54 protein-coding genes, 1 tRNA gene, 1 other RNA gene, 1 pseudogene and 1 riboswitch (1 of these 58 cut by a window edge) are annotated in these 50,842 nt (G+C 61.4%); of the genes and pseudogenes, 33 read left to right on the top strand and 24 right to left on the bottom strand.

Annotated features, from left to right (window positions below):
* Positions 1 to 208: pseudogene (locus LBW87_RS04980) on the top strand (ABC transporter ATP-binding protein); the annotation flags it as partial.
* A gap of 1 nt (position 209) precedes the next feature.
* A complete protein-coding gene (locus LBW87_RS04975) occupies positions 210 to 935 on the top strand; it encodes an ABC transporter ATP-binding protein (RefSeq protein ID WP_225200308.1) in 726 nt (241 codons plus the stop codon).
* Between the two features lie 127 nt (positions 936 to 1,062).
* Here LBW87_RS04975 and LBW87_RS04970 read toward each other — a convergent pair whose 3' ends face one another.
* Positions 1,063 to 1,527: a PA2169 family four-helix-bundle protein gene (locus LBW87_RS04970; RefSeq protein ID WP_225200307.1), complete on the bottom strand. Its 465-nt coding sequence runs from the start codon at positions 1,525 to 1,527 to the stop codon at positions 1,063 to 1,065.
* A gap of 457 nt (positions 1,528 to 1,984) precedes the next feature.
* On the opposite strand from LBW87_RS04970, the gene LBW87_RS04965 reads away from it, so the two are divergent.
* The 12 genes from LBW87_RS04965 to LBW87_RS04910 all read left to right on the top strand — a co-directional run bounded on the left by LBW87_RS04965 (position 1,985) and on the right by LBW87_RS04910 (position 9,589).
* Positions 1,985 to 2,182: a CsbD family protein gene (locus LBW87_RS04965; RefSeq protein WP_225200306.1), complete on the top strand. Its 198-nt coding sequence runs from the start codon at positions 1,985 to 1,987 to the stop codon at positions 2,180 to 2,182.
* A 348-nt stretch (positions 2,183 to 2,530) separates the two neighbouring features.
* Complete coding sequence (locus tag LBW87_RS04960; protein WP_225200305.1) at positions 2,531 to 2,845, top strand: DUF883 family protein; 315 nt, start codon at positions 2,531 to 2,533, stop codon at positions 2,843 to 2,845.
* Positions 2,846 to 2,913: 68 nt separating this feature from the next.
* On the top strand, positions 2,914 to 3,477 hold the full coding sequence (locus tag LBW87_RS04955; RefSeq protein WP_225200304.1) for a ferritin-like domain-containing protein: 564 nt from the start codon (positions 2,914 to 2,916) through the stop codon (positions 3,475 to 3,477).
* 65 nt (positions 3,478 to 3,542) lie between these two features.
* The gene (locus LBW87_RS04950) at positions 3,543 to 3,755 is read left to right on the top strand and encodes a CsbD family protein (protein WP_008116574.1); all 213 of its coding nucleotides are present in this window, start codon (positions 3,543 to 3,545) and stop codon (positions 3,753 to 3,755) included.
* 81 nt (positions 3,756 to 3,836) lie between these two features.
* Positions 3,837 to 4,214 (top strand): cell envelope biogenesis protein TolA, encoded by a 378-nt coding sequence (locus LBW87_RS04945; protein WP_225200303.1) that lies wholly within the window; start codon positions 3,837 to 3,839, stop codon positions 4,212 to 4,214.
* 104 nt (positions 4,215 to 4,318) lie between these two features.
* Entirely contained in the window at positions 4,319 to 4,648 is a 330-nt protein-coding gene (locus LBW87_RS04940; RefSeq protein ID WP_225200302.1) for a BON domain-containing protein, read from the top strand.
* A 290-nt stretch (positions 4,649 to 4,938) separates the two neighbouring features.
* Positions 4,939 to 5,568 (top strand): response regulator transcription factor, encoded by a 630-nt coding sequence (locus tag LBW87_RS04935; RefSeq protein WP_006464715.1) that lies wholly within the window; start codon positions 4,939 to 4,941, stop codon positions 5,566 to 5,568.
* A gap of 66 nt (positions 5,569 to 5,634) precedes the next feature.
* Positions 5,635 to 6,126, top strand: coding sequence for a response regulator (locus LBW87_RS04930; RefSeq protein WP_225200301.1), 492 nt, complete (start codon positions 5,635 to 5,637; stop codon positions 6,124 to 6,126).
* Between the two features lie 126 nt (positions 6,127 to 6,252).
* The gene (locus tag LBW87_RS04925) at positions 6,253 to 8,286 is read left to right on the top strand and encodes a PAS domain-containing protein (protein WP_225200300.1); all 2,034 of its coding nucleotides are present in this window, start codon (positions 6,253 to 6,255) and stop codon (positions 8,284 to 8,286) included.
* A 245-nt stretch (positions 8,287 to 8,531) separates the two neighbouring features.
* On the top strand, positions 8,532 to 8,702 hold the full coding sequence (locus tag LBW87_RS04920) for a CsbD family protein (protein ID WP_225200299.1): 171 nt from the start codon (positions 8,532 to 8,534) through the stop codon (positions 8,700 to 8,702).
* Positions 8,703 to 8,925: 223 nt separating this feature from the next.
* Positions 8,926 to 9,324, top strand: a complete 399-nt coding sequence (locus LBW87_RS04915) for a hypothetical protein (RefSeq protein ID WP_225200298.1) — start codon at positions 8,926 to 8,928, stop codon at positions 9,322 to 9,324.
* 49 nt (positions 9,325 to 9,373) lie between these two features.
* Positions 9,374 to 9,589 (top strand): glycine zipper 2TM domain-containing protein, encoded by a 216-nt coding sequence (locus LBW87_RS04910; protein ID WP_225200297.1) that lies wholly within the window; start codon positions 9,374 to 9,376, stop codon positions 9,587 to 9,589.
* A 130-nt stretch (positions 9,590 to 9,719) separates the two neighbouring features.
* On the opposite strand, the gene LBW87_RS04905 is transcribed toward LBW87_RS04910, so the two are convergent.
* The 3 genes from LBW87_RS04905 to LBW87_RS04895 all read right to left on the bottom strand — a co-directional run bounded on the left by LBW87_RS04905 (position 9,720) and on the right by LBW87_RS04895 (position 11,221).
* A complete protein-coding gene (locus LBW87_RS04905; protein ID WP_225200296.1) occupies positions 9,720 to 10,025 on the bottom strand; it encodes a hypothetical protein in 306 nt (101 codons plus the stop codon).
* A gap of 122 nt (positions 10,026 to 10,147) precedes the next feature.
* Positions 10,148 to 10,306: a DUF3309 family protein gene (locus tag LBW87_RS04900; RefSeq protein WP_225200295.1), complete on the bottom strand. Its 159-nt coding sequence runs from the start codon at positions 10,304 to 10,306 to the stop codon at positions 10,148 to 10,150.
* 51 nt (positions 10,307 to 10,357) lie between these two features.
* Positions 10,358 to 11,221 (bottom strand): hypothetical protein, encoded by an 864-nt coding sequence (locus LBW87_RS04895; RefSeq protein WP_225200294.1) that lies wholly within the window; start codon positions 11,219 to 11,221, stop codon positions 10,358 to 10,360.
* Positions 11,222 to 11,670: 449 nt separating this feature from the next.
* On the opposite strand from LBW87_RS04895, the gene LBW87_RS04890 reads away from it, so the two are divergent.
* The 5 genes from LBW87_RS04890 to LBW87_RS04870 all read left to right on the top strand — a co-directional run bounded on the left by LBW87_RS04890 (position 11,671) and on the right by LBW87_RS04870 (position 16,495).
* Entirely contained in the window at positions 11,671 to 12,339 is a 669-nt protein-coding gene (locus LBW87_RS04890; protein WP_225200293.1) for an ANTAR domain-containing response regulator, read from the top strand.
* 378 nt (positions 12,340 to 12,717) lie between these two features.
* Positions 12,718 to 14,004: a CmpA/NrtA family ABC transporter substrate-binding protein gene (locus tag LBW87_RS04885; RefSeq protein WP_413927611.1), complete on the top strand. Its 1,287-nt coding sequence runs from the start codon at positions 12,718 to 12,720 to the stop codon at positions 14,002 to 14,004.
* Positions 14,005 to 14,060: 56 nt separating this feature from the next.
* Positions 14,061 to 14,987 (top strand): nitrate ABC transporter permease, encoded by a 927-nt coding sequence (gene ntrB, locus LBW87_RS04880; RefSeq protein ID WP_225200292.1) that lies wholly within the window; start codon positions 14,061 to 14,063, stop codon positions 14,985 to 14,987.
* 9 nt (positions 14,988 to 14,996) lie between these two features.
* On the top strand, positions 14,997 to 15,809 hold the full coding sequence (locus LBW87_RS04875) for an ABC transporter ATP-binding protein (RefSeq protein ID WP_225200291.1): 813 nt from the start codon (positions 14,997 to 14,999) through the stop codon (positions 15,807 to 15,809).
* Positions 15,810 to 15,826: 17 nt separating this feature from the next.
* A complete protein-coding gene (locus tag LBW87_RS04870; RefSeq protein WP_225200290.1) occupies positions 15,827 to 16,495 on the top strand; it encodes a methyl-accepting chemotaxis protein in 669 nt (222 codons plus the stop codon).
* Positions 16,496 to 16,941: 446 nt separating this feature from the next.
* Here LBW87_RS04870 and LBW87_RS04865 read toward each other — a convergent pair whose 3' ends face one another.
* On the bottom strand, positions 16,942 to 17,319 hold the full coding sequence (locus tag LBW87_RS04865) for a DUF423 domain-containing protein (RefSeq protein ID WP_225200289.1): 378 nt from the start codon (positions 17,317 to 17,319) through the stop codon (positions 16,942 to 16,944).
* A gap of 18 nt (positions 17,320 to 17,337) precedes the next feature.
* Positions 17,338 to 17,796, bottom strand: a complete 459-nt coding sequence (locus LBW87_RS04860; protein ID WP_265112846.1) for a hypothetical protein — start codon at positions 17,794 to 17,796, stop codon at positions 17,338 to 17,340.
* 150 nt (positions 17,797 to 17,946) lie between these two features.
* Here LBW87_RS04860 and LBW87_RS04855 point away from each other — a divergent pair, with 150 nt between their 5' ends.
* The 3 genes from LBW87_RS04855 to LBW87_RS04845 all read left to right on the top strand — a co-directional run bounded on the left by LBW87_RS04855 (position 17,947) and on the right by LBW87_RS04845 (position 22,094).
* Positions 17,947 to 18,453, top strand: coding sequence for a sigma-70 family RNA polymerase sigma factor (locus LBW87_RS04855; protein WP_225200288.1), 507 nt, complete (start codon positions 17,947 to 17,949; stop codon positions 18,451 to 18,453).
* 23 nt (positions 18,454 to 18,476) lie between these two features.
* The gene (locus tag LBW87_RS04850; protein WP_225200287.1) at positions 18,477 to 19,448 is read left to right on the top strand and encodes a FecR domain-containing protein; all 972 of its coding nucleotides are present in this window, start codon (positions 18,477 to 18,479) and stop codon (positions 19,446 to 19,448) included.
* A 120-nt stretch (positions 19,449 to 19,568) separates the two neighbouring features.
* On the top strand, positions 19,569 to 22,094 hold the full coding sequence (locus tag LBW87_RS04845; RefSeq protein ID WP_225200286.1) for a TonB-dependent siderophore receptor: 2,526 nt from the start codon (positions 19,569 to 19,571) through the stop codon (positions 22,092 to 22,094).
* 27 nt (positions 22,095 to 22,121) lie between these two features.
* Here the strand turns inward: LBW87_RS04845 and LBW87_RS04840 are convergent, their stop codons facing one another.
* The 10 genes from LBW87_RS04840 to LBW87_RS04795 form a co-directional block, all read right to left on the bottom strand.
* Positions 22,122 to 23,714 (bottom strand): methyl-accepting chemotaxis protein, encoded by a 1,593-nt coding sequence (locus LBW87_RS04840; RefSeq protein WP_225200285.1) that lies wholly within the window; start codon positions 23,712 to 23,714, stop codon positions 22,122 to 22,124.
* A 308-nt stretch (positions 23,715 to 24,022) separates the two neighbouring features.
* Positions 24,023 to 24,098: transfer RNA gene (locus LBW87_RS04835), tRNA-Lys, on the bottom strand.
* Between the two features lie 82 nt (positions 24,099 to 24,180).
* A complete protein-coding gene (gene ybgF, locus LBW87_RS04830; RefSeq protein ID WP_225200284.1) occupies positions 24,181 to 24,936 on the bottom strand; it encodes a tol-pal system protein YbgF in 756 nt (251 codons plus the stop codon).
* Between the two features lie 5 nt (positions 24,937 to 24,941).
* Complete coding sequence (gene pal / locus LBW87_RS04825; protein ID WP_225200283.1) at positions 24,942 to 25,463, bottom strand: peptidoglycan-associated lipoprotein Pal; 522 nt, start codon at positions 25,461 to 25,463, stop codon at positions 24,942 to 24,944.
* Between the two features lie 48 nt (positions 25,464 to 25,511).
* Positions 25,512 to 26,789 (bottom strand): Tol-Pal system beta propeller repeat protein TolB, encoded by a 1,278-nt coding sequence (gene tolB / locus LBW87_RS04820; RefSeq protein ID WP_225200282.1) that lies wholly within the window; start codon positions 26,787 to 26,789, stop codon positions 25,512 to 25,514.
* A gap of 3 nt (positions 26,790 to 26,792) precedes the next feature.
* On the bottom strand, positions 26,793 to 27,767 hold the full coding sequence (gene tolA / locus LBW87_RS04815) for a cell envelope integrity protein TolA (RefSeq protein WP_225200281.1): 975 nt from the start codon (positions 27,765 to 27,767) through the stop codon (positions 26,793 to 26,795).
* A 2-nt stretch (positions 27,768 to 27,769) separates the two neighbouring features.
* On the bottom strand, positions 27,770 to 28,204 hold the full coding sequence (locus tag LBW87_RS04810; RefSeq protein WP_225200280.1) for a biopolymer transporter ExbD: 435 nt from the start codon (positions 28,202 to 28,204) through the stop codon (positions 27,770 to 27,772).
* Positions 28,205 to 28,207: 3 nt separating this feature from the next.
* Entirely contained in the window at positions 28,208 to 28,912 is a 705-nt protein-coding gene (gene tolQ / locus LBW87_RS04805; RefSeq protein ID WP_008116469.1) for a protein TolQ, read from the bottom strand.
* Positions 28,913 to 29,034: 122 nt separating this feature from the next.
* A complete protein-coding gene (gene ybgC / locus LBW87_RS04800) occupies positions 29,035 to 29,484 on the bottom strand; it encodes a tol-pal system-associated acyl-CoA thioesterase (RefSeq protein WP_225200279.1) in 450 nt (149 codons plus the stop codon).
* Positions 29,485 to 29,656: 172 nt separating this feature from the next.
* On the bottom strand, positions 29,657 to 30,409 hold the full coding sequence (locus LBW87_RS04795) for an SDR family oxidoreductase (RefSeq protein WP_225200278.1): 753 nt from the start codon (positions 30,407 to 30,409) through the stop codon (positions 29,657 to 29,659).
* Between the two features lie 157 nt (positions 30,410 to 30,566).
* Positions 30,567 to 30,668, top strand: a riboswitch (ZMP/ZTP riboswitch).
* Between the two features lie 134 nt (positions 30,669 to 30,802).
* Between LBW87_RS04795 and glyA the strand changes: the two genes are divergently transcribed.
* Positions 30,803 to 32,047, top strand: a complete 1,245-nt coding sequence (glyA, locus tag LBW87_RS04790) for a serine hydroxymethyltransferase (protein WP_225200277.1) — start codon at positions 30,803 to 30,805, stop codon at positions 32,045 to 32,047.
* Positions 32,048 to 32,158: 111 nt separating this feature from the next.
* Positions 32,159 to 32,635: a transcriptional regulator NrdR gene (gene nrdR / locus LBW87_RS04785; protein ID WP_225200276.1), complete on the top strand. Its 477-nt coding sequence runs from the start codon at positions 32,159 to 32,161 to the stop codon at positions 32,633 to 32,635.
* 87 nt (positions 32,636 to 32,722) lie between these two features.
* Here the strand turns inward: nrdR and ssrS are convergent.
* The 6 genes from ssrS to LBW87_RS04755 all read right to left on the bottom strand — a co-directional run bounded on the left by ssrS (position 32,723) and on the right by LBW87_RS04755 (position 38,932).
* Positions 32,723 to 32,900: non-coding RNA, 6S RNA (ssrS, locus tag LBW87_RS04780), on the bottom strand.
* A 212-nt stretch (positions 32,901 to 33,112) separates the two neighbouring features.
* The gene (locus LBW87_RS04775; protein ID WP_225200275.1) at positions 33,113 to 33,427 is read right to left on the bottom strand and encodes a cell division protein ZapA; all 315 of its coding nucleotides are present in this window, start codon (positions 33,425 to 33,427) and stop codon (positions 33,113 to 33,115) included.
* On the bottom strand, positions 33,424 to 33,642 hold the full coding sequence (locus LBW87_RS04770) for a DUF904 domain-containing protein (protein ID WP_413927610.1): 219 nt from the start codon (positions 33,640 to 33,642) through the stop codon (positions 33,424 to 33,426). Before LBW87_RS04770 ends, LBW87_RS04775 begins: the two co-directional genes overlap by 4 nt.
* A 162-nt stretch (positions 33,643 to 33,804) precedes the next feature.
* Positions 33,805 to 34,515, bottom strand: a complete 711-nt coding sequence (locus LBW87_RS04765) for a tRNA-uridine aminocarboxypropyltransferase (protein ID WP_225200273.1) — start codon at positions 34,513 to 34,515, stop codon at positions 33,805 to 33,807.
* 328 nt (positions 34,516 to 34,843) lie between these two features.
* Positions 34,844 to 36,949, bottom strand: coding sequence for an ATP-dependent DNA helicase RecG (recG, locus tag LBW87_RS04760; protein ID WP_225200272.1), 2,106 nt, complete (start codon positions 36,947 to 36,949; stop codon positions 34,844 to 34,846).
* A 120-nt stretch (positions 36,950 to 37,069) separates the two neighbouring features.
* Positions 37,070 to 38,932 carry a DUF4153 domain-containing protein gene (locus tag LBW87_RS04755; RefSeq protein WP_225200271.1) on the bottom strand — a complete coding sequence of 621 codons (1,863 nt, stop codon included), beginning with the start codon at positions 38,930 to 38,932 and terminating at the stop codon, positions 37,070 to 37,072.
* Between the two features lie 167 nt (positions 38,933 to 39,099).
* Here LBW87_RS04755 and queA point away from each other — a divergent pair, with 167 nt between their 5' ends.
* Positions 39,100 to 40,125 carry a tRNA preQ1(34) S-adenosylmethionine ribosyltransferase-isomerase QueA gene (gene queA, locus LBW87_RS04750; protein WP_225200270.1) on the top strand — a complete coding sequence of 342 codons (1,026 nt, stop codon included), beginning with the start codon at positions 39,100 to 39,102 and terminating at the stop codon, positions 40,123 to 40,125.
* A complete protein-coding gene (gene tgt / locus LBW87_RS04745) occupies positions 40,118 to 41,245 on the top strand; it encodes a tRNA guanosine(34) transglycosylase Tgt (protein ID WP_225200269.1) in 1,128 nt (375 codons plus the stop codon). Before queA ends, tgt begins: the two co-directional genes overlap by 8 nt.
* A gap of 85 nt (positions 41,246 to 41,330) precedes the next feature.
* Here the strand turns inward: tgt and LBW87_RS04740 are convergent, their stop codons facing one another.
* Together LBW87_RS04740 and LBW87_RS04735 are read right to left on the bottom strand one after the other, a co-directional pair.
* Positions 41,331 to 43,001 carry an acyl-CoA synthetase gene (locus tag LBW87_RS04740; RefSeq protein WP_225200268.1) on the bottom strand — a complete coding sequence of 557 codons (1,671 nt, stop codon included), beginning with the start codon at positions 42,999 to 43,001 and terminating at the stop codon, positions 41,331 to 41,333.
* A 103-nt stretch (positions 43,002 to 43,104) separates the two neighbouring features.
* Entirely contained in the window at positions 43,105 to 43,869 is a 765-nt protein-coding gene (locus LBW87_RS04735; RefSeq protein ID WP_225200267.1) for a GntR family transcriptional regulator, read from the bottom strand.
* 386 nt (positions 43,870 to 44,255) lie between these two features.
* Here LBW87_RS04735 and LBW87_RS04730 point away from each other — a divergent pair, with 386 nt between their 5' ends.
* From LBW87_RS04730 to secD, 7 genes are all read left to right on the top strand, one after another.
* Positions 44,256 to 45,296: an ABC transporter substrate-binding protein gene (locus tag LBW87_RS04730; protein ID WP_225200266.1), complete on the top strand. Its 1,041-nt coding sequence runs from the start codon at positions 44,256 to 44,258 to the stop codon at positions 45,294 to 45,296.
* 20 nt (positions 45,297 to 45,316) lie between these two features.
* Positions 45,317 to 46,132: an ABC transporter permease gene (locus LBW87_RS04725; protein ID WP_225200265.1), complete on the top strand. Its 816-nt coding sequence runs from the start codon at positions 45,317 to 45,319 to the stop codon at positions 46,130 to 46,132.
* 14 nt (positions 46,133 to 46,146) lie between these two features.
* Entirely contained in the window at positions 46,147 to 46,935 is a 789-nt protein-coding gene (locus tag LBW87_RS04720; RefSeq protein WP_225200264.1) for an ABC transporter ATP-binding protein, read from the top strand.
* A gap of 11 nt (positions 46,936 to 46,946) precedes the next feature.
* Positions 46,947 to 47,675: an aspartate/glutamate racemase family protein gene (locus LBW87_RS04715; RefSeq protein WP_225200263.1), complete on the top strand. Its 729-nt coding sequence runs from the start codon at positions 46,947 to 46,949 to the stop codon at positions 47,673 to 47,675.
* Positions 47,676 to 47,684: 9 nt separating this feature from the next.
* Entirely contained in the window at positions 47,685 to 49,109 is a 1,425-nt protein-coding gene (gene hydA, locus LBW87_RS04710; protein ID WP_225200262.1) for a dihydropyrimidinase, read from the top strand.
* Between the two features lie 345 nt (positions 49,110 to 49,454).
* On the top strand, positions 49,455 to 49,787 hold the full coding sequence (gene yajC, locus LBW87_RS04705; protein WP_225200261.1) for a preprotein translocase subunit YajC: 333 nt from the start codon (positions 49,455 to 49,457) through the stop codon (positions 49,785 to 49,787).
* 111 nt (positions 49,788 to 49,898) lie between these two features.
* Positions 49,899 to 50,842, top strand: the start of a protein-coding gene (gene secD, locus LBW87_RS04700; RefSeq protein ID WP_225200260.1) for a protein translocase subunit SecD. It continues 961 nt past the right edge of the window; the window shows 944 of its 1,905 coding nt (coding positions 1–944); its start codon is at positions 49,899 to 49,901; the stop codon falls past the right edge of the window.

Here is a 50,842-nt window from a genome sequence, read left to right as displayed (position 1 = left end):
CGAAAAACTGGGACTCAGAGAATTGCTGGTCAAGATCCAGGCCGAAGGTAAAACCATCCTGCTGATCGAGCACGACGTCAAATTGATGATGGGCCTGTGCAACCGGATCACGGTGCTGGACTATGGCAAGCCGATTGCCGAGGGCGTGCCGGCGGAGGTGCAAAAGAATCCTGCGGTGATCGAAGCGTATCTGGGAGCAGGACATTAAGATGACAACGAATATTTTGAAAGTCGACCAGCTGAACGTGGCCTATGGCGGCATCAAGGCGGTCAAGGGCATCAGCCTGGAAGTCAACGAGGGCGAACTGGTGACCTTGATCGGGGCCAACGGCGCCGGCAAGACCACCACCCTGAAAGCCATTACCGGTACCTTGCCGGACTGCAACGTCGATGGTCACATCACTTATCAGGGCCAGCCCTTGAAGGGCAAGAAGTCGTTCGAGTTGGTGAAGGACAAGCTGGCGATGGTGCCGGAAGGGCGGGGCGTCTTTACCCGCATGAGCATCCAGGAAAACCTGTTGATGGGCGCCTTCACGAGCAACGACCGTGGGCAGATCCAGGCCGATATCGACCGCTGGTTCGAGGTGTTTCCGCGCTTGAAGGAACGCGCGGCGCAGATGGCGGGCACGCTCTCGGGTGGCGAGCAGCAGATGCTGGCGATGGCACGGGCCTTGATGAGTCATCCCCGGTTGCTGTTGCTGGATGAACCGTCGATGGGCCTGTCGCCGATCATGGTGGAGAAGATCTTCGAGGTGATTCGCAATGTGTCGGCGCAAGGCATCACGATCCTGCTGGTGGAGCAGAACGCCAAGCTGGCGCTGCAGGCCGCGCATCGGGGGTATGTGATGGAATCCGGACTGATCACCATCGAAGGCCGTGCGGCCGACTTGCTCGATGATCCTCGGGTGAAGGCGGCTTATCTGGGTGAGGGGTAACCCGAACTTACGAAGTAAAGACTAAAGTCGCTGGGTCCCGGCCTGCGCCGGGACGACGAGGTAGATATAAGTATCTCGTCGTCCTGACGCAAGTCAGGACCCAGCGGCGTGTTTTCAAGTCAACATATCAGGCAGCCTTCTTCGCGCGGGCCATGTTGCGCAGTGCCCGTACCTGATCGTGATTGGCCAATACGCCCTGATACTGGCGTTCGATGACCAGGCGTATATCGTCGGGCAAGTCCTGTGACAGCGCCTTGCGGTAAGCATGTACGGCCGCATCTTCCCCACGTTCGCACTCCGACAGGATCGCGTCGTCATCCCGGCCGGTAATGGCCGACTTCAAATTGACCCACTGCCGATGCAGCGTACCGCCCAAGGTACTGTGATTGGTGGGCTCGCCGCCCAGCCGGTGCACCAGATCCTGCAGGTCCAATACTGTCTGCGCGCATGCGGTGGCGCGGTTCATGAACATTTCCTTGTAATTCACATAACGTTCCTGCGCATCATCGGCGCAGGCGCGAAAACCTTTTTCGCCGTCCTTGGAAATCTGGATCAGATCATTGAGGGTGGAAATCAGGTGGTCGTTGGTCATGACATTCTCCTTTCAGGCCGGCCTGGACAGCGCCGAATCAGTGGACAAACAGGTACACGAGAACCAGTACAAAGGCTGGAACGCCGCAAATCCATGCCAGAAAATACTTGCCCATGATGTTCTCCTTTTTTCGTTAGTACACATCGCTTTTCAGGAGGAGGCGGAGATGAACCATCGTCCAGTTCGACCCCGCTTCCAGTAATGCCATGTTAGGAGCGGCATGGCTTATGCGCCATCGGACGACTGCCCAAGCCGGTGTAGGAATCGTGCTGCCCGGTGCCCCATGCGGGAAAACAAGAAACTCGCGAAAACCCTTATCCAGTAAGCGATTGGTGCTTGTCCTACAAAGCAATTGGCGGGCGTCCTATAGGGCAACTCTGCCGTGGATTGCTACTATTTTTCCCATGTTGCAATGCTTGTTGTGTCTGAGGTCCCACCTAACTCCAGGAGCTTTTTCATGAACAGAAACATGATTGCAGGCCAGGCCCAAGTCGTCGTTGGCAAAGTGCAGGAAAAGCTCGCCATGTTGATCGGCCATGCCGAGATGCAGCGTTCGGCGACGCAACGCCAGACTCAGGGGCGCATCAAGCATGCAGTGGGAGAGGCGCAAGACCTGATCAGGCGTTCGCTGCGTCAGCGCCGCGTGTCGATGTAAGGGCGGCGCATTGATGGTGAAGATTTCTGCAGCGTGCTTGTCCTACAAGGTAATCGGTCTGGCACCTATAGAAAGCGCAACGGCAGGAAAGTATCTTACGAATACGCAATCGCGGACCTGGAACACCAAGCACCGCGACTAACGGCACCGATCAAAGCTTATGAGCCGTGAGATCGGATCAACGGTCGCCAAGTCGACCGCAACGTTATCGAGGAGACGGTCATGGACAAGCTGGTGCTCGGCTGGTTGTTAGGTGTGCCGGTGGTGACGCTGGTGTTGTTGCAGTACCTGATGTGATGGTCCGTCGATCATTGTTGACGTACCCCGAAACGAACATGGAGAACAAGCATGCAGGCTAACAAATTCAAGACCGTCCGCAGCGACGTGCAGGATCTGCTGCAGCAGGCGCAGGATCTGTTTGCCGAGGCCACTGAAGCCACTGGCAAGAAAGCCGATGAACTGCGCGCCAAGGGGCAGGATGTCCTTAACCAGGCATTGAACGTTGCCCAGAGTGCGCAGACAGCGGTGGTGCAAAGCGGCCGCGAACTGGTGTCCGGCACCGACGATTACGTGCAGGCGAATCCGTGGCGCGCCATCGCGATCTCGGCTGGCGTCGGCCTGTTGGTCGGACTGGCAGTGGGCCGCAGCAGCGACCACTATTGAGTGCCTGTCTGAAATCTAGCCAAGCGTCGGCATTGACTGGCGCGTTAGTAACGAAATCGGAGAAAGGAATGACCATGACCAAGAATCCACCGCCAACCACGGTACAGCAGCAAAAGCCGTTTCATATCGATAAGGAAGCCTTGCGCGCCGCTGCGCGCAAGCTGGATGAAGGCGCCGTGACCGATGGCTATCGCGGCAATCGCAAGGAAGTCATCGCCATGCTCAATGATGCGCTGGCGACCGAATTGCTGTGCGTGCTGCGTTACAAGCGCCATTACTACACCGCCAAGGGCCTGGAAAACGAACCGATCAAGGCCGAATTCCTGCAGCACGCGCAGGAAGAGCAAAGCCACGCTGACAAGATTGCCGAACGTATCGTGCAATTGAATGGCGAGCCGGACTTCAATCCCCGTACGCTGTCCGATCGCAGCCATGCCGAATATGACCAGTCCGACAGTATCAAGGACATGATCAAGGCCAACCTGATTGCAGAGCGCGTGGCCATCGAAGCTTATCGCCAGATGATTGAACGCATCGGCGACAACGATCCGACCACCCGCCACATGCTGGTGCAGATCATGGCGCAGGAAGAAGAGCACGCCGATGACATGACGGACCTGCTCGATCTCTAAATTTTTAACGTACTGCAGGCAGCCCGAGAGCTACCTTTTTTCATCAATCACTTGAGGAGACCACCATGAACTGGGACATCGTTGAAGGCAACTGGAAGCAATTCAAGGGCAAGGCCAAGGAACAATGGGGCAAGTTGACCGATGACGATCTGGACGTGATCGCCGGCAAGCGCGATCAGTTGGCCGGTCGTATCCAGGAAGCCTATGGCGTCAACAAGGATGAAGCCGAAAAGCAGATCAGCGCCTTCGAAAAGCGTAACGAAGACTGGCGCCAGTGATCGGCTGGGCCCGGCGGCATCGTCGCCGATGATGATTTACGTATTACCACTGATAAATATCAACAACAAAGGAACATGACAATGAAAAAACTTATCGCAACCATGGTTTTCGGCGTAGCCTCCATCGGCCTGCACGGTGGCGCCTTCGCTGCCGATCCGGTCAAGTCCCAGTACAAGGCCGATACCGCCCAGGCCGACAGCGACTTCAAGGCTGCCAAGAAGAAGTGTGGCCCGTTGTCGGGCAATGAGAAGGATGTCTGCCAGAAGGAAGCCAAGGCTGCCCACGAGTCGGCTATCGCCGATGCCAAGGCCAAGCGCAAGAACACAGATAACAACAAGGAAGCACGCAAGGACAAGAACGACGCCAACTATGACGTCGCCAAGGAAAAATGCGATGCACTGAGCGGTGACGCCAAGGATAAGTGCGTGGCCGATGCCAAGGTCAAGTTCGGCAAGTAATCCATTGCCAAATAAAAAATAGTCTTGAGGGGCCGTGCGCAGGTTGCGCCGGCTACCCCCGCAGTGATCACCCTTGAATCATCATTCCTCGATAGGAGAGCATCATGAGTTTGACTAAAATGTCCCTGACCAAGCGTTTCCTCGGTTTCTTCCTGGCCCTGTTCATGGTCTCGCTGGTCGGCTGCGCTTCCAGCCCAGGCAAGGAAGGCACTGGCGAGTACGTCGATGATGCCGTCATCACCACCAAAGTGAAGGCTGCCATCTTCAACGAAGCCAACCTGAAGTCGTCGGAAATCAACGTCGAAACTTACAAGGGCGTGGTCCAGCTGTCCGGTTTCGTGTCGAACGCCACCTCGGCTTCGCGCGCTACCGAACTGGCCCGTGGCGTGAAGGGCGTGCAATCGGTGCGTAACGACCTGCGACTGAAACAGTAATAGGTTAATGCGAGCGCAACCGGTCCGGGTCCTTGTGATCCGGCCCGGTTTGCGTTTATCCGCTCCCAGAGCGCATCAGAGATGTCCTGGTGCATTCTGGAAGCAGACAGCATAGGTGCAGTAAGGTATAGTTAGTGGCCATTGCCCCAGGCATTTCCGGAGTGGCGCCGCCGAAGATGGCAGCGTCGAGGCAGCAGGAATATCGTCGATGCTCAATGCGGCGTCGGCGTGTGTGATCCGCCAGGCAATGCGACGCAGCGCCGCGGCATCTTTATCACCGCTCAATTACTATGACAAAAATACTTGTAGTCGATGACCATGCGGTCGTACGGGCCGGTGTGCACCATTTCATCTCGGAAATTCCGTCGATGGAAATCGGTGGCGAGGCAAGCACCGCTGAAGAAGCAATCCGCCTGGTGCGGACCCAGGATTGGGATATCGTTCTGTTAGACATCGCCATGCCCGACAAGAGTGGCGTGGAAGTGTTGAAGCAGATCAAGCGTGAAAAACCGGAACTCCCGGTGTTGATGCTGAGCATGCACCCTGAAAGCCGTTATGCGGTGCAGGTGCTGCGCAGCGGCGCCAGCGGTTATGTTCAGAAAGAGGCGCTGGCCACCGAATTGGTCAATGCGATAAATACCATCCTGCGCGGGCACAAATACATCAGCTACGGCGTGGCCGAGTTACTGACCAGCGAACCGGTCGATTCCGAAAAGCCGCTGCACGAAACGCTGTCGCAGCGCGAATACGAAATCTTCTACAAGCTGGGCCAGGGCCAGGGCGTGACCCAGATCGCCGATGAATTGTGCCTGTCGGTGAAGACCGTGAGCACCTATCGCTCACGCGTATTGCAGAAGATGAGCATGACCAACAATGCGGACATCATTTACTACGCGATCAAGAATAATCTGATCGACTAATCCTGGCGCATTCCTGTCAAGACATGGCAGGAAACAGCTTAGGCCAGGTAACGGGCATGGCAGATCATGGACGACATTCTCAACACGTGGGCTCGCAGCGCTGACGGCGCCGAGGCGCCCTTGCGGATCTTCCTGGTGGAAGATTCTGCAGACGTGCGTGAGCTGATCGTGGAAAGCCTGGTCGAGATCGATGGTGTTTCATTGGCCGGCCACGCCGAAACCGAGCGTGAGGCGCTGCAGCACCTGGAACATCATGCCTATGATGTGCTGGTGCTCGATATCCAGCTCAAGCAAGGCAATGGCATGAGCTTGCTGCAGTCGCTTGACCGTGCGCATGTGCGGCGCGCGGACGAGATCAAGGTCGTGTTCAGCAATCACGTCAGCCCGACCTATCGCAAGGCCGGCCAGCAGTGCGGCGTGGCCCATTTCTTCGATAAGTCTTCCGAACTGCCGTTGCTGTGCGACCTGCTTGAGCGGCTGGCCCGTGAGAAACTGGGCGTGCGCACCTACACTCCGGCCAGTACGCCGCCGATTCCTGCTCAGCCGGGCGGCATGTGATCCGTGTTGTGATGCGTTTCCTGTCAGGCGAGGGCATCCTGGCTTCGGTAGACATCAACATGGGACTAACAGGCAGGTCTGGGACCGCCTGGCAGTCCCGATAAAAAAAGCAGGGGATTCCCGACGATGCGAAACCAAACCGGCGGGGGCCGTTCCTCCGCCTTCGATACCCAGAATACCGGCTCTTCCGAGCACTTCGCCACATCCCAGTCGAATAACAGCAACATGGTGACCATTGCCATGGGAATGGCCATGGTGGTGATCCTGTTCGGGGTGGTCGTACTGATCGCCTCATTCATGGAAGACGCCTACCGTCCGTTGCTGGCCGACCTGCTGGCGGTGGGGCCGGTCACTGCCATCGGCTTCATCCTTGCCGGCGGCGCTCTCTACCTGCAGGGCATGATCGCCGGCCAGCCCAATCCCCGCTTGCGCTGGTTGGTCCGGCTGCTGGCGGTGGTGCTGTTGGCGCTCGGGGCGGCGACGTTGACCCACGGCGGCCTGTATGCGTTGGGGTGGATTCCGGTCGACGCCGCCCATCCGGTCTCGTCGCTGGTGATTCCGCCGCTGCTGGCGATCGCCTTCATTGCCGTGGCGCTGGCGCTGTTGCTGCACGACTGGCGCCTGTTGGGCGGTTATTATCCGGCCGAGTATCTCTGTTTCGCGCTATTGGGATTGAATGCCATCCCGCTGGTGGGCTATATCTACGGCGTCAATCAATTCCTGTACCTCGACTTCTATTTGCCGGTGCCCTGGTTGTCGTGCGCCGTCTTTGCGTTACTGGGGGCGGCGCTGCTGATGGCGCGCCCGGGGCACGCCCTGATGGCGGTGATCATGCGCATCGCCCCGGGCGGCCAGATGCTGCGCCGCCTGCTGCCGCAGACCTTGTTGCTGTTGCTGGCCTTCAGCCTGTTGCTCAACTGGGGCATGACAAATGGCTGGATCGTGCCGGAACTGTTGCTGCCGACACTGACCCTGATCAATGGCGTGATCATCGTCTTCATCTTCTGGGGTTCGGCCAGCCGGCTCGATAGCGAGTATGGCGAACGCACCCGCAATGCCCAGAAGCTGGCAGAGACCAGCGCCTTGCTCAATGCGGTGAGCGAAAGCACCAGCGATCCGATCTTCGTCAAGAACCGCCAGGGCCTGATGATTTTCGCCAACCCGGCGACCCTGGGCAAGCTCGGCAAGACCTGGGAAGAGACCATGTACCGCGCCAGCCGCGAATTGTTTCTGGTGCCGGAGGAGGCCGAGAAGATCGATCAGGACGACCGTCGCGTGATGGCATCGGGCAAGCCGGAAAAGCTTGAGCAGAGCATCCATCTGCCCGAAGGCGTGGTGACCTTCCAGACTGCCAAGGTGCCCTGGTTCGGCAAGGACGGCAGCGTGCAGGGCGTCATCGGCATCAGTACCGACATCAGCGAGCGCAAGCAGGCCGAGGACATCCTCCGCCAGCGCGAAAGCCAGCTGGAAAAAATGGTGGTGCAGCGTACCGCATTGCTGCGCGAGCTGACCAATCATCTGGAAACGGTGCGGGAAGAAGAAAAGCGTGCTATCGCCCGCGAGCTGCACGACAACATGGGGGCGTCGCTCACGGCCATATCGATGCATCTCGAAGGCGTGTACCAGGTGCTGCCCGCGGACGAAAAATGGATCGATCGCAAGGCCCGCATGCAAGCGCTGATGAAGTCGCTGGTGGCGACCACGCGCCGGATCCAGACCGAGTTGCGTCCTAACACATTGGATCTATTCGGTCTCAAGGCGGCCATCACCGAACAACTCGACGAATTGCAGGAGCGCACCGGCATCGCCTGTCGTGCCAGCCTGCCCGACGAGGACGTCGCGGTCGGACATGAGATGGAAATCGCCATCTACCGCATGCTGCAGGAGATGCTCAACAACGTCAGCAAGCATGCCAAGGCCAGCAAGGTCGATGTGATCCTGGACGTCGATGAAGACCATGTGGCCCTGACCGTGCGCGATGACGGCGTGGGCATTTCAGAAGATCGTCGCGACAATCACAAGACCTATGGCCTGCGCGGCCTGCGCGAGCGCGCCACCTATTTTGGCGGCGAGGTCGATATTCGCTCCACGCCCGGCAGCGGTGCCCTGATCACCGTCAGCCTGCCGATCCGTCCGGCGACCGCCGCCGCGGATCACTGATTCCTGCCTGATCGCGCGCAGCCCGCCAGGGCTGCGCCTGTCCTACGACGATGCCGGGCTTGTCCGGCACTCTTTTCCGGTTTCTCCTACGCCCGAAAGCGCCTCATTCTGATGTCGCCCGGAAGAGCGCGTCCCTATCATGGATTCATCGTCGCAAACCATTCAGGACACGACGTAGATGTCAGTCAGGGTCGCAGGAGGCATTGGCCGACATCTTCATTTTTCAACTTCTATGAGGAGCGATCATGAACAAGGATCAAGTCAAGGGCACCATCAAGGAAGCCGCCGGTAAGGTTCAGCAAAAGACCGGTGAGCTCACAGGTAACCAGACCCAACAGGTCAAGGGCGCTTCCAAGCAGGTCGAAGGCAACGTGCAAAAGACCTACGGCGACGCCAAGGAAGCCTTGAAGCACTAAGTCTCTGCCGCGCCGGATCTGACGATCCGGCGCGGCAAGTCGGTGCTGGCGTAGGTGAATTCCTACAAGAGAATCGGAATAGGCTGATGCCGGTCGTTGCCCGTTTCGCCGATCATAGCTGCGCTGCCGCAATACTGCCCCGGGAACTTTTTAGGGCCAGGTGAAACGGCAGGTGCTTTTCCGATGCCATAGTGGACATTGGCAGGCCCTCAGGGAGGGAAATATGAAAAAAACATTATCTGCAATTTGCCTCTTGGCTGCGATGCCGTGTCTGTTGGGATCTGTCGCGGCATATGCCACGACGGTGCCGGACGACTCGAGCTCCGATTCTTCTGTTGCATCCACTCTGCCCCGGCCAGTTGAGCCAAGCGATCGGCACGTTCCTCTCAACGGTGTGCCCATTGCGCCTTCGGCCAACAATGAAGTCAAGTTTCGATATATGGATATGGCCACGGTAAAACGCGCCAAGGGCTTGCGCCGGGCGGTGATCGTGGTCGGCAATGAGCGTCATCGCAATAGCTGCTCTGCTTCCTATCGCCATGGAATGCGTGATGATGCGCCCGAAATTCGTCGGCCTTCACAGCATGCCCGACCAGTAATCGTGATGCGGCCGATGACCTGAGCCCATCAATAATTCAGTGCTAATTCAAACCAACCAATGAGGTGCTGTCATGAAAACAATTCAAAAAGTTGCTATGACGTCTATCGCCATTCTGGCGTTCTCGGCCGTCACCGGCTGTAGCAATATGTCGCAGCGTGACAAGAATACGGCAATCGGCGCGGGCGTCGGCGCAGTAGGCGGTGCAGTGTTGACCGGTGGTAGCGGCATCGGTACCGCAGGCGGTGCGGCAGTCGGTGGCGTCATCGGTAACCAGGTGGGGCGCTGAGATGATTGGTTTTCGGCCAGCATGACTGGCCGAGTCGGCAACAACAACGCATTAGAAAAAAGAGGCATCGCCCTATGGCGGATGCCTCTTTTTTCATGTGCACGCTCAGCAAGCTGTCAGGACTGATGCTTCATTCGTTGCTCTGGGCATGTTCCAGGATGCGCTTGGCGCGTGCCTTGTCTTCCTTCATTGCGTCGTGCGCTTCTTTGCGACACCGACGGACTTCGTTGCGCGCCACGGTCTTGCACTCCTGGAGCGCTTGCGCATGGGCCGCCCGTGCCTCGATGAGATGGTTGCCATAACGGCCCTGCGGCGTGTCTTCTGCCTTGAACCAGCGGCTGGGATCAGCGGTAGTGACGTCTTCGGGCGCAGCCATTGCTCCATTGGCCAACGCATTCAATAACAGGAAACCTGTAGCGAGAATCTTCTTGTTCATGTGCTCACCTCCGAAGGGGACGGGCCGGGTCATTTCCAGGTTGGAAAGACGCCATCAAAAGGCAACGCGGGGCATAGCGCGCTAACGCTATGCCCCGCGTTGACTGCGAGCATCTTATCAGGCTATAACTTGCCCAGCAAAAGCAGGATCAGCAGGATGATCACAATGGTACCTGCAATACCGCTGGGGCCATAACCCCAGCCGCGGCTGTGCGGCCATGCTGGCAGCACGCCCAGCAGAATCAAGATGATGACAATCAGTAGAATGGTGCCGAGGGTCATGGTCGTTCTCCTTTTTATTGAAATGGTCGGTTTGCGATGCCGCCGGCCGGGTTAGAACCTTACCTTCACGAATGCCGAAGGACCGGTCAGTTTTACGTCGAAATTGGCTTGGGTGCTGCCACCGTCACGGTTGATGTGAATGCGGGTGATGCCGTAGTCGGCGCCCACCCCGATATTCTTCAACGGGTACCATTCCACGCCCAGTGCAGCGCCATAGATATGGCCGGTCACGGTGCCCCAGTTCTTTTTCACGCCCGAGGCCTCGGCGTAGATGCGCAGATCCTTGTTGAAGGCATGTTTCCAGCCCAGCGATAGCAAGGGGGCAAAGGTCTTCTCGGTGCGGCTTTCGCTCAGGGAGCCGGCGCTGCCGTTGAAGACGCCATTGGCCTGGACGTCGTAGTGGGCGCGATAGTAGCCGGCGCCCAGGCCGAGGCCGAAGACGTCGTTGCCGCTGCCGATCCACCATTTATAAGCCAATGAGGCAAAGTCCACTTCAAGGTTGGCGGTCGCCGCACCCGACAGGATGGCCGGGGTGCCGCCGACGTTGAAGCTGCGCTGGGTGGTGTAGGTATAGTCGTTGCGATAACGGAAGTAATCGAACGCCAGCCCTTGGCTGTCGCCGATCAGCAGCTCCGCACGGACGCGCGGCAACGTGGTGCGATTACGTTCGATGTCGCCGGTCTCGGCCGAGCCGTAGCGTGTATTTCCCTTGATATTGAACGTCGGATCCACGTAGTAGCCGCCGACCGACAGGCTCAAACGGTCCAGTGCCGGCGAAGGTTCGGCATGTGCCGCGCCCGATGCCAGGCCCAGCACCACCGCACCCGACAGCCAGCCCAGCGTGCGCGACTGCTTCGCGCGGCTGTGGCTGGATTGGCGGGAAAGGCGCGTGGAAAAAAGGGACGTACGATTCATTTGTTCGGCTCTCCGTGCATGTCGATGATGGTCCACCCGGTTATGATTGCTGTTCAATGACGCCGCCTTGAAGGTGCGGCTTCATTGCGAAGCTGATGCATATTAGGCTGGCTCAGCGGATTGCGAGGATCAGCGCCATTCCCAATTTCCTGTAGGAAAAGGGGAGCGGGAAGTGTCGGTCAAGGGCGCGCGGGCGGGCGTTTTGGGCAAGGGGTGAATGGTGTGGAATTTGCTTTATCCGTACCGAATGGCCGCTCCTGAGCGCCGATGGAGAGCGGTTTTTAAATGCGAGCCATGTTTTCCGGGCTGCGATGAGGTACCATTCCGGCCGTCCGCCGGATGCTACGGCGCAGCGCAAGCAGCGCCGTTAGCCAAAAAGCCGATCAGCGTTAGATTTGTCAGTGTTGTCTTGAAAGAGCCGAGAGCCAGTTCGCCCTTCTATGAATTCCATGAAGTCCGATCGCCCATCGACATCGCCGGCGCAGAGTGGCGCCCGCACGTTACGCATCGTCATCGTCAATTCCGTGCCGCATCTGGAAGAAGACCATGACGAGCTGGCGCATGCCCAGGCCGAGCAACGCGCCGAAGCCTTGCGCACCGGCTTGCTCGATGCCGGCTATAACATCGTCGCTGCATTGCCGGCCGACCTGACGCTGCCGGACCGCATCGCCGCCCTGCAACCCGACATGATCATCATCGAAGCAGAGTCCGACGCCCGCGACGTGCTGGAGCATATCGTCATCGCCACCCGCGACGAGCGCCGCCCGATCGTGATGTTTACCGAAGACGACAACACCTCCAGCATGGAGGCCGCGATGGCCGCCGGCGTTACCGCCTATATCGTGGCGGGGCTGCACTCCGAGCGCGTCAAGCCCGTGCTGGACGTGGCCATGGTGCGCTTTCGGCAAGAGCAGAAACTGCTCGATGAACTGTCCGACACCCGCAGCAAGCTGGCCGAACGCAAGCTGGTCGAGCGCGCCAAGGGCGTCTTGATGGCGCGCAAGGGACTCTCCGAGGAGCAGGCCTACCAAAAACTGCGCAGCATGGCCATGAACCGCAACCTCAAGTTGTCCGACGTGGCGCAGCGCCTGCTGGACGCCGAGGACTTGCTGGGTTGATAACGCCCGGTGGCGGGGGCTTCCCCCCATTTTCTTTCTCCCATCTTCATCCGCCAGTTTGGTGCAAGGCACAAATGGAGTGCGTGCGCCTGCCCGTTTTGTTGGCATCCCGAGCCGTCAGTGAGCTGTCACTTGCCTTCCCCCGTCGCTTCGCCCCGGCCCGATCTTCATAGGTAAAAGAGCGTTTGCTGCGTGGGCAGGACGAGCTTGGCACGCTCTTTGCTCAAGCAGGGGTATCGCGCAACGAGTGCGCACAGGGGCGGCCAACGGCGGTTGCCCCGTCCAAGACAAAGGCGTCTTCCGGCATGAAGCAATTCATGCCTGGAGATGCCTTTTTTGTTTTTGCAGTTTCGTCGATTCGCCAGGGGGAAGAGTGCCATGCAATCCATGCAACAGACAGAAAACGGACCGGTCGGAAAAGATGCAGCCGCCGAAGTCGACGGTACCCGTCGCAAGATCATTCATACCGCAGGCATCGCGGCGGGCGCCAGCATGATGGGCCTGGCCACTGGCGGTGTGTGGGCGGCCGGCTCGGACAAGCCCGAGAAGGAAGAGGTCAAGATCGGCTTCATTCCCCTGACCGATTGTGCTTCGGTGGTGATGGCCTCGGTGCTCGGATTCGACAAGAAATACGGCATCAAGATCGTGCCCAGCAAGGAAGCCTCGTGGGCCGGCGTGCGCGACAAGCTGACCAATGGCGAACTGGACGCGGCGCACGTGCTGTACGGCCTGATCTATGGCGTGCAACTGGGCATCGGCGGCCAGAAAAAGGACATGGCGGTATTGATGGGGCTGAACCATAACGGCCAGGCCATCACGCTGTCCAAGAAACTGGCCGACAAGGGCGCCGTCGATGGCGCCTCGCTGGCCAAGCTGATGCAGACCGACAAGCGCGAATACACCTTCGCCCAGACCTTCCCCACCGGCACCCACGCCATGTGGTTGTATTACTGGCTGGCCGCCAACGGCATCAACCCGATGAAGGATGCCAAGGTCATCACGGTGCCGCCGCCGCAGATGGTGGCCAACATGCGAGTCGGCAACATGGATGGCTTCTGCGTGGGCGAACCGTGGGGCCATCGCGCCATCGTCGACGGCGTCGGCATCACCGCCACCACCACCCAGGATATCTGGAAGGATCACCCCGAGAAGGTGCTGGGCAGCTCGCTCGAATTCGTCAAGAAATACCCTAACACCTGTCGCGCGATGATGGCTGCCATCCTCGACGCCAGCAAGTGGATCGACGCCTCGCTGACCAACAAGAACAAGATGGCCGAAGTGATCGCCGACAAGTCCTACGTCAACACCAGCAAGGACGTGATCGACCAGCGCATCCTGGGGCGTTACCAGAACGGCCTCGGCAAGACCTGGGATGACCCTAACTACATGAAGTTCTACGAGGATGGCCAGGTCAACTTCCCGTTCCTGTCGGACGGCATGTGGTTCATGACCCAGCATCGTCGCTGGGGCTTGCTCAAGAGCGATCCCGACTACCTGGCGGTGGCCAAGTCGGTCAACCAGATCGACCTCTTCAAGGACGCTGCGGCGATGACCAAGACACCGGTGCCGAAGGACGTCATGCGCACCTCGAAACTGATGGATGGCACCGTCTGGGACGGCAAGAACCCCGCGGCCTATGCCCAGTCCTTCAAGATAAAAGTCTGATCGTCGGGTGCCGCGGCCGATGCCGCCAATGAAGCTGTGAGGCAAGGGGAATCACAATGAGTGCAGTCATGGAGAAGGTCATGGGCGACAACGCCAAGCCCGCCGCAGAGCCAGCCACCGCCGCGTCGCGCAGCGAAGCCGCCAATGAGGCGCGGGTGATGCAGGCGGCGCCGGGAGCCTGGAGCAAGGCGCGTCGTCGCATCGTTGGCAACGGTGTGTTCATGCGGGTGGTGCCGCCGCTGGCGGGGTTGATGCTGTTAGTGCTGGTATGGCAGATCATCGCGCTCAAGAACAGCAGTTTCCCGACCCCGCTAGTGACGCTCAAGGAAGCCATCAGCATGTTCTCCGACCCGTTCTATCGGAATAGTCCCAACGACCAGGGCATCGGCTGGAACGTGCTGGCTTCGCTGCAGCGGGTCGGCGTCGGCTTCGGGCTGGCGGCGCTGGTCGGCATTCCTCTGGGCTTTGCGATTGGTCGGGTGCAGTTCCTGTCGGCCATGTTCGGTCCCATCATCAGCCTGCTCAAGCCGGTGTCGCCACTGGCCTGGTTGCCGATCGGCCTGCTGGTGTTCAAGTCGGCCAATCCGGCGGCGATCTGGTCGATCTTCATCTGCTCGATCTGGCCGATGATCATCAACACCGCGGTGGGCGTGCAGCGCGTGCCGCAGGACTACATGAACGTGGCGCGGGTGCTGAACCTGTCGGAATGGAAGATCCTGACCAAGATCCTGTTTCCCTCGGTATTGCCCTACATGTTGACCGGTGTGCGGCTGTCGATCGGCACCGCCTGGCTGGTGATCGTGGCGGCCGAGATGCTGACCGGCGGCGTCGGTATCGGCTTCTGGGTCTGGGACGAATGGAACAACCTCAACGTGCCGCACATCATCATCGCCATCGTCGTCATCGGCGTGGTCGGATTACTGCTGGAACAGGCGCTGGTCGCGTTGGCCCGTGCCTTCACCTATGAACAGGTCAGTAACTGAGAGGGCATCATGGACAACATCAACGGCAAGTTCATCGACATCGGTGGTGTGGAAATGGTGTTCCATACCAAGAAGGGCAGTTTTCACGCGCTGCGCGACATCAACCTGACGGTCGCCAAGGGCGAGTTCGTGACCCTGATCGGTCACTCCGGTTGCGGCAAGTCGACCTTGCTCAACCTGATTGCGGGCCTCACCCGGCCCAGCGCTGGCGTGCTGCTGTGCGCCAACCGCGAGATCGGCGGCCCCTCGCCGGAACGGGCGGTCGTGTTCCAGAACCACTCGTTGCTGCCCTGGCTGACCTGCCACGAAAACATTTACCTGGGCGTGGAACGCGTCTTCGGCGGCAGCGAGGATCGTACCCAGTTGCGCGATCGCACCCGCGCCGCGCTGGCGCTGGTGGGCCTGTCGGCGGCAGAGGCCAAGCGTCCTAACGAAATCTCGGGCGGCATGAAGCAGCGCGTCGGCATTGCCCGGGCGCTGGCGATGGAACCCAAGGTGCTGCTGATGGATGAACCGTTCGGGGCGCTCGATGCCCTGACCCGCGCGCACCTGCAGGACGAGTTGCTCAAGATCGTCGCCAAGACCGAGTCGACCGTGGTGATGGTCACCCACGACGTGGACGAGGCGGTGCTGCTGTCGGACCGCATCGTGATGATGACCAACGGCCCGGCGGCGACCATCGGCGAGATCGTCGAAGTCAAGCTGGCGCGCCCGCGGGATCGCGTCAGCCTGGCGCAGGACGCGCAGTATTCCGAATATCGTACTGCGGTGCTGGAATTTCTCTATCGCAAGCAGGCTCATCCGGCGCGCGAAGCGGCCTGAACCACGAAAGCGTACACATGGAGCCCGATCTCATCACGCCAGAGGAGGCCGATATCGTCCCGCTGTCAGGGGAGGTTTTCGGCGCATTGATCAACTTGTCGGGGCGGCGTCGCTTCACCTCGCAGCGCCTGGTGCTGTATGCGGTGCTGGGCGCGCGCGGCGACGCTGGCGCGGTCGCCATTGCGCGCGAGGCGCTGGGCCTGTTTCGCGGCGCCCATGCGGCCTTGTTGAAACGATCGGCGGACTTGCCGGGGGTGTTCTGCCCTGAGCTGGAAGAGGTTTATTTTGGTCATGCCGGAGGCGACGCGCGGATCGTGGCCTTTAGCGAATTGGCCGGACGCACGCTCAATGCCGTCGAAGACGGCCTCAAGAGCGCACCAGCCCTGCTGGAAGAATTGGTGGGGCAGACCACGCCGTTGCTGGCGGTATTGAACCAGATCACCGCGATTTACGAGGAACAGTCGAAAAAACATGCGCGATTGATGCGCAATCAGTTGCGCGGCATCATGACCGATATCGAGACCATCGCCCGCGAAGCCAAGATGGTGGCCTTCAATGCGCGCATCGTCGCGGCGCGCTCGGGGCAGGCCGGGCGGGAATTTTCGGTCGTGGCGGGTGTGCTGTCGAGCATTACCGGCGAGATCGATGCACTGGTGAAGGCGGCGCTGGATGGGGCTGCGGCATGAAGTGGCACGGTGTCACTAAATGACAGTTTGTGCCGGTACGACGAATAACTGATAGCTCCCGTCATGCTGACGAAAGTCAGGACCCAGCGACTTGCAACGGAAGTCGACGCATCCCTGACGTCACTGGGTCCCGGCCTGCGCCGGGACGACGGATGGCTTATAACGTGATCAAGGTCGTCCAATGCACCGTCGTCCTGACGAAAGTCAGGACCCAGCGGCTTGCTGCGGACGTCGAAGCATCCCTGACGTTACTGGGTCCCGGCCTGCGCCGGGACGACGGATGGCTTATAACCTGATCCCGGTCATCCAGTGCACCGTCGTCCTGACGAAAGTCAGGACCCAGCGACTTGCAGCGGAAGTCGAAGCATCCCTGACGTCACTGGGTCCCGGCCTGCGACGGGATGACGGATGGCTTATAACGTGATCCAGGTCGTGCAGCCCGACATTCAGTTCATTCCCTTATAAGCGGCCCAGGCCACCAACACCCACGCCGCCAGGAATGCGACTCCGCCGATCGGCGTGATCGCACCCAGGATGCGGGTGCCTGTCAGGGCCAGCAGATAAAGACTGCCGCTGAAGATGACGATGCCGGCCAGCATCAGGTTGCCGGCCCAGGTCAGGCCGGCGCCGCCGAACTTTGGCATCAGCAGCGCCACGGCGATCATGCCCAGCGCGTGCATCACCTGATAGGTGACGGCCGTGTGCCAGACTGCCAGCAGGTCTTCGGACAGCATCTTCTTCAGGCCGTGGGCACCGAAGGCGCCGCAGCACACGGCGATGAACATGTTGACGGCGCCAACCACGACCAGGATGCGTTCATTCATTGGTTATTCCTTGTGATATCAGAGACGAATGCGGTTGCTCTTGCCGAGCCTGAATTCGTGCCTCAGCACGAAGCAGCTCGTCGCAATCAGGCCCGACAGCCCCAGCACCAGTTGCGTCAGCGTGTCGTGCGGCAGCACCCAGACGCTGCCCGCCGGTGGCGCCACGCCGGTGGCGGCGCTGACGACCGGATTGACCCACGATGCTTCTTCGCTGACATCCAGCAGCACTTCTCCTTCGGGCGTGGTGTGCAGATAGATGTCACCGCCTAGTTCCAGCGCAAAGCAGATCCCTTGGCCGGCATTGACCGTATTGAGCTTGTTGCGCCAGACCACAGCCTGCAGTTCGCGGTTATAAGTTTCGATCCAGGTTTCAACCTCGTGCGCGTTCTGCAGCACGATCCAGGCACGTGGGGTGGGCAGGGTGTCGATGCCGCTGACGGCGTCATCGGGAAACAAAGGCTCTGGCGGCTGGGACATGATGTGCAGGTTGTCGATTAGAACGGCAGTATACCCGCTCGCGGCATGGCGCAGACAGCGCCCGTTTGTCAGGTTGAGTGAACACGATCTATAATTGAGAATAATTCTTGATTGCATTCACTAAATGCGGCACGGGCAGGAACCAAGCACATGAGCACACACCATTCGACCGCCGTGGAACAGGTGGGCCGCCTCTATGTCAGCCATCATGGCTGGCTGGTCGGGTGGTTGCGCGGCAAGCTGGGCAGCGACTGCGATGCCACCGACATCGCCCAGGATACCTTCGTGCGCCTGTTAGGTCGGCGCGTCGAACAAGACCTGCGTGAACCGCGTTCTTACCTCGCAACCATCGCTCAGGGCCTGGTGGTCGATTTCTTCCGTCATCGTCGGCTCGAGCGGGCCTACCTCGATACCATCGCTACGCTGCCCGAAGAACACATCCCGTCACCTGAAACCCGCGCCATCCTGCTCGAAACCCTGTGCCGCATCGATGCCATGCTGGATGGCATGAAGCCGATCGTGCGTCGCGCCTTTCTGATGTCGCAACTCGAAGGTCTGACCTATGTCGAGATCGCTGCGCGACTCGACGTCACCAAGCGCACCGTGGGCAACTACATGACCACGGCACTGGCGCATTGCTACACATTGGCCGCATGACTACCCTGGCGCCAGCATCCGACATGCGTAACCCTGAACTGGTCAAGAAAGAAGCGGTGCGCTGGTACGTGCACCTGTGCTCGGGCGAGGCCAGCCAGGCAGATATCCAGGCGCTGCAGCAATGGCGCGACGCGCATGCCGACAACCAGCAAGCCTGGGCGCGCTTCGAAGCGCTGCGCCTGTCGTTCGAGGGCATGCCGGTCAAGGTCGCAGCGGGCACGCTGGAGGTCGCCTCCCGCGAACGCAGGCGCGCCTTGCGCGGCGCGATTGCCGTGCTGGCGGTAGGCGCGACCGGCGTCGCCAGTTACCAGTTCTATGTGAGCGGCGCAATGACGCCGGCCATCTGGCTGGCCGATTATCGCAGCCGGGTAGGCGAGCAGCGGCGCATCATGCTGGCCGATGGCTCCCTTCTGATACTCAACACCGATAGCGCAGTCGATGTGGTGTTCGATGAACGCCAGCGCCTGATACGACTGCATGCCGGTGAAATCCTGGTGGAAACGTCGTCCCATCGTGGCAGCGCCGCCGGCGCCGACGCTCGTCCGTTATCGGTGATGACCCGTGACGGCCAGGTGCGTGCGCTGGGCACCCGCTTTACGGTGCGTCGTTTCGACGATCGCAGCGAGGTGGCGGTCATCGACCAGGCCGTGGAGGTCACGCCGCAGCGCAGCCCCGGCCAGCGCCAGGTAGTGACCGGCGGCCAGCGCATGGCATTCAACGGCGAGCGCAGTTTTGCCGTGACGTCGGGCGAGGCCCAGGACGACTGGACCAGCGGCAGCCTGGTGGTCAATGACTGGCGGCTGGGCGAGGTCATTGCCGAATTGGCGCGGTATCGCAACGGCCACATGCAGTGCGACCCGGCGGTGGCCGATATTCGCGTCTCGGGCGCTTTTCCGGTGACCGATACCGACCGCGCGCTGGCGGTATTAGTGCGTTCTTTCCCGCTGCGGGTGACTTTTCTTACCCGATGGTGGGTGCGGGTGGGGGCAGCCTGAGCGAGCACCTGCGATCGCCTGAAAACTTATTTGATTATTTTTTTCCTCTTTTGCGTGTTCGTCCGGCTTACCTGATGGAAGCAACAAATAACACCATCCATTTTCATCAGGGGCACTATCTTGGCATCTTCTCAGTTCTCGCGGGCCGACCAGCGCCGCGGCCGCCGTCCGGCTCAGCACCACCAGCAGCGCACTGCGCGTTTATCCAGAAAACCCATGGCGCTGGTGGTGCAGGCTGCCTTCGTTTCGCTGGCCGGCATGGCGCTGCTGCCCGAGACCGCTCATGCGCAGATCCAGCCGCCAACCAGCCGTGAGAGCGTGCGTCTGTATCAGATCAGCGGCGGCAGCCTGTCTGCCGTACTCTCGCGTTTTGCGGGGCAGGCCGGCGTGGCGCTGTCGTTCGATCCGGGCCTGGTGGATGGCATCGATTCGCCCGGCCTGAGTGGCAATTACGCCGTGGCCGCAGGTTTTTCGGCCTTGCTCAACGGTACCGGGCTGGAAGCGGTCCGGCACAACGATGCCGACTTTACCGTGCGTCGCGTAGTAACGGTAGGTCAGCAGGGCGCTGCCTTGCCGCTGGTCACCGTGGCAGCATCGGGCGAGCCGAGTGCCGTTACCCAAGGTAGTGGGTCCTATGCCGCCAAGGTGGTCACGGTGGGCAAGGGCCTGCATGCGCTCAAGGATATTCCCCAGTCCGTGACGGTGGTCACGCGCCAGCAGATGGACGACCAGAATTTGAACAGCATCGATGACGTGCTGGCCAACAGCACCGGCATTACGATGTACGACAGCCCGATGGGCGGGCGCTATGTGTTCTCGCGGGGCTTCCGGGTCGACACTTACCAATTCGATGGCGTGCAGCGCGCTTTTTATTATCCCCAGGCGAATAACTTCACCAGCGCCAGCACTACGCTGGACCGGGTCGAGATCGTGCGCGGCGCCACTGGCCTGTTGCAGGGGGCGGGCAATCCTGGCGCTGCCATCAACATGGTGCGCAAGCGGCCCACCGCCGACAAGCAGCTCGAAGTCATGGCCAGCGTGGGCAGCTGGAACAACCGGCGCGGCATGATCGACGCCAGCGGGCCGCTCAACGAAGAGGGCAGCCTGCGTGGCCGGGTGGTGGCAGGCTATAACGATCGTGATTATTTCTACGACAAGGCCAAGCGCGAAACCGGCGTGCTGTATGGCGTTATGGAATACGACTTCTCACCGCAGACGCGGCTGACTGCCGGGCTCTCGGTGGAGACCTTGCGCGCGCTGCCTTCCTTCCAGGGTTTGCCGCGTTACAGCAACGGCAACGATATCGGCCTGCCGCGCTCGACGTCGCTGGCCGCCGACTGGAACCGCTGGCACGGCCAGCAGACGGCCACCTTCGCCGAGTTGCAGCACAAGTTCAGCGCCGACTGGTCGGCCAAGGTAACGGCCAACCTGACGCGCGAGACCAACGATATCAAGTATGCCTTCCCCAGCGGCGCCATCGATCCGGTGCTGCTCAACGGCACCGCGATGTATGCAGGCTTGTTCGACCTGGAAACCGAGAACAAGAGCCTGGATGTGTCGGTCGATGGCAAGTTCGACCTGTTTGGCCGTCGCCATGGCATCAACCTTGGCGCCAGCTATAGCGAGATGAAGAGCGACAGCGTCTATTACCTGTCGATGCTGGGCGTGACCACCAACGTCTTCAATCCTGGCCCGCTGGCCGAACCCGCCAATGCCCAGATCATCGGATCGGCCTACCGCAGCGACAACAGCCTGGTCAAGATGAAGCAGAGCGGCGCCTACGGCGTGCTGCGTTTCTCGTTGAGCGAGCCGCTGACGCTGGTGCTGGGCAATCGCATTAGCTGGTACGACATGAGCGCCCAGAGTCGCGTCACCGGCACGTCGAGCCAGGATCCTTACAAGGAGAGTGCGGTCAGCACGCCCTATGGCGGCCTGATTTACAAGTTGACGCCGCAGTGGTCGGCCTATGTCAGTTATGCCGATACCTTCAATCCGCAAAGCCAGCGCACGGCCGACGGCACATTGCTGGCGCCGGTGACTGGCAAGAATTATGAAGCAGGTATCAAGGGTGAGCTGTTCGATGGCCGCCTCAACGCATCGGTGGCGGTCTATCGCTATGACCAGAACAACATGGCCGAGCAAGACCTGGTCAATCCCTGCCGCGCCAGCACCTATTGTTATATTTCACGTGGTGCCGTGCGCAGCCGCGGGCTGGACGCCGAGATCAATGGCGAACTGGCGCGGGGCTTGCAGGTCGCGGCAGGCTATACCTTCAGCAACCAGCGTTACCTGGACGACACCACCAAGACCAACGTCGATTACTCGAGCACCTATACGCCCAAGCACATGCTGCGGGTCTGGTCCGACTATCGCCTGCCGGGCGATCTGCAAGCCTGGAGCGTCGGTGGCGGCGTGAATTATCAGACCTCGAATTCGCGCACCACCGGCCTCATCACCCTGAGGCAGAATTCTTATGCGGTCTGGTCGGCGCGCGTGGGCTACCAGGTCGATCGCAACTGGTCGCTGGCTTTGAACGTGGCCAACCTGTTCGACAAACGTTATTACCAGACCGTGGGCGCGCCGGGTTGGGGTAACTTCTACGGGGACCCGCGCAACGCTACGCTGAGCCTGCGCGGCAAGTTCTAAGTCGCCTGGTGGTGGACAGGGTGGTTATCAGCGCGCATGGGCCAGTGCCGGCGGTAGCACCGCAAGGGGCGCATTGTGGTCCATCTTGAACACCGATACCAGCCGTGCCAATTGCGCCGCCTGATCCTGTAGCGACTGTGCGGCGGCGGCGGCCTGTTCCACCAGGGCAGCATTCTGCTGGGTGACCTGGTCCATCTGCGTGATGGCCAGGTTGACCTGCTCGATGCCCGAGCTCTGTTCCCGCCCGGCAGTGCTGATCTCGTTGACCACGCTACTGACCCGCTGCACGCTCTGCACCACTTCCTCGATGGTGGCGACGGCCTGCTCCACCAGCTTGTTGCCATCGCTTACGCGTTGCACCGAACCACCGATCAATTCCTTGATCTCGCGAGCGGCAGTGGCTGAACGCTGGGCCAGCGAGCGCACTTCCGACGCCACCACGGCGAAACCACGACCTTGCTCTCCCGCGCGTGCGGCTTCCACGGCGGCATTGAGCGCCAGGATATTGGTCTGGAAGGCAATGCCATCGATCACGCCGATGATGTCGCCGATCTTCCGGGACGATTCATTGATGGCGCCCATGGTCTCGACCACCTGGCCGACCACGGCGCCGCCACGGCGTGCCACGGTCGTGGCCGATTCGGCCAACGTGTCTGCCTGCTTCGAATTGTCGGCATTCTGCCTGACGGTGGCGGTCAGTTCTTCCATCGAAGAGGCGGTTTCCTCGAGCGAGGCCGCCTGTTGTTCGGTGCGCGACGACAGATCGAGGTTGCCGGTGGCAATCTCTCGACTGGCGATGGCGATCGTATCGGTTGCGCTCCGCACCTGGCCGACGATGTCGAGCAGGTTGTCGTTCATCTTCTTGAGCGCGCGCAGCAGCTTGCTGGTCTCGTCGCGACCGCGGCCGTCGATGGTAGACGTCAGGTCGCCGTCTGCCACCAGCTCGGCCACCCGCACTGCGCGGTCCAGGGGGTCGGTAATGCTGCGGGTAATGGTCCAGGCGATCAGGGTGGCGACCAGCAGGCCGAGCGCGGTCAGGCCGAGCATCAGGTTGCGCGCATGCGCATAGTTGTCCTGCACTTCGTCGCCGGCGGCCTTCATGATCTCTTGCTGTTGCTTGATCAGCGCCTCGGCCGCATTCATGGAGGCGCTTTGCACCGGCCTTACTTCGCCGATGAGTACGTCGATGGCGCCTTCCTTGACGCCTTGCTCGACCATCGTCAATACCTTCTGGCGCTTGTCGACGTAGGCCGCCAGTGCCTGCTGCAGGCGCGTCAGCAACACCCGGCTCTCGGCATCGGTGAGCATCCGGTCCAACTGGGCGAGATCTTCCCCGGTGGCACGGTCGGCGCCGGTGATGCGGTCCGCTTCGCTCTGGATCTGCTTGGCATCCTTGAGCAGCAGGATATTGCGTACCGAACGCGCGACCAGATTGAGCTGGTCGACGATGTCGCCGGCCACTACGGTCTTGGGATACTGATCATGGATGACTGCGCTCATCTGCCGGTTCAGCTGCGCCAGCCGGGTGATGCCAGAGGCCGCCATCACCACGATCAGCACCATCAGCAAGCCGAAGCCCAGCCACAAGCGCACGCGAATTGTTATGTTGGAAATATGCACGGTCTGCTCCCCCTTCGTGATCCATATCATTGAGAAATGCTGCACGGAAATGCCGGAACGATGCGTTGCGACGAATGCTGTCGCGAGATTCGGGGGGCGGTTTTGAGTTGGTTTAGTGCCGCCGCGCGTCTTCATCATAGTGGAGAAGACGCGCCAGCGCCATCTGGATGAAATGCTGCGTTGCTGTGGGATGTGCGGCGTCGGAATGCGGCCGCCAGGATACGGCAAACCCGTGGAACGAGATGGGCGAAGAAAAAAGAAAAGCCCGCACGAGGCGGGCTTTTCTTTTGCAGCTACTGCTGAATTTCTGGTAGGCCGTGCGGGACTTGAACCTGCGACCAACGGATTAAAAGTCCGCTGCTCTACCAACTGAGCTAACGACCCGAAAGACCGATATTATAGTCAGACTCGATTGCGTCTGTCAAATTGCAATGCATAACACTATGCAAAAAACTTCGGGACTAAATCACTTCAACGAAGCAATGCGGTCCTTGGCGGTTTGCGCCGCTGGCGTGCCGGGGTATTTGGCGATCAACTGCTCCAGCGTCTTCTTGGCTGCGGCCTTGTCCTTCAGTTCGGCTTGCGAGCTGGCGATGTTCAGCAGCGCGTCGGCGACCTTCGGATTGTCGGGGTAACTTTTTACCACGTTCTGCTGGGCCGCAATGGCGCCCTTGTAGTCGCGCTGGGCGTACAGCGAATTGCCCTGCCAGTACTGCGCCGAAGCGGCATAAGCCGATTGCGGGTAACGCTTGATGAAGTCGCCGAAGGCATTGCCGGCACCCTTGTAGTCGCCACCCTTGAACTGCGACAGCGCCGCGTCATAGGCTTGCTGTTCAGGAATGCCGACGGCTGCCGACTGGCCATCGACCGTGACCTGCTGCGGCTCGAGCTTGCGCAGACGGGCGTCGAGGTCGACGTAGAAATCCTTTTGACGCTGTTGGGCGTTGGTGATCTCATTGGTCAGCACTTCGATCTGGCCTCGCAATGCCGAAATCTGCGACTGCAGATTGTCGTTGCGGTCCGAGAGTGTCAGTGCGCTGTTCTTGTCGGACTTGTTGGCAACGTCGCGCTGCAACGCCTCGATCTTGGAACGGATGTCCATGATCGCCTTGCGCGCTTCTTCGTCGTCAAACAGGCCCGCATGGGCGGTGAGCGGTAAATAGGCTGTGGCGGCCAGGAAGGCCGCCACAGCTACCGTTTTCAATCTGAAAGCGGTACCCATGTCGATCACTGATAAGCGATGTCTGCGCGACGGTTTTCGCCGTACGAAGTCTCATCCTGACCCAGTGCCTTCGGCTTTTCCTTGCCGAACGAAACTGCTTCGACCTGTGCGTCCGACACGCCCAGCAGGACCAGTGCCTTGCGCACGGCTTCTGCACGCTTCTGACCCAGGGCCAGGTTGTATTCGGCGCCACCGCGATCATCGGTGTTGCCTTGCACGATTACCTTGCGGCCCTTGTTGGCGACCAGGTACTTGGCGTGGTTTTCAACCACGGTGCGGTACTCGTCCTTGATGCTGTAGCTGTCGTAGTCGAAGTACACGCTACGCTTTGCCAGAACGCCTTGCGGGTCGTTCAGCGGGTCGGTCGAACCGGCGTTGACGGTGCCAACGGCACGGGTGTCGGCGCCAGTGCCGGCGCCAGCGCGGTTTTCAACCGGTGCGTTCTTGTCGTCCAGTTTGGTGGACGAGCAGGCGGCCAGCAGAACAGCGCTGGAGACGATGAGTGCGAAGGTGCTGATAGTGCGCATTTTGGATTACTCCTGTCGTGATGAATGTCGTAATGACTGTTAGAAAGTTTATTTCATGAACGGACCCCAGGTCGGTTCCCTGATATCACCGACCTGCGTCGTGAGACGCTGCTTGAAACGGCCATCTACAGAAACGATGGCCAGGGATCCGCGACGACCAGATTCCGTCGCGTACATGATGTATTTGCCGTTCGGGGCAAAACTGGGTGACTGGTCGCGATCGGTGTCGGACAGGCGTTGCTCCTGGCCGTTGGTCAAGTCCAGCGCATACAGCTGGAAGCGACCATCGCGACGTGCAATGAATGCCAGCGTCTTGCCGTCAGGCGAGACGCGGGGGCTGATGTTGTAGCTGCCGTTGAAGGTGACGCGCTGGGCGTTGCCACCGTCGACGCTGACCTTGTAGATCTGCGGGCCGCCGCTGCGGTCGCTGGTAAAGAAGACGCTGCCGCCGTCGGCCGAGAAACGCGGCTCGGTGTCGATGCCGGCGGTGTTGGTCAGGCGACGCAGGCCGGTGCCGTCGGCATTGATGATGTAGACCTGGGTGTAGCCGTCACGGGTCAGCGCCACGGCCAGGCGGGTGCCATCGGGCGACCACGACGGGGCCGAGTTGCTGCCCTTGAAGTTGGCCACGATGGAGCGCTGGCGCGTCACCAGGTTCTGGATGTAGACCACCGGTTTCTTCATCTCGAACGAGACGTAGGCGACCTTGGTGCCATCGGGCGACCACGAAGGCGAGATGATCGGCTCGTTGGAGCGCAGTGCCACCTGGCTGCCTTCGCCATCGGCATCGGCCACTTCGAGGCGGTATTCGCTGCCGGACTTGGTGACGTAGGCGATGCGGGTCGAGAAGATGCCCGGGATGCCGGTCAGCTTCTGGTAGATGTCATCGGCGATCTTGTGCGCGGTCAGGCGCATCAGTTGCGGCTGGCTGCCGAACGACAGCGCCGACAGCTGGCTCGACTGTACCGTGTCGAACAGGCGATAGCGCACATCGAAGCGGCCATCGGCCAGGGTCTGGACGCTGCCCACGGCCAGCGCATTGGCGCCGCGCTTTTGCCAGTCGCCATAGTTGATGGTCGACGAGTCCGACAGGGCATCGCTGTTGTCGATCAGCTTGAAGATGCCGCTGCGGGCCAGGTCGGCCTTGACGATGGAGGTAATCTTTTGCTGCGCCGATTCTTCGCCGGGGAAGGCGGCGATGGCGATCGGGATCTGGGTGGCACCCACGCCGGTGATCTCGAAGCGCAACTGGGCTTGCGAAGCAGGTGCAAAAGCCAGCCCGACGGCGGTTATTGCAATGCTGGTCAGGTAACGGACATTTCTCATCGTTTACTGATCTTTCGGTTTATGAGTGAAGGAGAAGCTGGACGGTACCTTGCCATCCTTGTCGGCCGGGTAGGGCTGCGACTTCATGATGGCCTGGCGTACTGCATCGTCAAAGCCCGGCACGCCTGACTGCTTGGTGTTGCGCACAGTGCGTACGGTGCCGTCCGGGAATAGTTCGACAGTGTACTCCACGGCGGGGTTTCCGCTCAGGTCGCCCGGCACGTCAAATACCGTGTTGGAGCGGATCTTGGCGCGCAATTTGTTAGCGTAATCCGGGTTGCCCTTGGGACCCTGCGATTTCTCGGCCGTGCCGGTGCCGCCGGTGCTGCTGGTGGCCTGGCCCATCATGCGCTTCAAGTCTTCCTGGCGGCGTGCTTCCGCAGCCTTGGCGTCGGCCGCCTGCTTTTTCTTTTCAACAGCCTGCTTCTCGGCGTCGGCCTTCTTCTTGGCCTCGTCCTCTTTCTGCTTTTCTTCCTTGGCTTTCTTCAGCTTGTCTGCTTCGAGCTTTTCTTTTTTCTCGCGTTCCGCTTTTTCTTTCTCGGCGCGTTCCTTTTCAGACTTTTCCTTCTCGGCCTGTTCTTTCTTCTCGCGTTCCTTCTGCGCCTTCAGCTGCTCGGCCTTCTTTTCGAGCTCTTCCTTGCGCTTCTTCTCTTTCTCGAGGGCGATGTCGGGCTTCTCGACCTTGGGCTCGTCCACCACCTTGGGGGGCACGGGCTTGGGTTCGGGCTCAGGTTCTGGCGCCGGCTTGGGCGGCTCGACCACCGGTTGCGGTTCTGGCTGCGGCGGCGTGGGCAGGGGCGCGGCTTCCTTGGGCACCGGGTCCCAGATTTCGGCTTCGACCGTCAGCGGCACTTCGTTCTGCCAGCGGATGCCGATCCAGAAGAACAGAAACAGCGCGACGTGCATCACCAGCGCCAGCGTGATGGCGCGCCAGCGGCCCGGGGCCTTGGGGATGTTGTACGGGGCGTTCTCGCTCATGGTTACTTGGTGGCCAGGCCGACCCTTACGATCCCTTGCTTCTTGGCTTCCGAAATCACTTGCACCACTTCGTCGTACTTGATTTCCTTGTCGGCCGAGATCATCACGGCCAGATCAGGATTGTCGGCATGCAATGCCTGCAAGCGCTCGGCCAGGTCGACCTTGCCGGTGACGGTTTCGGCCTTCTTGCCGCCGCTCTTGGGGCCATTGATGCGGATCGTGGCCTGGGTGTTGGGCTTGAGCGCGATCTCGATATAGTCGGCCGGCGGCTGGGTCGACTTGCCGGCCGTGGGCAGGTTGATCACGCTGGGATTGGTGACAGGGGCGGCGACCATGAAGATGATCAGCAGCACCAGCATCACGTCGATGTAGGGCACGACGTTGATCTCGGACTTGAACTTGCGGGGACGCCCCCCGCGCATCGATGAGCCGGCCATTGTTTAGCGCGCCTGACGTTGCAAGATGTTAGAGAATTCTTCGATAAAGCTTTCGAAGCGAATCGCCAGGCGATCGATATCGTGCGAGTAACGGTTGTAGGCAACCACCGCAGGAATCGCCGCGAACAGGCCGATGGCAGTGGCGATCAGCGCCTCTGCAATACCTGGCGCCACTGCCGACAGCGTGGCTTGCTGCACATTGGCCAGGCCGCGGAAGGCATTCATGATGCCCCAGACCGTGCCGAACAGGCCGACGTAGGGCGAGACCGAACCGACCGACGCCAGAAAGGCCAGGTGCGATTCGAGCGCGTCCATCTCGCGCTGGTAGGCCGCGCGCATGGCGCGGCGGGCGCCGTCCAGCAGCAGGGTCGATTCGACCGCGCCGCCACGGGCGGCAACCGATGCCTTGGCCTTGTTGAATTCACCCATGCCGGCCTGGAAGATGCGTTCCAGTGCGCCGCCGCCGGCGCCGGCCTTGCGGCGATTCGACAGCGCGTCCTGATAGAGCGCCGCCAGGTTGCCGCCCGACCAGAATACCCGTTCGAATTCTTCGGTCTGCACGCGCGCGCTGCGAATGGCAAACATCTTGCGGAAGATGTAGGTCCAGCTGATGATCGAGGCTGACAACAGCAGCAGCATGACCAGTTGCACCAGGATGGACGCGTTGGCGACCAAGGAAATGAAGGACAAGTCTTGAGTGACGTTCATGTGAAGGGCTGCAGCCTGCAAGTCAAAGGAAAGGTGGTTTTAAAGCAATTCAGTCGGTTTCGCCATTGGCGCATGTCAAGAACGTGTTGCCGTGCGGTGGCCAGCGTCATCCACGTGGGACATCATGATTGCGCCTTGATCGATGCCAGCAACTGATCGGGAATCGCCTGCGGGCGGAACGTCGCGGCGTCGATACAGACCACGGTGATGCGGCTGCGGGCCAGCAGCAACGGCTCCTGATGCCCGCCGGCGCCATCCCCCGACGGCTGGCGCCACGCCTCCTGAACGAACTCGATGGAGGCATTCCGGAGCTTTTCGACCGCGACGGTGAGCTTGAGTTCATCATCAAGCCGGGCCGGGGCGATGTAATCCACTGCGGTATTCTTGACCACGAACAGCGCGCCCAGTTCGGCCGCCAGTTCGTGCTGCCCGAACCCGAAGGAGCGCAGCCACTCGGTACGGGCGCGCTCGAAGAACTTCAGGTAGTTGGCGTAGAACACGACGCCGCCAGCGTCGGTATCTTCGTAATAGACTCGAATCTTCCAGTCGAAAAGACTGCGGACAGCACTCATATGCTTGTTGTTATTGGAGATCGGAGAAGAGCAGCTGCACGGAAGATTGCCGTAAAGGAAATATTGCAAGATTGCCTAGGTGCCGCGTGAGCAGCGTGTTCGCCAGTGGCCAGGCCAGTTGCGGCGAAAACGCCATTCTACTCCAATCTCCAGCTTATTTAATCACTGTTAATCACTGTGTGCGCTTGATGTTGAACGGGCTGAAACCCTGGCAGGTCGGCATCAACTCCATATAGTTGATGTTGACGTGGGCCGGCATGGTCGCCACCCAGAAAGCGGCTTCGGCGATGTCGTCGGCGGTCAGCGGGGTGGTGCCTTCGTAGACCTTGGAGGCGGCCGAATCGTCGCCCTTGAAGCGCACATTGGAGAATTCGGTGCCGCCGCACAGGCCAGGCGCCAGGTTGGTGGCGCGCACGCCGGTGCCTACCAGGTCGGCGCGCAGGTTCAGGGTGAACTGGTCGACGAAGGCCTTGGTGGCGCCATAGACGTTGCCGCCCGGATACGGATAGGCGCCTGCCACCGAGCCCAGGTTGATGATGGTGCCGGTGCCGCGCGCGACCATGGCCGGCAACAGGGCGTGGGTCACGGTGACCAGGCCCTTGACGTTGGTGTCGATCATGGTTTCCCAGTCGGACAGCGCCACTTCATGGGCCGGGCCCAGGCCCAGCGCCAGACCGGCGTTGTTGATCAGCACGTCGACCTGTTGCCACTGGCCGGACAGGCTGCCCAGGCCGGATTCGATGGATTTCTTGTCGGTCACGTCCAGCACCAGCGGCAACACGCGCTCGGCGCCCAGTTCGGCCACCAGGTCATCGAGCCGTTCCTTGCGGCGGCCGGCGGCGATCACCAAATGGCCGTTGGCGACAAACTTGCGGGCCATGGCGGCGCCGAATCCTGCGGTTGCTCCGGTAATCAAGACGACCATCTGTAATTCTCCTTAGTTGCAAGCTGATACGCCGGCGGCGCTGGCGAAAGACGAAATTGTAGCCGAAAGCGCCCTCTGGCGCGGTCGTTCGCTTTGTTGCGGCCTGCTGCGAGAATCTTGCCCAAATCGCTCCGTTTTAATACAATGCGTTCACCATTTCGTCTCACGTGACTGGCGAAAGACCGGATCAGTCCGGCCAAGATGGGTATCCATCGGGAAGCGTGAGATTTTTCATCAGCCGTGCGCCTGGGTAGCCGAATGGATAGTACGACTGAGGCTGCCCGTAATTTCCCCTATTCCTTGGCCCTCATTCGATTTTGAAAATCGACCGAACGACCGGCGTTGCCGGCGACAGGTTGGTTTTCCGGTCGCACCTCATCAATTGGAGAAACCATGTTTGACAAGAACCTGACCCTGGCCAAGGCCGATCCGGACCTGTGGGCCGCAATCCAGAAGGAAAACACCCGCCAGCAAGAGCATATCGAGCTGATCGCTTCCGAAAACTACACCTCGCCAGCGGTGATGGAAGCGCAGGGTTCGCAATTGACTAACAAGTATGCCGAAGGCTATCCGGGCAAGCGTTACTACGGTGGCTGTGAGTTCGTCGACGTCGCCGAGCAACTGGCGATCGATCGCCTGAAGGCCCTGTTCGGCGCCGAAGCCGCCAACGTGCAGCCTAACTCGGGCTCGCAGGCCAACCAGGGCGTGTTCTTCGCCATGCTCAAGCCCGGCGACACCATCATGGGCATGTCGCTGGCCGAAGGCGGTCACCTGACCCACGGCATGGCGCTGAACATGTCGGGCAAGTGGTTCAACGTGGTGTCGTACGGCCTCAACGAGAAGGAAGAGATCGACTACGAAGCCATGGAAGCCCTGGCCCGTGAAAAGAAGCCCAAGCTGATCATCGCCGGTGCTTCGGCCTATTCGCTGCGCATCGATTTCGAGCGCTTTGCCAAGATCGCCAAGGAAGTGGGCGCCTATTTCATGGTCGACATGGCGCACTACGCCGGCCTGATCGCCGCCGGCGTCTATCCGAACCCGGTGCCGCACGCCGACTTCGTGACCTCGACCACCCACAAGTCGCTGCGCGGTCCGCGCGGTGGCGTGATCCTGATGAAGGCCGAGCACGAGAAGGCCATCAACTCGGCCATCTTCCCGGGTATCCAGGGTGGTCCGTTGATGCACGTCATCGCCGCCAAGGCAGTCGCCTTCAAGGAAGCCGCATCGCCTGAATTCAAGGCTTACCAGCAGCAAGTGGTGAAGAACGCCGACGTGCTGGCCAAGACCCTGATCAAGCGCGGCCTGCGTATCGTCTCCGGCGGCACCGAGTCGCACGTGATGCTGGTCGACCTGCAACCGAAGAACCTGACCGGCAAGGAAGCCGAGGCGATCCTGGGCACGGCCCATATCACCTGCAACAAGAACGGTATTCCCAACGATCCGCAGAAGCCGTTCGTGACCTCGGGTATCCGCCTGGGCAGCCCGGCCATGACTACCCGCGGTTTCAAGGAAGCCGAGGCCGAGAAGGTCGGTAACCTGATCGCCGACGTGCTCGACAATCCGCATGATGCGGCTACCATCGAGCGGGTCAAGGTCGAGGTCAAGAAGCTGACCGACGCTTTCCCGGTCTACGGCTGATTCCTGGCCTGCGTCCAGTAAGCATCAAACGGCAAGTGACGGCGTCCGCTCTGGGCGCCGTCTTCTTATCCGGCGTTTCAGCAACATTCAACGATTGGTCTCATTGCCGCCATGAAGTGCCCTTTCTGTAATCACGAAGATACCCCGGTGCTGGACACCCGCGTGGCCGAAGATGGCAGCTCGATCCGCCGTCGCCGCCGCTGTGACGCCTGCGACAAGCGCTTTACCACCTACGAACGCATCGAATTGACCTTGCCGGTGATCGTCAAGAAGAACGGCAGCCGCACCGAGTTCGATGCGGGCAAGTTGCGCGGCAGCCTGATGCTGGCCTTGCGCAAGCGCCCTGTCTCGGCCGAAGCGCTGGACGCGGCATTGCAGAGCATCCAGGAAAAACTGTTGCAAAGCGGGGCGCGTGAGGTGATGTCGGGGCAGATCGGCGAACTGGTGATGCGTGAGCTGAAGCGGCTCGACAAGATTGCCTATATCCGTTTCGCTTCGGTCTACAAGAGCTTCGAGGATGTAACCGAATTCCAGGACGCGATTGCCGAGGTCGGCAGCGAGCGCAAGGCGCGCAAGCGCGAGGAATGATAGTCGTCGGCCTGGTGGATTGATGCCGTGAAAAATGAACACGGAAAATAAAAAACGGCTGCATCTGCAGCCGTTTTTCATGGGGAATTAAGCCCCGCCTGTGCCGCTGTGCCGGCATCCTGAACCTTACTGGTTCAAGTTGGCTGCAGTAGTTTAATTTCGGGTTCATCGGTCTAGCGACGCTCACGCCCATCAAACGGTCCCACAGCCTATGCTCGTAAATGGTTCAAGGAATATATGGCAATCGCGAACACGGCAGGAGTACAAAGTCTAACTCATTCAGGTCGCCGCACCAAGGCTTAGTTATAAAAAATAATCCCTGATTTGTAACGGGATTTCCTTGTGTCCATGGTGATTTTGGTCATCACAACTTTTCAGGCCGCGCGTCGGCGCGTTTTGCCGCTCTGCCAATGTTGACGCGCAACAAAAAACGGCTGTCCAGGGACAGCCGTCTTGTGTGCTTAGACCAGTCGCCGGTCAGAACAGTTTTTCCTGTGGCGCGAGAGCCTGGTCCAGCACTTCATTGATGTTGGTGATCTGCTGCTTCCATTCGGCCAGCGTCAGGCCGGCAAACGGGCCTTCGCCATGCTGGGTCGAGAGCAGCTCGGCGGCAATGCCGAGCGCGGCCATGACGGCGATGCGGTCGGTGCCCTTGATACGGCCAGCGTCACGGATGACGCGCATCTTCTGGTCGAGATAGCTGACCGCATGATGCAGCGCGGCCTGTTCGCCTTCGCGGCAGGCCAGGGTGTACGACTGGCCCATGATGGTGGCCTGGATCTGGATGGTCATGCGGTCTCCTGTTCTTCGGAGTTGGCGTCAAGCGCGTCGATCTCGGCCACAGGCAATGTCGCCAGGACGCCGGCGACACGATCGTAGGCCTGATCCACGCGCAGGTTCAATTCTGCATTCTGCTCGCTAAGGGATTTCACAGTGCGCCGCAGTTCGGCGTTTTCGTCGCGCAGGCCTTGCGCCAGCCGGGCGAGCTGGCTGACTTTATCTGCCAATTGCTGAAATTCTGAACTCATGTCTATTGGTGGTCGCGGGTGGGATTGAACGTGGATTGCGCGCCATGAAGGCAATCGTCAATTTTCGAGGATGACGCAATTATATGCGCTTTGGCGCGCCGCACGCCAAAGCGGCGCGCGTGGCCGTCGAGGCTGCGGGTGTCATGCGCGCCGTGTCGCCTGCGCATGGATCCGCAAATAGCCCTGCTGCAGGATGAAGCCATCGAAAGCATTGAGCAGCGGATGATATTTTTCGCTGTTGCGCTCCAGTTGCATCAGCGCATAGCCTGCCGCTTCCAGCGTCGAAAGCTGTTCGGGCTTGTGCGCCTTGCGGATGATGTATTGCGACAGCGGCGTGTCGACCAGCGCCAGGCGGGGCAGCGCCTGCAACAGCGGGTTTTCGTACAACATCTTGCGGCTCTTGCGCCAGGTGCCGTCGAGAATCACCAGGCGCAGCCGGTCGACCGGGTGGATTTCGTCGATCAGCATGGTGCGGGCGTCGAAGCGGGAACTGGCCGGGGTGCCTGCGTCTTCCGTGTACAGCAGGATCGGGTGCATCTCGGGTTCGGCGCGATTGCCGTCGCCTTCGGTAAATTCGGCGGGCAGCAGCGTGGGGCCGAACAGCAGTGTCTTGAGTTCGGTCGGTTCGAAGATCTCGCCGACGGCCAGGCGGCTGTGGGGCAGGCTCAGATGCAGCAGGCGGGCGCTGTTCTTGGCATTGTTGGATTCGCCCGGGTGCTGCAGGATCAGTACATCGAAGGCATGATTGATCGGCGAAATCCAGTGGCAGATGCAGGCCGATTGGGCGCGCTGGCAGCGCGGGCACAACGGCCTGCGCGCCGGTTGGAAAGGGTCATGGCTCGACACTAGCATGGAAGGTTCCTCTTTATTTGTACTGCGATTTTTATGTCCATCGGCGCTGGCGGTTATGTCCGGCCTAACGCATCGATGCGGCGTTGCTTTGCAACAATGGCGAGTTCCGCGATGATCTCAATGTTGGGAAAAATTAAAACGAATCTCGCCGATCACGTAGGTTGGCGTGCAAAAACAACGGAGTCAATCGACGTTCCGCGAACATTCCTGCGAATAACACTTGAGTATCCACAGCTCGTTTTTTGCTCAGTGCAGCAGAGGAGGGTGCCGCGCACGATCTGGCGTGCTGGTTGACATTTTGCGCAATGGGAGAGGGCCGGTGAGCGGCCTAGACCTTCAGGTAGTCTTCGCGCCCACCGAGCCAGCGGGTCAGGTGGCGATCGACGATATCGGGTGCGTGATTGAGCAGCGCTTGCGCCGTGTCACGCGCCTTTTCCACCAGCCATTGATCGGTGGCCAGGTCGGCAAAGCGCAGCATGGCTTCGCCCGACTGTCGCGCACCCAGAAACTCGCCTGGCCCGCGGATATCGAGGTCGCGCCGGGCGATCTCGAAGCCGTCGGTGGTCTCGCGCATGGTCGCCAGGCGTTCCTTGGCGGTGCCGCCCAGCGGACCCTGGTAGAGCAGCAGGCATACGCTGGCGGCCGAGCCGCGTCCGACCCGTCCGCGCAACTGGTGCAGTTGCGACAGGCCAAAGCGCTCGGCGTGCTCGATCACCATCAACGAGGCGTTGGGCACGTCCACCCCCACCTCGATGACCGTGGTGGCCACCAGCACATGTACCGCGCCGCGGCTGAAGCCTTCCATCACTACCTGTTTCTCGACCGGTTTCATGCGGCCATGCACCAGGCCGATGGTGAGCCCGGGCAGGGCCGCCGACAGCGTGGCGTGGGTGTCGGTGGCGGTCTGCAGTTGCAGCGCCTCGGATTCTTCGATCAGGGGGCAGACCCAATAGATCTGCTTGCCTTCGAGCGCCGCCGCGTGCACCCGCTCGATGACTTCGTCGCGGCGGACCTGGTCGATCACGCGGGTGACGATGGGCGAACGCCCCGGCGGCAGTTCGTCGATCACCGATACCTCAAGGTCGGCGTAGTAGGTCATGGCCAGCGTGCGCGGTATCGGCGTGGCCGACATCATCAACTGGTGCGGCACCAGGGCATCGGCCTCGGCGCCCGGCACGATGCTCTTGTTGCGCAGCGCCAGGCGCTGCCCGACGCCGAACCGATGCTGTTCGTCTACGATCACCAGCCCCAGGTTCTGGAACTGCACCGTGTCCTGGATCAGGGCATGGGTGCCGACCACCAGGCGCGCCGCCCCCGATTCGATGTGCTGCAGGGCTTCGGTCTTTTCCTTCTTCTTCTGGCTGCCCGAGAGCCATGCCACGCCGATGTCGAGCGGTTCCATCCACGCGGCGATCTTGCGGAAGTGCTGCTCGGCCAGGATTTCGGTCGGCGCCATCAAGACCGCCTGGCAGCCGCTGTCAATGGCCTGGGCCGCCGCCAGTGCCGCCACCACGGTCTTGCCGCTGCCGACGTCGCCCTGCAGCAGGCGCTGCATCGGAAACGATGCGCGCAGGTCGGCGCGGATCTCGTCGAGCACGCGCTCCTGGGCGCCGGTCAGGCGAAACGGCAGCACCGCCGTCAAGGCTTGCGTGACGTGGCCGGTCACCGGCAGGGCGCGCGCGCTCTTGGCGCGGCGTGCCGCCTGGGCGCGCTTGAGCGACAGTTGCTGGGCCAGCAGTTCGTCGAACTTCATGCGCACCCAGGCCGGATGCGAACGCTCCATCAGCGCATGTTCATCGACCTCCGGCGGCGGGTTGTGCAGCAGCCGCACCGATGCCTCGAAGGGTTCCAGTTGCAGGGTTTCCCGCATCGAGGGCGGCAGCGTGTCGCTCCAGTCGAGCCGGCTCAGCGCATTGGCAATGGCACGCCGCAAGAACGCCTGCGACAAGCCTTCGCCGGCCGGATAGACGGGAGTCAGTACATCGGGTAGCGGCGCATCGAGGTTGACCACCTTATAGGAGGGGTGGACCATCTCGGCGCCAAAGAAGCCATGCCGCAGTTCGCCGCGCACCCGCACCCGGGTGCCTTCGGCCAGTTGCTTGGTCTGGCTCCCGTAGAAATTGAGAAAGCGCATCACCAGCTGGCCGCTGTCGTCACCGATGGTGACCACCAGTTGCCGGCGCGGGCGAAACTGCACATCGCACGTCGTCACCACGCCTTCGACCTGGACCGTCTGCAGGCCCCGCAGCGAGGCCTCGGCGATGCTCATCAGCGTGGTTTCGTCTTCGTAGCGCAGCGGCAGGTGCAGCGCCAGGTCCATGTCATTGTGCAGGCCCAGTTTGGCCAGCTTGTTTTCGGGCTTGGCGGCCGCCACCTTGGCGCTGCTTTTCTTGGCCGGCGTTTTGCCGGTAGGCTTTTTTGCGGTGACGGGCATGTGAGGGCGAGATGCCAGGCGCGCCACGGCGCCTGTCGGCAGGTCAACAGAATGGCGTTATTGTACTGTGATTAATTACAGTGTATCGCTACTTTGTTCAGCCGCCGCCTGCGCTGCCCGTCATGGCGTCGGCGATGGACATTCGACAGCTTGATGCCGCGGCTGCACCAAGGGTACCTGGACGCCGCCCACCAGCAGGTCGTGTGGTGGCGGTCGTTGCCACATGAGCATGCCTTTTGCGGCGGCCTGCCGTATCAGCTGGCGACAGGACGGTGCCACATCGAAATGGCCGACCATGCGCCAGCCGTCCTGGTCGCTGAAAAACAGGGACGGCGCGCCGCGTTCGTCGAACAGCAGCACATAGGGATGGGCCTGTTCGGGTAAGTGCACTGTATACAGGTCGCACATGACGCCGCGTTGTCGCAGACAGGCCGGTAACTCGTAGAAGCCCGCCGGCTGTCGTTTTTTCCAGTCGGTGGCGGCGAAGCCGGGGGGCAGCACGCTGCCGCTCGGCTGCGCGCGCAGATTGCCCTTGAGGTCGGCGGCCGCCACGGCGACCGTGTCGGATTCCCATTTGTGGGTCCGCCGCAAGGCCTGTTGCGCAGCTTGTCGCAACCACTGGCCCTGCTCGCCGGGCGACTGCTCCAGGGTACGCAAGGCCTGAACGCCGTAGCGCTCGCTGTCGAAGCGCCAGAAGCGGGCGTCGAAGTCGCCGCTGGCCGTCTTGCCTGCCAGCAAGCGCGGCAACTGGTCGGCCACCGCAATGCGCGCCGGATCGGCCAGCGGCGACAGCACCGCCACGAAGATGGCCAGGATCGCCAGGCTGGCGAACACATTGGTCTGTGCCAGCAGCGTCATCGGCTGATGCCTGCGCACCGCGGCCATCGCATAACCGATGGCATAGAGGGCAGCCACCAGCATGGACAGCGCTGCCGTGATGCGATCGACGGTCCAGCCATACTGCGCCACGCGCAGCCACAGCGCGTAGATGCCCAAGGCCGCCAGCGGCAGCGGCAACAGGCAGGCCAGCCGCAGCAGGGCGTTGACCAGGCGGCGTGATTCGGGCGCCAGCCCATCCTGGTAAAGCACATTGATCAGCACCACCAGCATGGCGCAAGTGCCCAGCAGCACCGCCGACGCATGGCGCGTTTGCCACAGCGGCTCCAGGCCGGTGACGGCCAGACTGCCCAGGAAGCCCACCACGATCACCGTGCACAGCGGCAGCAGCCACGACAATACCGTCAACAGCAGCTTGCGCACGCCGGCGATGATGGCGGGACGGACATCGGTCAGGTGCAGGGCGCTGGCGAAGGCCAGCGCGAAGACAGGAATGTTGAACCAAGGCTTGCCCAGCAACTGCTGCAGGAAGCCGAGCTTGACCAGGTTGAACAAGGCCGCCCCGGTACTCAACACCAGCCATAGCATCAGGTTGAACAACAATGCCAGCGCAATCTGCAGCGCCAGTTTCCAGGCCAGTGCGAAGTAACTCTGGTAGCGCGCGATCACACGGCCATCGGCATTGGCCGCCAGCACCATCGCCTGGCCGATGAACAGGCCCGCGGCGACCAGCAGCAATGCCAGGGCCGATGGTGACAGGTGGGTCTTTTGCTGGTCGCGCCAGGCGCTCAGGGCTTCGGCGTCGAGCAGCGTGCCGAGATCGGAGCGCCAGGCGTCATACAGTCCGATCAACGCGGTCAAGGCGATCAGCAGTGCGGTCCACAACGCCAGCTTGCGCAGCGTGATGTGCGCCAGCCCGGTAATGATCACTGGCGGCACGAACAGGGCCATCATCAGCAACGGGCGAAACACCATCGGCGACTGCGCCGGCCAGCTGCCGGCGGTCCAGCTCTGGTACAGCACGAACAGCACCAGCCCCTGGACCAGTCCGATGACCAGCCGGGCGGCGGTGATGCCGGAACTGGCGGAAGAACGCACGGTGTCACTCGAATCTTGGTCAAACAGGCGCGGGGCGGTATCGGGCATGGGATGGTGGGTGTGGCGAGAAGGTGTGACCAGACAAGGCGCACCGCAAAACCGCAGGCGGCGGGCAGGACAGCGTAAAATAGCAGGTTTGGTCGGCCTTTTACGCCCGTAATGCGTCTAAATGCAGGCCGGTTACGTTGTATTTACGGTTTTTGCCGGTTTTCTTCATGTATTCCCTTTCTGATTTCGATTTCATTCTGCCCCCCGAGCTGATCGCGCAGACTCCGCTGCCCGAGCGCAGCGCGTCGCGCCTGTTGCAGGTGGACGGCCCCCAACTGACCGACCGTCGCTTCAGCGATATCCTGGCGCTGCTGGCGCCGGGCGACTTGCTGGTATTCAATGACACCCGCGTGCTCAAGGCGCGCTTCTTCGGCGTCAAGGAAAGCGGCGGCAAGATCGAGGCGCTGGTCGAGCGGGTGCTCGACGCCCGTACCGTGCACGCCCAGGTGCGCGCCTCCAAGTCGCCGCCCGCAGGCACACGCATCCGGCTGGCCGATGCGTTCGATGTCACCGTGGGCGAACGCTTCGGTGAATTCTTCACGCTGCACTTTCCGTCGGACGTGTTCGAATTGCTGGAGCAGTACGGCAGCCTGCCGCTGCCGCCCTACATCGAGCACGCCGCCGATGCATTCGATGAAACGCGTTACCAGACGGTCTATGCCAAGGCGCCCGGCGCGGTGGCGGCACCCACCGCCGGTTTGCATTTCGACCAGGACCTGCTGTCGCAGCTGGCCGCGCGCGGCGTCAACCAGGCCTTCGTCACCTTGCACGTCGGCGCCGGCACCTTCCAGCCGGTGCGGGTGGAAGACCTGTCGCAGCATCACATGCACAGCGAGTGGTACACCATCGCGCAAGCCACGGTGGACGCGGTGCGCGCCACCAAGGCCGCCGGCGGACGGGTGGTGGCGGTGGGCACCACCAGCATGCGCGCGCTGGAGTCGGCGTCGCAGGGCGGCGAGCTGCAAGCCGGCAGCGCCGACACCCGGCTTTTCATCACGCCCGGATATCGTTTCAAGACGGTCGACCGCCTGGTGACCAATTTCCATTTGCCCAAATCCACCCTGTTGATGCTGGTGTCGGCCTTTGCCGGTTACGACAACATTCGCGCCGCCTATGCGCACGCGATCGATCAGCATTATCGTTTCTTCAGTTATGGCGACGCCATGCTGCTTACCTGCGCCAATCATGCTTGAATTCACTCTGCTCAAGACCGACGGTCTGGCCCGTCGCGGTCGCGTCAAACTCAATCACGGCACCGTCGACACGCCGATCTTCATGCCGGTCGGCACCTATGGTTCGGTCAAGGCGATGTCGCCGCTCGAATTGAACGAGATCGAGGCCCAGATCATCCTCGGCAACACCTTTCACCTGTGGCTGCGCCCGGGCCTGGAAGTGGTCAAGAAATTCGGCGGCCTGCACAAGTTCATCGGCTGGGACAAGCCGATCCTGACCGACTCCGGCGGTTTCCAGGTGTTTTCCCTGGGCGAGATGCGCAAGATCACCGAAGAGGGCGTGAAGTTCGCCTCACCCATCAATGGCGACCGGCTGTTCCTGTCACCCGAGATCTCGATGCAGATCCAGCGCGTGCTCAATTCGGACATCGTGATGCAGTTCGACGAATGCACCCCCTACGAGATCGATGGCCGTCCCGCCACGCGCGAAGAAGCGGGCAAGTCGATGCGCATGTCGCTGCGCTGGGCCAAGCGTTCCAAGGATGAATTCGACGGTGGCGAAAACCCTAATGCCCTGTTCGGCATCGTCCAGGGCGGCATGTTCGAGACCTTGCGCGACGAATCGCTGGCGGGACTGGAAGAGCTCGGCTTCGACGGCATCGCCATCGGCGGCCTGTCGGTGGGCGAGCCCAAGGAAGACATGATGCGGGTGCTGGAACACGTCGGTCCGCGCCTGCCAGCCGACAAGCCGCATTACCTGATGGGCGTGGGTACGCCGGAAGACCTGGTGGCAGGCGTCGCCAACGGCGTCGACATGTTCGATTGCGTCATGCCCACCCGCAACGCGCGCAATGGCTGGATCTTCACCCGCTACGGCGACATCAAGATCAAGAACGCCCGCTACAAGGACGACGGCAAGCCCTACGACGAAAGCTGCGGCTGCTACGCCTGCAAGAACTTCTCGCGGGCCTATCTGCACCACCTGCACCGCGCCGGCGAAATCCTCGGCGCGCGCATGAACACGGTGCACAACCTGCACTACTACCTGGAACTGATGCAAGAGATGCGCGACGCCATCGACGCCGGGCAGTTCCAGGCCTTCGTCGCCAGGTTCAAGGAAGATCGGGCGCGTGGCGCCTGATGTAATCAATGTCTGAAGACGCGGGGAGCCGGCCAGCGCCGGCTCCTTCGTCAGGCACGCAGTGCCCGCCCGGGCGCTCCATGATTCAAGCGGCGTTGCCCTGGCATAACTCAGGACCCGGCGGCTTGCGCCATCCCGCTACCATCGCCCGCAACTCGCGCCGTATCACCTTGCCGGTGGTCGTCATCGGCAGCTCCTGCACGAAATACACTTCACGCGGATATTCATGCGCGGCCAGTCGCGTCTTGACGTGCTGCTGGATCTCGCGCTTGAGATCGTCGCTGCCCACCTGCCCGGCATTGAGCACCACGATGGCCACCACGATCTCGGTGCGCTCGGCGTCCGGCGTGCCGATCACGGCCGCCATCTTGACCGCCGGGTGCTGCAACAGGTTGTCTTCGATTTCACCCGGGCCGATGCGGTAGCCGGCCGAGGTGATCACGTCGTCGTCGCGGCCCACGAAGCGGATATAGCCGTCGGCGTCCTTGCTGCCGGTGTCACCGGTCAGCAGCCAGTCGCCGACGAACTTGGCGGCGGTGGCCTCGGGTTTGTTCCAGTACTGCAGGAACATCACCGGGTCCGGGCGCATGACTGCAATGTTGCCGTGCGCGCCAGCCGGCAGCGGCTGGCCGCCATCGTCCACGATCTCGACCCGGTGCCCTGGCGCCGCGCGCCCGATGCTGCCGGGACGTACCGGCATGACGGCCACATTGGACGACACCGTCATGTTGCATTCGGTCTGGCCATAGAACTCGTTGATGGTCAGGCCGAAGGTCTGGCGGCCCCATTCCAGCAGCTCCGCGCCCAACGCTTCGCCACCGCTGGCCACCGAGCGCAGCGCCAGCGTCCAGCGCCGCTGCGGCGCGGCCACGGTGCGCATCATCTTCAACGCCGTGGGCGGCAGGAAGCAATTGCGCACCTGCTGGTCCTGCAGCAACTGGAAGGCCGCTTCGCCACTGAACTTGGCGAAGCGGTGCGCCACCACCGCCACGCCATGATGCCAGGCCGTCAGCAGCACATCGAGCAGTCCGCCGATCCAGGCCCAGTCGGCCGGAGTCCAGATGCGGTCGCCCGGCAGCGGAAACAGGTTGTGCGACATTTCCACCCCCGGCAGATGTCCCAGCAGCACCCGGTGCGCATGTAATGCGCCCTTGGGTTGCCCGGTGGTGCCGGAGGTATAGATGATCAGCGCCGGATCGTCGGCGCGGGTATCGACGGCGGTGAAGCTGCTGCTCTGTTTGGCCAGTTCGGCATGCAGGTCGAGCGCGCCGGGCGCCGGGCCGTCGCTGCAAAAGACGGTGCGCAACTGAGGCAGGGCGTGGCGAATTGCCGCCAGCTTGGCCGCGCCCTCGGCATTGGTGACGACCACTGCCGCGGCGCTGTCGTGCAGGCGGTACTGCAATGCCTCGGTGCCGAACAGCGAGAACAGGGGAATGGCGATGCAGCCCGCCTTGTAGGCGGCCACGTGAGAGAAGGCGGCCTCGGGCGATTGCGGCAGCAATACGCCGACCCGCGCGCCCGCATCGGCGCCATGGGAGCGCAGCAGGTTGGCCATCCGGTCCGACAGGGTCTTGATCTGGCCGAAGCTGTAATTGTGTACGGCGCCATGCTGGTCGACATGCACCAGCGCCAGTCGCTGCGGCTCGCGCGCGGCCCACTTGTCGCACACATCGACGCCGATGTTGTAATGCGCGGGAATGTCCCAGCGAAATCCGGACACGATCTCTTCATAGCCCTGCGGCGTGGTCGGCAGCATGCATGGTCTCCTGTTTTTATGGTGCGCTGTCCGCCGTGAGCAGACGCGCACTGGCACTTTGGCACATTTCGGCGCCATTTGCAGCGCAGGAGACCGGCCCGGCTCAGTCCATGCCCAGCATCTCTTCCAGGTTTTCTTCTTCGCCCGGTGGGGTGCTCATGTCGAGCACCTGCTCGATGTGGTGCAGGTGGCCGATCATGGCCGCCACTGCATTTTCGGTCTGGCCCTGGGCGATGGCGTCGATGATGGCGCCATGTTCGTCATGGGTGCAGGCCGGTACCGTGGGCGAGTCGTAGAGCACGATGATGAGGCAGGTCAGCGAAGCCAGTTCGCGCATCATCTTGCTCATCACCGGGTTCTCGACCAGGTCGGCGATGCGGATGTGGAATTCGCCCGACAGCCGGATGATGGCGCGCCGGTCGCCGCGCTCGCGGGCCTCGGCCTCTTGCGCCACATGCGCGCGCAACTGGGCGATATGCGCCGGGCTGGTGTGTTCGCACAGATGACGCAGCAGGGCCGGTTCGAGGATGCGGCGCGCCGCGAAGATGGCGCGCGCCTCGTCCGGCGTGGGGCTGGCCACGAAGGCGCCGCGGTTGGGGATGGTGGTCAGCAGGCCTTCGTGCGACAGCCGCGCCAGCACCTCGCGCACGCGCGTGCGGTTGACCCCGAAGATGCTGGCCAGTTTTTCTTCCACCAGCTTGGTGCCGGGCGTGAGCCGGTGCTCCATGATCGAGGTCAGGATGCGTTCATAGATGGCGTCGCCGGCCATCGGCCGGGCGCTGATCGCCTGGCCGGGCAGCGGGCTGTTGTCCGGCTTGACGGAACGCTTCTTGCGGCCGACGCCGTCGGGGGCGGGGGAACTGGTCATGTCGTCTTGGCGAGGAATCACTTGTTGTAGGCGTGGAGCACTGAGGCAATCACTGCGCATGATATCTGAAACTTGTGATGATGGATTGTCACAATATGACAAAATAATTCGCGCAATAAACTCGCCCTATTGTTGCACTCATGTGGGGAATCTGGCCTTGCCAATCTGCCTGTTCGTCACATGCTGGTGCATTTTTGCCCCCGTTCCCGTCGGCAACTCACCTCTGTCAAAAAACTACTTATCCTTGATGGGTAAGGATTACAGCGGATAATCCAGATCACCCACAACGTTTCTCTCGTGCTGGCACAGCATTTGCATTAATCGTGGCAATGCAAAAGTAAATTGTCACAATCTTGTTGTTTATTGTCCATCTCGGGAGAAAAACGATGCAAAAACAAGTGCGCAAGTCCCTGTTCGGTCTGTCCTTCCAACGTGTTGCCCTGGCCGCGGCGCTGGTCTGCGGCGTGATGGTGGCCGGTTCCGCCTCGGCCCAGTCCAAGCCCAAGATCAAGCTGGCGTATGCCAAGTGTGCGCATTGCCTGTCGATGTCGCTGGTGCCGGCGCTGGCGCAGAACGTGGAGATCGAAGGCATCAACTTCACCGCCGGCAGCGATGCGTTGACCGCGCTGGTGTCCAAGAGCGTCGATATCGCGCAGGTGACTTACCTGGCGTACGTAAGCGGGCTGGACAAGGGTTTCGACCTGGTCGCCGTATCGGGCCAGGTCAATGGCGGCTCCGAGATGCTGTTGGGGCGCGACACCAAGCTGGCCGCCGATGACTGGGTCGGCCTGAAGAACCTGATCGCGCAATACAAGGCGCAGGGCAAGCCTTTCCGCATCGCAGCCTCGCGCGGCAATGCGCAAGACCTGCACATGCGCGGCGAACTGGCCGGGCACGGCATCGATCCTTCCAAGGATGTGCAATTCGTCAATATCCCCAATCCGTCCGATCACGCTGCGGCGCTGTCGCGTGGCGAAGTCGAGCTGATCTGTTCGGTCGAGCCATTTGCCTCGCAGATTCGCATGACCGGTGTCGGCCAGCACTTCGCCTATCCGTATGACCAGGCCGCCGGCCGTCTCACCAACCTGATCGTGACCCGTTCCGACGTGATCAAGGAGCACCCGGCCGAAGTCAAGGAAACCGTGGCCGCCGTGGTGCGCCTGGTCGACAACCTGCAAAAGGACAAGCAGGCCTGGGTCAACAGCATCGTCAAGGCCACCGGCCTGGACGCCAAGATCGCCAATGAGGCGCTCAAGAATGCCTACCCCGACTACCGCATGTACCGCACCCAGACCCGCGCCATCGCCGGCATGATGAAAGACCTCAAGTACGTCTCGACCGATGTCGCCGCGCAGGCCGAAAAGAACCTGGACTACAGTTTCCTGATGAGCGTCACCGGCAAGCCCAAGTCCGAGCTGGGCTACTGATCCACTAACAAGGAATTCCCATGAATGGATTGATGCGTTCCCTGTCGGAAGCGAAATGGCGATTTGCGGTGCCGGTATTGCTGGTGCTGTTCTGGGAGGCATTCTCCCGTTCCGGCGTGATTCCGGCGGCGCTGCTGCCGGCGCCTTCGCGGGTGCTGGTGACCTGGATGGACTGGATCTTCGGTATCAACGAAGCGGCCCAGGACAGCAGCGGAAAATGGATCTTCGACGCCATGGCCAGCAGCATGCGGGTCACCGCCGGCTACCTGATCGCGGCCGTCTCGGGCATCGCCCTGGGCGTGGCCATCGGCTGGTGGCGCTGGGTCGAACGCGCCATCGAGCCGACGGTGCAGATGCTGCGACCGATCCCGCCGGTGTCGTGGATTCCGCTGGCCATCATCTGGTTCGGCATTGCCAACAAGCCGGCGATCTTCCTGGTGTTCCTGGGGGCATTCTTCCCGATCCTGATGAACACCGTGCATGGCGTCAAGAATGCCGACCGCAACCTGTTGCGCGCGGCCGCCATGGCCGGCGCCAGGCAGGGCCAACTGCTGCGTTTCGTGATCCTGCCGGCAGCCATGCCGAGCATTTTCGCCGGTTTGCGCATCGGTATCGGCAGCGCCTGGATGCTGACCGTGACGGCCGAGATGGTGGCGGTCAAGAGCGGCCTCGGCTATGCCTTGTGGGATTCTTATTACTTCCTGCGCTATGACCTGGTGATTGCCGCCATGATCAGCATCGGCTTGCTGGGTTTCCTGGCGGATTGGATATTGAAAAGCATCATGAACTCGATGCTGCGCTGGCAGCAGGTATCGACCGTACAGGGCAGGGCTTGAAAAAGGAAACGACCATGGCATTCATCGAACTCAACAACATCGTCAAGGTGTTCAAGGACCGCAAGGGCGGCGCCGACATGCTGGCCATCGACAACGTCAGCCTGAAACTGGAGAAGAAGGAATTCCTGTGCCTGCTGGGGCCGTCGGGCTGCGGCAAGTCGACCCTGCTGAACATGATCGCCGGTTTCGAGTTTCCCACCACCGGCGAGGTCAAGGTGGACGGCAAGAGCATCAGCGGCCCCGGCGCCGACCGCGGCATGGTGTTCCAGCAAGCCAACCTGATGCCGTGGCTGCCGGTGTGGGACAACGTCGCCTTCTCGCTCAAGCTGCAGGGCAAGAGCGCCGCCGAACGTCGGGCTGCGGCCCAGCCTTTCATCGAGACCGTCAAGTTGAAGGGCTTCGAGAATCACTTTCCGGGCGAGCTCTCGGGCGGCATGGCGCAACGCGTCGGCATTGCGCGCGCCTTGCTGCAAAATCCATCTGTGATCCTGATGGACGAGCCGTTCGCGGCCCTCGATGCCCAGACCAAGATGGAAATGCAGGAAGAGCTGGTGGCCTTGTGGCAGCGCTACGAGGGCACCATCGTGTTCGTCACCCACAGCGTCGATGAGGCATTGATCCTGGCCACCAAGGTGGCGGTGATGACGCATCGGCCGGGCCGCATGCGTGAGCTGATCGATATCGACTTGCCGCGCCCGCGCGACACCACCACCCACGAATTCAACCAGGCCAAGCGCCACGTGCTGAGCCTGATCCGCGAAGAATCGGCGCTGGCGCATGCCGACGCCAGGCTGGCCGCCTGAAAGGAAAAAACATGACACAACGAACTTTGCTCGGCATGCTCACGCCGTCCTCCAATACCACGCTGGAACCGGTGACGACGGCGATGATCGCCGACCTCCCCGAGGCCAGCGCGCATTTCGGGCGCTTTCGGGTGACCGAGATCGCGCTGTCCAACCAGGCTTTGTCGCAGTTCGACGATAGCGAGATCCTGCGCGCCGCCGAGCTGCTGTCGCACGCCAAGGTCGGCAGCATCGGCTGGAACGGCACCTCATCGGGCTGGCTCGGGTTCGATGCCGACGAACGTCTGTGCCGTCGCATCACCGACGCCACCGGCATTGCGGCCTGCACCTCGGTGCTGGCCCTCAACGAGATCTTCGACATCACCGGTGTGAAGCGTTTCGGCCTGGTGACGCCCTACCTGGATGACGTCCAGGCCGCCATCATCAAGAACTACGGCGGCGCCGGCTACGAGTGCGTATCCGAACGTCACCTGCGCAAGCAGGACAATTTCTCGTTTTCCGAAGTGGGCGCCGACGAACTGCGCGCCATGGTGCGCGAAGTCGCGCGCGACAAGCCGCAGGCCATCACCATCTTCTGCACCAACCTGCGTGGCGCGCCGCTGGTCGAGGAGCTGGAAAAAGAGATCGGCATTCCGATCTACGACACCATCTCGACCGTGGTGTGGAAGTCGCTCAGGCAAGCCGGCGCCGATCCGTCGCGCATTCGCGGCTGGGGCTCGCTGTTTCGCGACGTCAGCTGAGCGGCCATCATGGAACAATTCGATGTAGTGATCCGTAATGGCACGGTGGCCACCGCATCCGACATCATGCAATGCGATGTCGGCATCGTCGATGGCAAGGTGGCCATGCTCGGCCGCGGCCTGGCGCCCGGCCGCACCGAGATCGACGCCACCGGCAAGCTGGTCCTGCCCGGCGGGGTCGACGCCCACTGTCACCTCGACCAGCCGATGGAACCAGGGCTCAGGATGGCCGACGACTTCCGCAGCGGCACCATCTCGGCCGCCTGCGGTGGCACCACCACCGTGATCCCGTTCGCGGCCCAGGCCAAGGGGCAGTCGCTGCGGGCGGCGGTCGACGATTATCATCGCCGCGCAGAAGGCAAGGCCGTGATCGACTACGCCTTCCACATGATCGTCAGTGACCCCACCGAACAGGTCCTGAAGGAAGAGCTGCCGCAGCTGGTGCGCGAAGGCTATACCTCGTTCAAGATCTACATGACCTATGACGACCTCAAGCTGAACGATCGCCAGATCCTGGAGCTGCTGGCCGTGGCGCGGCGCGAGGGCGCCATGGTCATGGTGCATGCCGAGAACGCCGATTGCATCGGCTGGCTGACCGAGCAGCTGGAACATGCCGGGCTGACCGCGCCCAAGTACCATGCAACCTCACGCCCGATGCTGGTCGAGCGCGAAGCCACGCATCGCGCCATTGCGCTGTCGGAACTGGTGGATGTGCCGATCCTGATCGTGCACGTGTCGGGCAAGGAAGCCATCGAGCAGATCCGCTGGGCCCACGGCCAGGGCTTGCGCATCTACGCCGAGACCTGCCCGCAGTATCTGGTGTTGAGCGCCGACGACCTCGATCACGGCTACCACGGCGCCAAGTGCGTGTGCAGCCCGCCGCCGCGCGACAAGGCCAACCAGCAATATGTATGGGACGGGCTGGCCAGCGGATTGTTTACCGTGTTTTCGTCGGATCATGCGCCATTCCGTTACGACGACCCCGAGGGCAAGAAACCGGGCGGCAAGGAAGTGCCGTTCCGTTATATCCCGAACGGCACCCCGGGGCTTGAGACGCGCCTGCCGATCCTGTTCTCGGAAGGGGTCGGGCGTGGCCGCATCGACCTGAACCGGTTCGTCGCGCTGACTGCCACCGATCCGGCCAAGATGTATGGCCTGTATCCGCAAAAGGGCACCATCGCCATCGGCAGCGACGCCGACATCGCGGTCTGGGACCCGCACAAGCAGGTCACCATCCGCAACGAGATGTTGCACCACGATGTCGACTACACCCCGTATGAGGGCATGCAGGTCACCGGCTGGCCCGAGATCACGCTCTCGCGCGGCGAGATCGTGTGGGGCGACGGTGTGGCCAGCGGCGCAGTGGGTCGCGGACGGTTTCTGGCCTGCGGCTTGCCCGATCCGGCGCGGCCGAGGAAGGTGATTGCCGATTGATCGGTTAGCTTTCTTTTCTTGCAACAAAAAGTCGCTGGGCCCTGACTTTCGTCAGGGTGACGGAAGTGGGGAACAAGACGGAGCCCGGGTTATAAGTATCCTCGTCGTGCCGGCGAACGCCGGTACCCAGCGACTTGCGCCGTTCCCCCATTAAACATGCTGTATGGCAATATCCATCCCAGGGCTTCCTGCCAGCCGTGCCTCCCACGCGCTAAAGCCGACGAAATTTCCTTCAAAATCAGCAAACCGAACTTGATCTTCGGCAAGACGTCCCGATTTGGGGGAATGGTGCCTGCTCAGTGCTAGAATGCAGGGCTATTTTTTAATCAACCTTTGGAGCCTTACGTGTTTATTTCCGACGCATTCGCACAAACGGCAGCTGCAGCACCCGGCGGCATGCTGGGCAACCTGACCAGCTTCCTGCCGATCATCCTGATGTTCGTGGTGCTGTATTTCCTGATGATCCGCCCGCAAATGAAGCGTCAAAAAGAACAGAAGGCCATGATGGACGCGCTGGCCCGTGGCGATGAAGTGGTCACCTCGGGTGGCGTGCTGGGTCGCATCACCAAGGTTGCCGATGGTTACATCACCATCGAAGTGTCGGAAGGCAACGAGATCATCGTGCAGAAGGGCGCCGTCACCACGCTGCTGCCAAAGGGCACCATCAAGGGCCTGTAAGTTTCGGCAACGGTCTCTATGGGCGCATCGCAGATGCGCCCATGTTGTTATGAATGTGATGGTTTGTGCGCCACCCGGCTGCACGCCATCCGCAGCTAGAAGCACAACACCATGAATCGTTACTCTCTCTGGAAATACGTATTAATCGTCGTCGCCCTGCTGTTTGGCGCGGTGTATACGGTGCCGAACTTCTTCGGCGAATCGCCGGCCGTGCAGATCAGCAGCGCCAAGTCGACCATGAAGGTCGAGTCAAGCGTCGCCGGTCGCGTCGATCAGATCCTGACCCAGGGCAACCTGGCCGCAGAGAGCGTGGCATTCGACAACAGCGGCGCGCAGCCGTCGGTGCGGGCGCGCTTTGCCACCACCGACATCCAGTTCAAGGCCAAGGCATTGCTCGAGAAGGAGCTCAACAGCGATCCTTCCGACCCCAGCTACCTGGTCGCCTTCAACCTGCTGCCCAATACCCCGCAATGGCTGCAGAGCCTGCACGCATTCCCCATGTACCTGGGCCTGGACTTGCGCGGTGGCGTGCACTTCCTGATGCAGGTCGACATCAAGGCGGTGCTCAACAAGCGGGTCCAGGGCCTGCAATCGAGCGTGCGCAGCCTGCTGCGTGACAAGAACATCCGCCACAACGGCATCAACCGCGTCGGCGACACCATCCAGATCTCGTTCCGCGACGCCGAAACCCGCGACAAGGCCCGTGCGGCGCTGGGCGAGCTGCAAGAGCTGGCCCTGGCTGACGCCGGTGCCGGCGACGACCTCAAGCTGATGGCAACCTTGCGCGCCGAAGCGCTCAAGCAGACCCAGGAAGAAGGCGTCAAGCAGAACATCAGCACCCTGTCCAAGCGCGTCAACGAGCTGGGCGTGGCCGAGCCGCTGATCCAGCGCCAGGGCGCCGACCGCATCGTGGTCGAACTGCCGGGCGTACAGGACGTTTCGCGCGCCAAGGACATCATCGGCCGCACCGCCACGCTGGAAGTGCGCATGGTCGACGAAAGCGTGGTGCGCGGCACCGAAGAAACCGCCGCCATCCCGTTTGGCTCCGAATTGTT

This window comes from Herbaspirillum sp. alder98 (genome assembly GCF_020179755.1).
Lineage (GTDB): Bacteria > Pseudomonadota > Gammaproteobacteria > Burkholderiales > Burkholderiaceae_D > Herbaspirillum.
The sequence above is the reverse complement of the archived record's forward strand: the minus strand, read 5'-3'. Positions and strand labels throughout refer to the sequence as shown.

Bases quoted from the DNA above. Each gene is read 5' to 3' on its own strand.
- LBW87_RS04975 (WP_225200308.1), top strand. From the start codon at position 210: ATGACAACGAATATTTTGAAAGTCGACCAGCTGAACGTGGCCTATGGC.
- LBW87_RS04970 (WP_225200307.1), bottom strand. From the start codon at position 1,527: ATGACCAACGACCACCTGATTTCCACCCTCAATGATCTGATCCAGATT.
- LBW87_RS04965 (WP_225200306.1), top strand. From the start codon at position 1,985: ATGAACAGAAACATGATTGCAGGCCAGGCCCAAGTCGTCGTTGGCAAA.
- LBW87_RS04960 (WP_225200305.1), top strand. From the start codon at position 2,531: ATGCAGGCTAACAAATTCAAGACCGTCCGCAGCGACGTGCAGGATCTG.
- LBW87_RS04955 (WP_225200304.1), top strand. From the start codon at position 2,914: ATGACCATGACCAAGAATCCACCGCCAACCACGGTACAGCAGCAAAAG.
- LBW87_RS04950 (WP_008116574.1), top strand. From the start codon at position 3,543: ATGAACTGGGACATCGTTGAAGGCAACTGGAAGCAATTCAAGGGCAAG.
- LBW87_RS04945 (WP_225200303.1), top strand. From the start codon at position 3,837: ATGAAAAAACTTATCGCAACCATGGTTTTCGGCGTAGCCTCCATCGGC.
- LBW87_RS04940 (WP_225200302.1), top strand. From the start codon at position 4,319: ATGAGTTTGACTAAAATGTCCCTGACCAAGCGTTTCCTCGGTTTCTTC.
- LBW87_RS04935 (WP_006464715.1), top strand. From the start codon at position 4,939: ATGACAAAAATACTTGTAGTCGATGACCATGCGGTCGTACGGGCCGGT.
- LBW87_RS04930 (WP_225200301.1), top strand. From the start codon at position 5,635: ATGGACGACATTCTCAACACGTGGGCTCGCAGCGCTGACGGCGCCGAG.
- LBW87_RS04925 (WP_225200300.1), top strand. From the start codon at position 6,253: ATGCGAAACCAAACCGGCGGGGGCCGTTCCTCCGCCTTCGATACCCAG.
- LBW87_RS04920 (WP_225200299.1), top strand. From the start codon at position 8,532: ATGAACAAGGATCAAGTCAAGGGCACCATCAAGGAAGCCGCCGGTAAG.
- LBW87_RS04915 (WP_225200298.1), top strand. From the start codon at position 8,926: ATGAAAAAAACATTATCTGCAATTTGCCTCTTGGCTGCGATGCCGTGT.
- LBW87_RS04910 (WP_225200297.1), top strand. From the start codon at position 9,374: ATGAAAACAATTCAAAAAGTTGCTATGACGTCTATCGCCATTCTGGCG.
- LBW87_RS04905 (WP_225200296.1), bottom strand. From the start codon at position 10,025: ATGAACAAGAAGATTCTCGCTACAGGTTTCCTGTTATTGAATGCGTTG.
- LBW87_RS04900 (WP_225200295.1), bottom strand. From the start codon at position 10,306: ATGACCCTCGGCACCATTCTACTGATTGTCATCATCTTGATTCTGCTG.
- LBW87_RS04895 (WP_225200294.1), bottom strand. From the start codon at position 11,221: ATGAATCGTACGTCCCTTTTTTCCACGCGCCTTTCCCGCCAATCCAGC.
- LBW87_RS04890 (WP_225200293.1), top strand. From the start codon at position 11,671: ATGAAGTCCGATCGCCCATCGACATCGCCGGCGCAGAGTGGCGCCCGC.
- LBW87_RS04885 (WP_413927611.1), top strand. From the start codon at position 12,718: ATGCAATCCATGCAACAGACAGAAAACGGACCGGTCGGAAAAGATGCA.
- ntrB (WP_225200292.1), top strand. From the start codon at position 14,061: ATGAGTGCAGTCATGGAGAAGGTCATGGGCGACAACGCCAAGCCCGCC.
- LBW87_RS04875 (WP_225200291.1), top strand. From the start codon at position 14,997: ATGGACAACATCAACGGCAAGTTCATCGACATCGGTGGTGTGGAAATG.
- LBW87_RS04870 (WP_225200290.1), top strand. From the start codon at position 15,827: ATGGAGCCCGATCTCATCACGCCAGAGGAGGCCGATATCGTCCCGCTG.
- LBW87_RS04865 (WP_225200289.1), bottom strand. From the start codon at position 17,319: ATGAATGAACGCATCCTGGTCGTGGTTGGCGCCGTCAACATGTTCATC.
- LBW87_RS04860 (WP_265112846.1), bottom strand. From the start codon at position 17,796: ATGTCCCAGCCGCCAGAGCCTTTGTTTCCCGATGACGCCGTCAGCGGC.
- LBW87_RS04855 (WP_225200288.1), top strand. From the start codon at position 17,947: ATGAGCACACACCATTCGACCGCCGTGGAACAGGTGGGCCGCCTCTAT.
- LBW87_RS04850 (WP_225200287.1), top strand. From the start codon at position 18,477: ATGCGTAACCCTGAACTGGTCAAGAAAGAAGCGGTGCGCTGGTACGTG.
- ybgF (WP_225200284.1), bottom strand. From the start codon at position 24,936: ATGGGTACCGCTTTCAGATTGAAAACGGTAGCTGTGGCGGCCTTCCTG.
- pal (WP_225200283.1), bottom strand. From the start codon at position 25,463: ATGCGCACTATCAGCACCTTCGCACTCATCGTCTCCAGCGCTGTTCTG.
- tolB (WP_225200282.1), bottom strand. From the start codon at position 26,789: ATGAGAAATGTCCGTTACCTGACCAGCATTGCAATAACCGCCGTCGGG.
- tolA (WP_225200281.1), bottom strand. From the start codon at position 27,767: ATGAGCGAGAACGCCCCGTACAACATCCCCAAGGCCCCGGGCCGCTGG.
- LBW87_RS04810 (WP_225200280.1), bottom strand. From the start codon at position 28,204: ATGGCCGGCTCATCGATGCGCGGGGGGCGTCCCCGCAAGTTCAAGTCC.
- tolQ (WP_008116469.1), bottom strand. From the start codon at position 28,912: ATGAACGTCACTCAAGACTTGTCCTTCATTTCCTTGGTCGCCAACGCG.
- ybgC (WP_225200279.1), bottom strand. From the start codon at position 29,484: ATGAGTGCTGTCCGCAGTCTTTTCGACTGGAAGATTCGAGTCTATTAC.
- LBW87_RS04795 (WP_225200278.1), bottom strand. From the start codon at position 30,409: ATGGTCGTCTTGATTACCGGAGCAACCGCAGGATTCGGCGCCGCCATG.
- glyA (WP_225200277.1), top strand. From the start codon at position 30,803: ATGTTTGACAAGAACCTGACCCTGGCCAAGGCCGATCCGGACCTGTGG.
- nrdR (WP_225200276.1), top strand. From the start codon at position 32,159: ATGAAGTGCCCTTTCTGTAATCACGAAGATACCCCGGTGCTGGACACC.
- LBW87_RS04775 (WP_225200275.1), bottom strand. From the start codon at position 33,427: ATGACCATCCAGATCCAGGCCACCATCATGGGCCAGTCGTACACCCTG.
- LBW87_RS04765 (WP_225200273.1), bottom strand. From the start codon at position 34,515: ATGCTAGTGTCGAGCCATGACCCTTTCCAACCGGCGCGCAGGCCGTTG.
- recG (WP_225200272.1), bottom strand. From the start codon at position 36,949: ATGCCCGTCACCGCAAAAAAGCCTACCGGCAAAACGCCGGCCAAGAAA.
- LBW87_RS04755 (WP_225200271.1), bottom strand. From the start codon at position 38,932: ATGCCCGATACCGCCCCGCGCCTGTTTGACCAAGATTCGAGTGACACC.
- queA (WP_225200270.1), top strand. From the start codon at position 39,100: ATGTATTCCCTTTCTGATTTCGATTTCATTCTGCCCCCCGAGCTGATC.
- tgt (WP_225200269.1), top strand. From the start codon at position 40,118: ATGCTTGAATTCACTCTGCTCAAGACCGACGGTCTGGCCCGTCGCGGT.
- LBW87_RS04740 (WP_225200268.1), bottom strand. From the start codon at position 43,001: ATGCTGCCGACCACGCCGCAGGGCTATGAAGAGATCGTGTCCGGATTT.
- LBW87_RS04735 (WP_225200267.1), bottom strand. From the start codon at position 43,869: ATGACCAGTTCCCCCGCCCCCGACGGCGTCGGCCGCAAGAAGCGTTCC.
- LBW87_RS04730 (WP_225200266.1), top strand. From the start codon at position 44,256: ATGCAAAAACAAGTGCGCAAGTCCCTGTTCGGTCTGTCCTTCCAACGT.
- LBW87_RS04725 (WP_225200265.1), top strand. From the start codon at position 45,317: ATGAATGGATTGATGCGTTCCCTGTCGGAAGCGAAATGGCGATTTGCG.
- LBW87_RS04720 (WP_225200264.1), top strand. From the start codon at position 46,147: ATGGCATTCATCGAACTCAACAACATCGTCAAGGTGTTCAAGGACCGC.
- LBW87_RS04715 (WP_225200263.1), top strand. From the start codon at position 46,947: ATGACACAACGAACTTTGCTCGGCATGCTCACGCCGTCCTCCAATACC.
- hydA (WP_225200262.1), top strand. From the start codon at position 47,685: ATGGAACAATTCGATGTAGTGATCCGTAATGGCACGGTGGCCACCGCA.